36 protein-coding genes are annotated in these 54,975 nt (G+C 47.9%); 25 read left to right on the forward strand and 11 right to left on the reverse strand.

The window, feature by feature from the left end:
- Positions 1 to 187: 187 nt before the first annotated feature.
- Positions 188 to 2,095, reverse strand: a complete 1,908-nt coding sequence (locus tag SFV55_RS07490) for a metallophosphoesterase (RefSeq protein ID WP_320028862.1) — start codon at positions 2,093 to 2,095, stop codon at positions 188 to 190.
- A gap of 84 nt (positions 2,096 to 2,179) precedes the next feature.
- Entirely contained in the window at positions 2,180 to 3,223 is a 1,044-nt protein-coding gene (locus SFV55_RS07495) for a zinc-dependent alcohol dehydrogenase family protein (RefSeq protein ID WP_320028863.1), read from the reverse strand.
- A 370-nt stretch (positions 3,224 to 3,593) separates the two neighbouring features.
- Here SFV55_RS07495 and SFV55_RS07500 point away from each other — a divergent pair, with 370 nt between their 5' ends.
- On the forward strand, positions 3,594 to 8,393 hold the full coding sequence (locus SFV55_RS07500) for a translocation/assembly module TamB domain-containing protein (RefSeq protein ID WP_320028864.1): 4,800 nt from the start codon (positions 3,594 to 3,596) through the stop codon (positions 8,391 to 8,393).
- Positions 8,394 to 8,432: 39 nt separating this feature from the next.
- On the opposite strand, the gene SFV55_RS07505 is transcribed toward SFV55_RS07500, so the two are convergent.
- The 4 genes from SFV55_RS07505 to SFV55_RS07520 form a co-directional block, all read right to left on the reverse strand.
- On the reverse strand, positions 8,433 to 9,608 hold the full coding sequence (locus SFV55_RS07505) for a hypothetical protein (RefSeq protein WP_320028865.1): 1,176 nt from the start codon (positions 9,606 to 9,608) through the stop codon (positions 8,433 to 8,435).
- A gap of 70 nt (positions 9,609 to 9,678) precedes the next feature.
- Positions 9,679 to 10,764, reverse strand: coding sequence for a chorismate synthase (aroC, locus tag SFV55_RS07510; protein ID WP_320028866.1), 1,086 nt, complete (start codon positions 10,762 to 10,764; stop codon positions 9,679 to 9,681).
- Between the two features lie 88 nt (positions 10,765 to 10,852).
- The gene (locus SFV55_RS07515; RefSeq protein ID WP_320028867.1) at positions 10,853 to 11,671 is read right to left on the reverse strand and encodes a hypothetical protein; all 819 of its coding nucleotides are present in this window, start codon (positions 11,669 to 11,671) and stop codon (positions 10,853 to 10,855) included.
- A gap of 61 nt (positions 11,672 to 11,732) precedes the next feature.
- Positions 11,733 to 12,692, reverse strand: a complete 960-nt coding sequence (locus SFV55_RS07520; protein WP_320028868.1) for a VOC family protein — start codon at positions 12,690 to 12,692, stop codon at positions 11,733 to 11,735.
- 92 nt (positions 12,693 to 12,784) lie between these two features.
- On the opposite strand from SFV55_RS07520, the gene SFV55_RS07525 reads away from it, so the two are divergent.
- The 12 genes from SFV55_RS07525 (at position 12,785) to SFV55_RS07580 (ending at position 32,746) form a co-directional block, all read left to right on the forward strand.
- The gene (locus SFV55_RS07525; RefSeq protein ID WP_320028869.1) at positions 12,785 to 13,147 is read left to right on the forward strand and encodes an MmcQ/YjbR family DNA-binding protein; all 363 of its coding nucleotides are present in this window, start codon (positions 12,785 to 12,787) and stop codon (positions 13,145 to 13,147) included.
- Between the two features lie 330 nt (positions 13,148 to 13,477).
- The gene (locus SFV55_RS07530; RefSeq protein ID WP_320028870.1) at positions 13,478 to 14,527 is read left to right on the forward strand and encodes an FAD-binding oxidoreductase; all 1,050 of its coding nucleotides are present in this window, start codon (positions 13,478 to 13,480) and stop codon (positions 14,525 to 14,527) included.
- 490 nt (positions 14,528 to 15,017) lie between these two features.
- On the forward strand, positions 15,018 to 18,140 hold the full coding sequence (locus SFV55_RS07535; RefSeq protein WP_413776694.1) for a S41 family peptidase: 3,123 nt from the start codon (positions 15,018 to 15,020) through the stop codon (positions 18,138 to 18,140).
- 257 nt (positions 18,141 to 18,397) lie between these two features.
- Positions 18,398 to 21,538: a TonB-dependent receptor gene (locus SFV55_RS07540; RefSeq protein WP_320028872.1), complete on the forward strand. Its 3,141-nt coding sequence runs from the start codon at positions 18,398 to 18,400 to the stop codon at positions 21,536 to 21,538.
- 22 nt (positions 21,539 to 21,560) lie between these two features.
- Positions 21,561 to 23,402 carry a RagB/SusD family nutrient uptake outer membrane protein gene (locus SFV55_RS07545; RefSeq protein WP_320028873.1) on the forward strand — a complete coding sequence of 614 codons (1,842 nt, stop codon included), beginning with the start codon at positions 21,561 to 21,563 and terminating at the stop codon, positions 23,400 to 23,402.
- Positions 23,403 to 23,913: 511 nt separating this feature from the next.
- Positions 23,914 to 27,276: a VCBS repeat-containing protein gene (locus SFV55_RS07550; RefSeq protein WP_320028874.1), complete on the forward strand. Its 3,363-nt coding sequence runs from the start codon at positions 23,914 to 23,916 to the stop codon at positions 27,274 to 27,276.
- A 79-nt stretch (positions 27,277 to 27,355) separates the two neighbouring features.
- Positions 27,356 to 28,657: a vanadium-dependent haloperoxidase gene (locus SFV55_RS07555; RefSeq protein ID WP_320028875.1), complete on the forward strand. Its 1,302-nt coding sequence runs from the start codon at positions 27,356 to 27,358 to the stop codon at positions 28,655 to 28,657.
- Positions 28,658 to 28,925: 268 nt separating this feature from the next.
- The gene (rlmH, locus tag SFV55_RS07560) at positions 28,926 to 29,399 is read left to right on the forward strand and encodes a 23S rRNA (pseudouridine(1915)-N(3))-methyltransferase RlmH (protein ID WP_320028876.1); all 474 of its coding nucleotides are present in this window, start codon (positions 28,926 to 28,928) and stop codon (positions 29,397 to 29,399) included.
- A 5-nt stretch (positions 29,400 to 29,404) separates the two neighbouring features.
- Positions 29,405 to 30,028 carry a rhomboid family intramembrane serine protease gene (locus SFV55_RS07565; protein ID WP_320028877.1) on the forward strand — a complete coding sequence of 208 codons (624 nt, stop codon included), beginning with the start codon at positions 29,405 to 29,407 and terminating at the stop codon, positions 30,026 to 30,028.
- A gap of 47 nt (positions 30,029 to 30,075) precedes the next feature.
- Positions 30,076 to 30,831, forward strand: coding sequence for a YdcF family protein (locus SFV55_RS07570; protein WP_320028878.1), 756 nt, complete (start codon positions 30,076 to 30,078; stop codon positions 30,829 to 30,831).
- A 36-nt stretch (positions 30,832 to 30,867) separates the two neighbouring features.
- Positions 30,868 to 32,265 (forward strand): hypothetical protein, encoded by a 1,398-nt coding sequence (locus SFV55_RS07575; protein WP_320028879.1) that lies wholly within the window; start codon positions 30,868 to 30,870, stop codon positions 32,263 to 32,265.
- 1 nt (position 32,266) lies between these two features.
- Positions 32,267 to 32,746 (forward strand): DinB family protein, encoded by a 480-nt coding sequence (locus tag SFV55_RS07580; RefSeq protein ID WP_320028880.1) that lies wholly within the window; start codon positions 32,267 to 32,269, stop codon positions 32,744 to 32,746.
- 57 nt (positions 32,747 to 32,803) lie between these two features.
- On the opposite strand, the gene SFV55_RS07585 is transcribed toward SFV55_RS07580, so the two are convergent.
- Positions 32,804 to 34,444 carry a DUF6089 family protein gene (locus tag SFV55_RS07585; protein WP_320028881.1) on the reverse strand — a complete coding sequence of 547 codons (1,641 nt, stop codon included), beginning with the start codon at positions 34,442 to 34,444 and terminating at the stop codon, positions 32,804 to 32,806.
- 239 nt (positions 34,445 to 34,683) lie between these two features.
- Here SFV55_RS07585 and SFV55_RS07590 point away from each other — a divergent pair, with 239 nt between their 5' ends.
- Positions 34,684 to 35,688 carry an NADP-dependent oxidoreductase gene (locus SFV55_RS07590; protein WP_320028882.1) on the forward strand — a complete coding sequence of 335 codons (1,005 nt, stop codon included), beginning with the start codon at positions 34,684 to 34,686 and terminating at the stop codon, positions 35,686 to 35,688.
- Positions 35,689 to 35,800: 112 nt separating this feature from the next.
- On the opposite strand, the gene SFV55_RS07595 is transcribed toward SFV55_RS07590, so the two are convergent.
- The gene (locus SFV55_RS07595; RefSeq protein WP_320028883.1) at positions 35,801 to 38,554 is read right to left on the reverse strand and encodes a prolyl oligopeptidase family serine peptidase; all 2,754 of its coding nucleotides are present in this window, start codon (positions 38,552 to 38,554) and stop codon (positions 35,801 to 35,803) included.
- 513 nt (positions 38,555 to 39,067) lie between these two features.
- Here SFV55_RS07595 and SFV55_RS07600 point away from each other — a divergent pair.
- Positions 39,068 to 40,456, forward strand: coding sequence for an MATE family efflux transporter (locus tag SFV55_RS07600; protein WP_320028884.1), 1,389 nt, complete (start codon positions 39,068 to 39,070; stop codon positions 40,454 to 40,456).
- Positions 40,457 to 40,458: 2 nt separating this feature from the next.
- Here the strand turns inward: SFV55_RS07600 and SFV55_RS07605 are convergent, their stop codons facing one another.
- A complete protein-coding gene (locus SFV55_RS07605) occupies positions 40,459 to 41,730 on the reverse strand; it encodes an aminotransferase class V-fold PLP-dependent enzyme (RefSeq protein WP_320028885.1) in 1,272 nt (423 codons plus the stop codon).
- A 68-nt stretch (positions 41,731 to 41,798) separates the two neighbouring features.
- On the opposite strand from SFV55_RS07605, the gene SFV55_RS07610 reads away from it, so the two are divergent.
- The 3 genes from SFV55_RS07610 (at position 41,799) to SFV55_RS07620 (ending at position 44,433) form a co-directional block, all read left to right on the forward strand.
- Positions 41,799 to 42,710, forward strand: coding sequence for a DUF1684 domain-containing protein (locus SFV55_RS07610; RefSeq protein ID WP_320028886.1), 912 nt, complete (start codon positions 41,799 to 41,801; stop codon positions 42,708 to 42,710).
- 111 nt (positions 42,711 to 42,821) lie between these two features.
- On the forward strand, positions 42,822 to 43,412 hold the full coding sequence (locus SFV55_RS07615) for a TetR/AcrR family transcriptional regulator (RefSeq protein WP_320028887.1): 591 nt from the start codon (positions 42,822 to 42,824) through the stop codon (positions 43,410 to 43,412).
- A 124-nt stretch (positions 43,413 to 43,536) separates the two neighbouring features.
- On the forward strand, positions 43,537 to 44,433 hold the full coding sequence (locus tag SFV55_RS07620; protein ID WP_320028888.1) for an NAD(P)H-binding protein: 897 nt from the start codon (positions 43,537 to 43,539) through the stop codon (positions 44,431 to 44,433).
- Positions 44,434 to 44,539: 106 nt separating this feature from the next.
- Here SFV55_RS07620 and SFV55_RS07625 read toward each other — a convergent pair whose 3' ends face one another.
- Entirely contained in the window at positions 44,540 to 45,511 is a 972-nt protein-coding gene (locus SFV55_RS07625) for an aldo/keto reductase (protein ID WP_320028889.1), read from the reverse strand.
- 129 nt (positions 45,512 to 45,640) lie between these two features.
- Here SFV55_RS07625 and SFV55_RS07630 point away from each other — a divergent pair, with 129 nt between their 5' ends.
- The 3 genes from SFV55_RS07630 to SFV55_RS07640 are packed head-to-tail and all read left to right on the forward strand — an operon-like array spanning position 45,641 to position 48,932.
- Entirely contained in the window at positions 45,641 to 47,512 is a 1,872-nt protein-coding gene (locus tag SFV55_RS07630) for a DUF5050 domain-containing protein (protein ID WP_320028890.1), read from the forward strand.
- Positions 47,513 to 47,565: 53 nt separating this feature from the next.
- Positions 47,566 to 48,216 carry a nicotinamide mononucleotide transporter family protein gene (locus SFV55_RS07635; protein WP_320028891.1) on the forward strand — a complete coding sequence of 217 codons (651 nt, stop codon included), beginning with the start codon at positions 47,566 to 47,568 and terminating at the stop codon, positions 48,214 to 48,216.
- A 20-nt stretch (positions 48,217 to 48,236) separates the two neighbouring features.
- Positions 48,237 to 48,932, forward strand: coding sequence for a YjjG family noncanonical pyrimidine nucleotidase (locus tag SFV55_RS07640; protein WP_320028892.1), 696 nt, complete (start codon positions 48,237 to 48,239; stop codon positions 48,930 to 48,932).
- A 51-nt stretch (positions 48,933 to 48,983) separates the two neighbouring features.
- Here SFV55_RS07640 and SFV55_RS07645 read toward each other — a convergent pair whose 3' ends face one another.
- Positions 48,984 to 51,284 carry a TonB-dependent receptor gene (locus tag SFV55_RS07645; protein WP_320028893.1) on the reverse strand — a complete coding sequence of 767 codons (2,301 nt, stop codon included), beginning with the start codon at positions 51,282 to 51,284 and terminating at the stop codon, positions 48,984 to 48,986.
- A 211-nt stretch (positions 51,285 to 51,495) separates the two neighbouring features.
- Between SFV55_RS07645 and SFV55_RS07650 the strand changes: the two genes are divergently transcribed.
- The 4 genes from SFV55_RS07650 (at position 51,496) to SFV55_RS07665 (ending at position 54,903) form a co-directional block, all read left to right on the forward strand.
- Positions 51,496 to 52,311, forward strand: coding sequence for a T9SS type A sorting domain-containing protein (locus tag SFV55_RS07650; protein ID WP_320028894.1), 816 nt, complete (start codon positions 51,496 to 51,498; stop codon positions 52,309 to 52,311).
- Between the two features lie 10 nt (positions 52,312 to 52,321).
- Positions 52,322 to 53,044 carry a hypothetical protein gene (locus SFV55_RS07655; protein ID WP_320028895.1) on the forward strand — a complete coding sequence of 241 codons (723 nt, stop codon included), beginning with the start codon at positions 52,322 to 52,324 and terminating at the stop codon, positions 53,042 to 53,044.
- An 83-nt stretch (positions 53,045 to 53,127) separates the two neighbouring features.
- Entirely contained in the window at positions 53,128 to 54,099 is a 972-nt protein-coding gene (locus SFV55_RS07660) for an OmpA family protein (protein WP_320028896.1), read from the forward strand.
- 297 nt (positions 54,100 to 54,396) lie between these two features.
- The gene (locus SFV55_RS07665) at positions 54,397 to 54,903 is read left to right on the forward strand and encodes a hypothetical protein (RefSeq protein WP_320028897.1); all 507 of its coding nucleotides are present in this window, start codon (positions 54,397 to 54,399) and stop codon (positions 54,901 to 54,903) included.
- The last annotated feature ends 72 nt before the right edge of the window (positions 54,904 to 54,975 follow it).

Consider the following 54,975-nt stretch of genomic DNA (forward strand, 5'->3'; position numbering starts at 1 on the left):
GTTTTTTCAAGTGCGCACCCGCCGCTCCTAACACACTGCCCTTGCCCACCCGGCGGGGGCCCCCCACTTCAAAACTCATAAGTCATGTATTCTTAACTCGGAACTCGAAAAAGCCTTATGCCAAAATTATTAAATTTTTCATCAATTACCTGATATTCAATTTACCTCAAGTCCATTAAATTTGGACTCATTCATGCCCCAACTGAAACGGCGTAAACGGTACTGCCCCCATTTTTTCATCCATCAATCCTGCCTGCAAAAATTGACCTCCACTGCGCTCAAAGTATTCGATACGAATTTTGTGTTTGCCCGCAGCAAGAATGGTTTGACCCGTTTTTTTGATGGCGCTGTGGTCGCCATCGTGGTCGATGATCAATTCATCGTTGATGTACAATTTGGAACCATCGTCGGAATTAAGGAAGAAGGTTTGGAGTCCGCTTTGCGAAATGTCAATATAGCCTTCCATTACTACGGCAAATTGATTGTCGCGGTGTCCAATTTCCGCCAGACCAACCTGTGTGCTTAGTCCGGTCTTCAGCGGCGTCAAAGTTTTAAAATCGGGTAAAGTTGTCCAAGTTCCTTCGTAGTAGCTGAACTTGAGCCCCTTTTCCACTTTTTTCAGCTTTTGTGCTGTTTGTGGGGCCATTTTTCGCAGATTCAAAGTTACCACCCGACTGGCGCGGCCATCCTGCGTATAAGCGCGGGCTTTGAGTGAAGTACTTTGTTTGATGGTCAATGCCTGGGTATACACTGGACTATTGCGGTTAGGTTCGGAACCATCCAGGGTGTAACGAATTTGCAGGCCCTCAAAAGCAGCAGACACATTCACCGTAGTTTGATCCTGAAACAAGGTAGCCGCGGTATTGAACTGCGGCGCTGGTGGTTGGAGCACACTTGCGGTTTTGCCTTTGGCTTCGTCTTTTTGCATTTGAAAAGTATCAAACAAACGCCCTTCGTGGTCTATCGCTTTGAACACCAGGTTGTTTTCAAAAACTGAAAAAGTGCAGTAGTGGTGCACAATTTGTAAGTCCATCGTAAACCAGCTACGGGTTGGCGCAAATTCTTCCAGGCCGCCCCCTGCTCCACCGGAATTGATGTACACAACCCCATTTTTCATGTTGATCCGGTCCTCTTTGATCGGCCAACTGCGCTCGTACAAATGGGTATGGCCAAAGAGGCAAAAATCCAGGCCATAGCGTTCGTACAGTGGCACCAGGTTGCGAGCATTACTTACCCCCAATGTAGATAACTCCCTGGCGGTATTGCCATGATCGTCCGAATCGGAGGAATAGGGAGGATGGTGGTGAACGGCAATCTTCCAGGTGGCCGTCGATTTGGCCAATTCCCATTCCAACCAGTTGTATTGCTCGGAGCCCTCCTTGAGGTCGCGGTTGGAGTCGATCATAAAAAATTGCGCGTTGCCGTATTTGAAGGTGTAGTAGTATTCAGGGGCGGGGGCAACCATATACTGATAGTAATAGGGCGCATCTTGTTCGTGATTGCCCAAAACGGTGTATACGGGCACCCGGCTCATCAAAATTTGGCCATTGGGGAAAAAATTATCCACCCAGTCGTTTTTGTCCAAGCCCTGATCTACCACGTCACCGGCATGAACCACAAAATTGGGCCGGTCTTGCCACAGTTTTTCGGCAATTTTGCCCCAGGCCCAGGGCGTGCGGTTGTTGCGTTGAGTATCTCCAACCAGACCAAACAGGTATGCACTGCTGTCCTTTACCGCCGTTTTGAAGGTGTAAACGGGAGTCTGAATGCGTTCACCAGACTGGGTGATGGTAGTAACTTGCCAGAAATAATTGGTTTCGGGTTTCAGGTTGTCGAGCAAAACTTCGTGCATCAAGCGGGTGCCTTCCAGGCGGGCCTCGCGGTCAAGTACAAGCTGTTCAACATTGGCGCGGGCTTCGCCAAACTGCACCAGGGTGGTAGCGGGCTCTTTGGTTTCCCACAACACATACATGCCATTTTGGGTGGAAAATTGCAGGTAGGGTTGTACCAGGAACTTGGTTTCAGGTGCGTTGTTTTGCGCTGAAATAAAACCCGTTTTCAGCAGGAATAGGAGTACAAGAAGACACATTCTCATGAGCAAATCATTTAAGCCCCCAAAATACTTTACTCATGTTAAATTAAAGTTGAGTGGAGGTTAATTGTATCCCATATGGAAAAATCACCCCGGAAACCCAATCACCGTCACCCCATTCCCCCGAAACGAATTCAAATCCATCAATTCCTGAATCCCCTGTTCCAAAGGAACGACCTTGCCCAGCATCCGCTGGGGTTCGATTTTTCCACTTACAATCATGTCCAGCATGCCAGGAAATTGATGCGCCTGCATCCCGTGGCTGCCCAAAATCTCCAATTCGTTGGCAATCACTGTGCCCATCGGTAGTGGTGGATTGGCCTGGTCACCAGCCAGTAGGCCCATTTGTACATGCCGCCCCCGTTTGCGCAAACTGAGGATGGAGTTTTTACAAGTTTCGTGGCTTCCCAGCGCATCCACCGAAAGTTGGGTGCCGCCCTTGCTGATCTCGCGTACCGCTGCAACTACATCAGGCGTTTTGCGCACATTGACCGCAGCCACCGCTCCCAGCGAAAGAGCCAGAGCCAGTTTTTCTTCATCAATGTCAATCGCAATGGGCTGAGCACCAAAGGCTGCTGCAATCATGATCGCGGACAGACCCACCCCGCCACAACCGTACACTGCTACCCATTCACCGCCCCGAACCCGCCCTTGAGCAGTAACTCCACGCCAGGCCGTGATGAAGCGACAACCTAAAACTGCGGCCGTGCTAAAGTCCATTTCATCCGGCAAGCGCACCAGATTGTGGTCGGCATGGTCGATGGCCACGTATTCAGCAAAAGATCCCCATGCAGTAAAACCTGGTTGGAAATAATGGTCGCAAATCTGTTGCTGCCCCTGGTGGCATTGAGGGCAATCGCCACAGCCCACACAAAATGGAACGGTTACCCGATCTCCGACTTTCCATTTTTTTACCCCGGCACCCAGTGCTTCTACCGTTCCCGCCAGTTCATGGCCGGGTACATGCGGCAAGTGAACATCTGAATCATGCCCTTGCCAACCATGCCAGTCGCTTCGGCAGATACCAGTGGCGCGTACACGAATGATCACAGCACCAGCTCGAGGTGTAGGATCAGGTAAGGTGGCCAGCTGGATAGGGCCACGGAATTGTTCATAATATGCAGCTTTCATGTGAAATACGATATAGGTTCGATCATGTAACCAAAAGTTTTTGCCTATTGGAGGCAGAGAACATGAATTGCCACGTGCTTTAGCGCGTGGATTGGGATTGCCCTCTTGATCGGGCTTTAGCCCAAGCCTTAATTTTTGAGCCAGGGCTAAAGCCCAATTCAGAGGGTGTCCCAATACCCCAGGCTAAAGCCAGGGGCAATTCATCTCCTCCGAGCAAAATGTCCAATTGTATGAAGTGCGGTACAAAACCGTACTAAATTTTTGTTAATGTAAGGCACAAACCTGTCATTTTGCTGTAGTTTTGGGTTTTTATTGTAGAATGGAGAATCAGGAACCAAAAACGAAGCAAAATTGGCGCGAAATACGTTGGGTGCTTTGGCAAATATACCGTCGGGTTGCTGCCATCCTCAGGGTCACGCTTACGGTTACGGCAGTAAGCGTGACTGTTTTATTCCTGCTTTTCCAGATTCCCATCATCCAGGAATGGGCCATCGATGAGACCACCAAAGCCATTTCCAAAACGACCCATACCCGCACCGAAGTAGGGCATTTTCGCCTGAGTTTTTTCAATCAAGTGGTACTAAAGGACGTATACTTTGAAGATGACCAAGGCGATACCTTATTGTTTTGCAAAAGCCTGAACGCTCAAATCAAACTCAGTCCCATCACTTTAATCCGCGAAGGTTTGGTTTTTGACGAATTGAGCATCAGAGAAGGGCGCTTCAACATTCAAAAAGCTCCCGCTTCCGAACTGAACAACCTGGAGATTTTATTACAAAGGTTGTTTCCTCCCCAGCCAGAAGGCCCCAAAAAAGAAAAAAAGCCATTTGGATTGGCCATCAAAAAGCTCAACCTCGACAAGGTGGTCTTTTTAAAAAATGACCTCCATCGGGGGCAACGGATGGAAATCAACATTTACCGGGGCCGGATTGCCATCGATAAAATGAACCTCCCCCAAAAAATACTTAAAGCAAAGTACATTCGGCTCAAAGGAGCTAAGGTATTCATTGATGAACTGAACTACGGTCCTGGTTATGAAGAATCTTTGACTGAAATTGAAGAACAGGTACCATTGGACAGTAGCGCACTGGATACCAGCCGCTGGAAAGTTGATGTAGCCGAAATTGATTTTTCTGAGTCCGTTTTTAAGGTCCACAATTACCGCAAGGCCCCTAAAATCAAGGTTGCTCGCGACACCATCGACTTTGCCCACATGGAAGTGCAGGACATTGACATCAAAATCCAGGACTTCAAAATTCACAACGACGTTTTTTCGGGCAAACTGGGGAATATCTCTCTGCGGGAAAAAAGTGGTTTTGAGTTGTCCCGTCTGGCGGCCAAAGAAGCCATTGTCAGCTCTCAGGAAATCACCCTCAACGGGGCCGCCCTTGTCACCCCCCATTCCAACATTGGTGACACCATTCAACTAAAGTTCGACTCTTTCGACGATTTTGGCGATTTCCCCAATCTCGTACGCATGGACAACCGATTCAACGGTGCCCAAATTGCCATGCGCGACATCATGGCCTTCGCCTCGGATTTGACCACAAATCCCTTTTTCCGCAAAAACAAAGAAACGACCCTTTCCCTGGACGGCAGAATATATGGTTTGGTCAACAACTTGAATGGTCGCAATTTCAGGCTATTGCTGCCCGATGGCACCTTTTTGCAAGGCAAGTTTGATGCCCGTAACCTGGCGGTAAAAGACAATGAATCCATCGACTTGCGCATGGATCAGCTCAGCACCAGCATGCGCACGCTGCGGGACTTATTGCCCAATTTTAGTTTGCCCCGCAATTTTGACAAACTGGGCAAACTGGAATACCGGGGTGAATTCATTGGTTTTTTCAACAGCTTCACCACCATCGGGCAATTGTCCACCAGCATTGGAAGCGCTAACCTGAACGTTTCGCTCAAAAATACCGAAAGCCCTGAACGGGCCTCTTATTCCGGAACCGTAGTGCTCAACAATTTTGACCTGGGCAAATGGACCGATAACAAAAACTTTGGAAAAATAAGCCTGCTAGCTAAGGTAGGTGAAGGGGACGGATATGGGCTGGCTGGAAAAAATGCCCGGGCCAAACTTAGTGCAGACATCAAAAGTTTTGAATTCAAGGGCTATAAGTACACCAACGCCCAAATGCAGGGTGAACTTAAAGCCCGTAAATTTGACGGTAACCTGGTCATCGCCGACAACAACATCGACCTGAATTTTACAGGTAAGGTAGACCTCTCCAAAGATGTACCAGAATACAACTTTTACTCCTCCATCAATAAACTGAACCTGCAAAAGCTCAATTTTAGCAAGGAAGAAATTGTATTGACGGGGAATGTGGATGTGAATTTTCAGGCCAAAAACCTGGTAGATCTGGTGGGCCGAGCCGAATTTAAAGACTTTGACCTCAATAAAGGAGACCAAACTTACCATTTCAAAATGGTTGACATCTCATCCACCTTGGATAGCACGGGTAACCGTAAGTTGGATATTGCCTCCGATGCAATGGATGCACATCTGAATGGTCGCTTTGATATTGAAAAAATCCCGGCAGCTTTTCAATTGTTTATTTACGACAATTTCCCGGGTTTTGCCCAACGCTTCAAGATGAACAAAGTGGATTCCTTGCTGCGGCCACAACAATTCAAGTACGACATCAAAATAAAAAACAGCGGAGGCCTGCACGAATTGCTCAATGCCCAGTTGGGTCCCTTAAAAAACTTCACCTTGAGTGGAGAATTTGACAACCTTACCGCAAAATTGATTACCAAGCTGGATGCCCCCGAATTCCGTTTCGGGTCTTTGGCCGCCACCGATTTGGGCCTCCGGGTTGATCTGAATGATGGTCAGGGTTTCATCACACTCAACACCGCCTCCTTGAGCATCAACGACAAACAAAAACTACCCAATATTACCCTACAAACCTCGGTTGATCGCGATACCATTGATTTTGGATTGACATATGCCGACAAATCCTCCCGGGTTTTGTCCAAAGTCAACCTGGACGGGCGTTTTTTCATTCGCGATAGCAACACCATGTTGATGCGCCTGAGCAATTCCGATTTGCATTTGCTCAATACCAATTGGTCCATCAATCCACTCAATACCATTATATTTGGCAAGGACTATATTGATGTTCAAGACTTTGCACTACAAAATGGTGCAAAATCCATCCGCCTCGATCGCCTGGGCCGCAAGGGGATCAAACTGGGAATGAACAACATGGATCTGGGTTTACTCAATGGGTACCTCAATTTTGAACCCATGGAATTTGGTGGCCGCTGTAACCTCGAAGCACGGGTTGAAGATTTGCTCGGGTTGAAAAATATTGGTTTGTCGCTAATCAGCGACACCCTGTTCATCAACAAGGACGACTGGGGGCTGATGCGTTTGGATGTCAAAATGCGAGACCGCCAGCACCCTCTTGAGGCCTACTTTTCCCTTACCAAGGATACGGCCCAATTGCTGATGGAAGGCTATTACAACCTTAGCACTTTTGGAGAAAGTACGGAACAGCAGGCCAGGTATTTCGATGCCAACCTCAATATCCACTCCTATCCCCTCAATATTGCCGACTATTTTGTAGGCGATGTGTTCAAGAATCTTTATGGTTATTTTGATACGGATATCCATTTGAATGGCGATTTCAGCAACCCCAATATCGTTGGAAAAATGTACCTGATGAAGGGGGGCTTTACGGTAGACTACCTCAAAACGAACTATACTTTTGAACGGGGAAATGTGGATGTGGACAATTTTCTCTTTGACTTGTCGGGTATGGTTCTTTACGATAAACGCAAAAACCGTGCTCGCCTGGATGGGGGTATTCGCCATGACCACCTCAAGCGGTTTGGCTTCAACGCCAGTTTAAACACCCTCGAACCTTTCTTTGCGCTGGACACCAAAAAAGGCGACAATGAACAGTTTTATGGGCAAGCCATTGGGATGGGGAAAATCAATTTTTCGGGTTCCTTCCAAAGGCCCGACATCTCGGTGATCGCCTCCGTTGGAGAAGGTTCTCGCCTGATCATTCCGGTGAGCAACGAACGTAAAGTGGGACAATTGGACTTCGTCCGTTTTGTTGAAAAAACCCCGAAGGCAGAAAAGGCCAAAGACGAGCGGGAACTTACAGGGGTTGGCATCAACCTTGACATCACGGTGCAACGGGGGGCCGAAATGCAAATCATTTTTAATGAGCAATCGGGTGACGTCATCAAAGGTGCTGGGCGAGGTGCAGTGCAAATTTCCGTGCCTCGAGGCGGCGATTTTAAGATGTTCGGCGAAATAGTGATTGATGAAGGAGAGTACCTTTTTACCCTCTACAATTTGTTCAACAAAGGATTTAGGGTTAAAGAAGGAGGTACACTTACCTGGAATGGCGACCCCTTTGGGGCCATCATCAATCTGGAAGCGGAATACCGAGACCTGAGCGCATCCGTTTACAGCTTTATTCAGGAGTACCTGGTGGCTGCTTCGGATGAATTAAAAGCAGCCGCCAATACCAATACCAACATCGATCTGCGCATGAAATTGCGGGGCGATCTGCTCAAGCCAACCATCGATTTTGATTTGGCTTTCCCCAACCTGCGGGGCGAATTGCAAAGTTTTGCTGAAAGCAAAATCCGCATCCTCAAACAGGATCAAAACGAATTGAACAAACAGGTATCGGGTTTGATCCTCTTTGGACAATTCTTGCCAGCCGATTTTGCCCTGGGTACCCAGGCACGCGCTTTCGCCCTCAACTCGGTGAGTGAGCTGGTTTCCAATCAGGTATCTTTAATGGTTACCGAATTGTTGAAGGACCTGGTGGGCGAAGGGGTGCTCTCCGATATCAATTTTAATGTACGGCAAGCCCTCACCAGCAGCGGCAACAACGAATTTCAATTTAGTCTCAAGCCCTATTTCCTGAAAGACCGCCTTTCGGTACAGGTAGGAGGCAACATCCAAAACAATGTACCTGGCCTGGAGGTCAATACCTTTGTTGGGACCGACGTGGTCATCGAATACGCCATCACCCCGGATCGCAACCTCAAGCTCCGAATTTTTCAAAAACTACAACCAGACGTGGGTGGCCGAAGATTTCAACTGGGCACAGGCCTGAGTTTCAGAAAGGAATACGACTCTTTTGCGGATTTTATCCGGAGTTTTAAACGGAAAGTGAAAGGTGAAAAATGATGTTTTTGTTTTTCACTTTCCATCATAAAAGTACATGTATCAATCCTCTTGAAGTGCATTTAATCCCAATGCTTCGAATACATATTTTTTCTTAAAAACGTGTAAACAAGCATCAAGCGCCGTTTCAATGGCTAGTGCTTGTTTTTCTTTTTTGCCACTTCCCTTATTACCATCGGCAAAATCACAAATGGATTTAATCAGTATCCACTCAACTCCTTTGTCTTGACAAGCTGCATAGAGCCCGGCTCCTTCCATTTCTCCTCCTTTTGCAGTTGGAAACTGTTGTACCAATTGGTTCCTTAAATTCAGGTTATCAATTAACTTTTCACCTGATAAAATATCACAAAGTTCCAGGGTAGCTTCCTCCCCATTTGGTAGTGTATATTCCCAACCACGAAGGTTTTTGAAATTATTACGCAAGGTATTGCTGGCTTCTGGTTTACTACCTCGCCAAATTATTTGATCACTACCCGCTCTTTGGATTTCATAAGGTAAAATATGCTCAGAGACCAAAACGTCACCAATGTTTTGTTTGGCCCCATCAATGCCAAAAGCTATACCAACCATCAATACAAATTTAGGTTGAAGGGCACTAATGGCGTTTGAAACCGTTAGAATGGAACCCATTGAGGCTGAAGAGCCCATACTTCCGCATTCAACATTCGCAATGGCAAAATTCCCTAGCTTGCCCAAAAAATAAGTAGCGTTATCTTTTTTCACCTCCAGCAAACCTTCTTCACCAGGCAGCGGGGCCATTTTTTGATGCAAGGCTGAGGTCTCAGTATCCGTAGCGGTTACAATCAACGCAAGGCCTTGAGTGGAGTAAGACTCAATTTCTCGGAAAGCCTTTTCACCGTATTTTATTTTTTTAGGTTTTCCGGCAGGAAGAGCCATAAATCTATCTGGAGCGGGATCCGTTACGGATGTTGCTGTAGCCGTAGCCGTGCTGGTTTCCTCTTCTTCTTTTATCTCCAATTGGTCAACGTATTCATTCAAGGTGTTGGCAATACGATTGATTGCTAAATCATAATCCCTGGTATCGATAACACCCCTATTGAGTTGAGCTTCATTCCGATTGTAGCGGGAAGACAGCAGTAGTAAATCATTGGACAAATCATCCTGGCCAGTCTCCTCAGCAGTCTTCATCATTTCAGCTAATGCTTCTCCAATTTTTCCTCTTACAATAAGATTCTTGAAATATTTTTTAGACGGCATGCACTGTTTTTTTATCAAAAATAAAATATTCCCTGGAAAATAAAGCCTCTCCGCTATATTCAATTATTTTTTACTCTCCACTTTTTGTCATTCTCTGCCGCAACAAGTGATCTGCCAACACCAACGCTGCCATCGACTCTACAATCGGCACTGCTCGCGGCAATACACAAGGATCATGCCGACCACGACCGGTTACCTCTACAGTTTCACCTTGGGTATTGACCGATTCCTGAGCGGGAATAATGGTTGCAACGGGTTTGAAGGCCACGCGGAAAGTGATGTCCATGCCATTGGAAATGCCGCCTTGGATGCCGCCGGAATGATTGGTCCGGGTTTTGATGATGCCGTCTTCTTGGTAAAAAACGTCGTTGTGCTCCGAGCCGCGCATGCTCACTCCGGCGAAACCAGAGCCATATTCAAAGCCCTTGCAGGCATTGATGCTGAGCATGGCTTTGCCCAGGTCGGCATGGAGTTTATCAAAGGCAGGTTCACCCAGACCAACCGGACAACCAGTAATGACCGCACTCACCACCCCGCCGATGGTGTCCCCATCCTTGCGCACCGCTTTGATCAGGTCAATCATTTGAACGGCCATTTCGGGGTCGGGGCAACGTACGTCGTTGGATTCCGTCAGTGAGAGGTCTAGTTCATCAGCGCCTTTTTGCAAAATGAGCGGACCCACCTGGCTGACATATGCCTGAATATTGACTCCATTTTGGGTCAAAAACAATTTGGCAATGGCGCCTGCTGCTACCCGGGCGGCCGTTTCCCTTGCGGAGGAGCGACCACCACCCCGGTAGTCGCGAACGCCATATTTTTCCTGATAAGTGAAATCTGCATGAGAAGGCCGGTATTTGTCGGCGATGTGGCCGTAATCGTGGGAGCGTTGGTCATCGTTCGGAATGAGCATACCAATGGGTGTGCCAGTGCTTTTGCCTTCGAAAATACCGGAAAGGATTTGAACGGTGTCACTTTCTTTGCGTTGGGTGACGATGGCCGACTGACCGGGTTTGCGCCGATCCAGTTCAGCCTGGATGAAAGCTTCATCGATGTCCAGTCCGGCTGGGCAACCATCAATAATTACTCCAATGGCTTTGCCATGTGATTCTCCAAAGGTACTGATGCGAAAGGCACTGCCAAAAATACTTCCTGCCACGGTTGTTTTTATTTTTTTTGTTTGGATGTTGAGAGACAAAGATAAGTTGAGAAGTTGAGAAAGTTGAGGAGTTGAGATGTTGAGCTACTTAGGGTTTGGTTTTATAACTGATCTTCCGCTCCCATTTTTCCTGCAAAACCTTTTTTTTCTTGCCTTTTTCCATTTCCAGCAGGAAGCCTTTTTTTTCTATCCAATTGCCCTGTTCATCGTAGCGGTATTCGTAAATGGTGGTGGCTTTGGGCGTAATGGATTTGATCAGGTCCCCTTTTTCATTGTAGGTTTCACCTTTGGCGGGAAATGCGGCACCCTGTTGTGGATCCAGCACCAGGGTATCGCGGGAAGATTCTTTGCCCAAAGGATTTATTTTTTTGACGATGTAACGATTCTGATCCGGCAAATACTCGGCTTCTTCTGTAGTGCCTGCCATGTTGTCTTCGTCGTCAAACTTGTCAATGACGGAAGGTTGGCCCCGACCCACGTTTTTGATGCGGGTTTCAAAACGCAGGTAACCATCCTTGCTGAACTCTCTGATACGCACCAAAAAGCCCCGGGTATCGTAAATGTAGTTCTCAGTCCGGCGCTCATAAGTACCATCAGCTACCCAGGTTTCGAAAATGGTGGCTTTCTTTACCCCTGGCTCAGCTTGATAGGTGGTGCTGTCCTTGCTGCGGAGTTGATCTTTTTCATACACTGCTTTCAGGATGATTTTTTGTTCCGCGTTGTACAATGAACGGGTAAGGGTTTGCTTTTTGCTTGGCAGCTCGTGGTAGGTCTCCTGAATTTCCGTTACGGGCAAAGCACCTCGGAAATGTTCTTGCTGGTTGAGGTGCAAGGCTTTGCTCAGGTTTTGCGCTTTCACAGAAAATACACTGAACAGTAAAAGCAGAAAAGTCAATCTTGTTTTCATGGTCTTCTGTAAACACTGGTTTAGGCACAATTCTTTCTAAGATGCTCTACATTATTAGCTCTCAACTCAACTTCGGCAACACCGCCTCAATCTCCGCCCGCTTGGGCTCCTCCCACTCCGGCAAATGCAAATGAGTACCCAGCTCTTCCCGCGCTTCATCCACCATAAAGCCCGGTTGCATGGTCGCCATTTCGAACCACATGCCCGCCGAAGGTTTGAAATACACCGAATGGAAATACTTGCGGTCTCGGAACTCGGTGGGGTTCAGGCCCAATTCGGCGATGCGCGCCTGCATGGCCAGCAGTGCTTCATCATCGGCCACCTTCCAGGCCACGTGGTGTACGGTGCCAATGCCGTTGCGGCCCTTGTGGCTATAGGCATCGCGGCGCATTTCCAGGTAATGACCGGCCCCGCCGCCGTTGACATTGAGGCGGATGCGGTTGTTTTCTTCTGCTGCCACCGCCATATTCATCTCAGTAGTCAAAAACTCAATCATGGACTGCCAATGCTCCGGTGCCACCGACAACATCACATGGTGAATGCCCCGGAAGGCATAGTCCGCAGTGATTTCCGGTTCGGAGGGATTCAGCCAGGGTGCCCGGGCATCACTATCGTCTCCCATCAATTCAATTTGCAAACCGGATGGGTCACGAAACCACAGGAAAGGCTGCCCGAAGCGCTCGCCATGGGTCAACAAAACACCGTGGGCATGCAGGCGTTGTTCCCAAAAAGGCAAGGCTGCGGTTGGAACCGACAATGCCGTACTCAGGATCATGCCCGAACCTTCCGTTCCCCGCTTTACATTGGGCTGGTCTTTGTAGGGAAAAGTTGTAAATACGGTACCTGGTGTTCCGATCTCATCAGCATAATAAAAATGGTACACGTGGACATTGTCAAAGTTTACGGTTTTTTTCACCAGACGCATGCCCAGCACGCGGGTATAAAAATCGTAATCTTCCTGCGCGTCGTTGACGGTAGCAGTAACGTGGTGAATCCCCTGAATGAGTTTTTGGGTCTGCATGTTTGTCCCGGTTTGGTGTGCAAAGTAGGCTGAATTTTTCATAAATTTAGCCGCTCCAGAGCTTGTTTATGCCTTAATAAGAAACTAATATTATGAACGTCGAAGAAGTTTGCGCCTATTGTCTGGCCAAAAAAGGGGTGGAAGAAAGTTTTCCTTTTGGTGAAACCACCATGGTACTTAAGGTGATGGGCAAAATATTTGCGCTAGTCCCCTTGGATGTAGATGTACAAACCATCAACCTCAAATGTGACCCCGAACGCGCCATCGAATTGCGGGAAGAACACCCCGACGACGTGCTTCCCGGCTACCACATGAACAAAAAGCATTGGAATACGGTGTATTGTGAAGCTGGATTGAGCAATAAACTGCTGCAGGAATTGATCGATCATTCGTATGATTTGGTGGTGGCGAGTTTGCCAAAGAAGTTGAAGGTGGAATTGGAGGGGTTGGAGTAAAATGGAGGGATATGGATTTTTGTAAAATAAAGATCGCAGACTATACCAATTTGTTCAATACGACGAATGGTTTGATTTGGCTTCGCCAAATGTTTTTCACCACGACGACACGACGACACGACGACACGACGATAGCTACCGCTACAATACGACGCTTCGCGTCGTTTTATAAAAGCGCGAAGCGCGTAAAACGTCGTATCGTCGTGTCGTCGTGTCGTCGTGGTGAAAAAATTGCAGCGAAGCTGCGCAATAGCCATATAGGCACTAGGAAAGAATCTAATTCCTTCTTCGTGTTGTATTTTCATTCCCTTTTCGCCCCAACCCACGCCCATGAAAATTGACTACCTCATCGTTGGCCAGGGACTCGCTGGCTCCCTCCTCGCCTATTTTTTAGAAAAAGCTGGTGCATCCATTTACGTCATCGATCCCGATGGTGCAGGTTCCGCTTCGCGGCGTGCTGCTGGTTTGATCAATCCGGTCACCGGGCGTTACTTCGTCAAATCCTGGCGGGTGGATGAACTCATTCCTTTTGCCCGGCAAACTTACCGGGACTTGGAACAAGCACTCGACGGTTCTTTTTTCCACGAACGAACCATCCTCCGGGCCCTTACTTCGGCCAAAGAAGAAAACGACTGGCTCGCCCGCGCAGGTGACCCTGGCTATCAGGCCTACATGGGCGATCACGCCGACAAGGCACCACTTGAACCACTCCTCTACCCTACCCTCGCCTACGGCCAAACCTTACAAAGTGCGCAATTGAACGTCAGCGTTTTTTTGGATTTTCTTCAAAAACAGTTGATGGGAAAAAATCGACTGAGTAAAAATTATTTTCATTACAATGATCTTGTCATCAACCCAGACGGGGTCAGCTATGGCGAGATAGAGGCTTCCCGGGTGGTTTTTTGTGAAGGCTACGGCGGGGTCAATAACCCTTTTTTCAACTACCTCCCCTTTCGGGGCGACAAGGGCGAGGTGCTGATCGTGGAAATTCCCGGCGCAGGTTTTGAGCGCATCGTCAAACAAAACAATACCTTTCTCGCCCCCTTGGGCAATGACCTGTACTGGGTGGGGGCCACCTACGCCTGGCAGTTTGACGACGATCAGCCAACGGAACAGGCGAGAGTAGAACTGCTGGAACGTTTAAAAACGGTGGTCAAATTGCCGTTTAAAGTAGTCGATCATTGGGCAGCCATTCGGCCTACGGTGAAGGATCGGCGGCCTTTTTTGGGGCAACATCCTGAGTTTTCAAACTTGTGGATTTTTAATGGCTTGGGAACGAAAGGGGCTTCGCTGGCACCGTTTTGGGCAAAGCATTTGTGTGAGGTGATGTTGGAGGGGAAGGCGATGGATAGGGAGGTGGATATTCGGCGGTTTGGGTGATGCACATTATCTGAGTTGTTAAGCCCTGAAGGGGCGACATCCCTTCAAGAATGGGTGAAGCCCGTTCGACCCAACAGCCCAGCTCTATTCATACTCACCAGCCCTGAAGGGGCGGCATCATCCGCGGTGATGATGTCGCCCCTTCAGGGCTTCTTAACTTGAGACATTACTCGGCTCGCTAAGAATGGGCCCAGCCCATTCTTGGAAGAATGTCGCCCCTTCAGGGCTAGTCCATCTTCTGGCAGATGGTGTAGAGCATCTTGGAATAGAATGGGCTGTGCCCATTCTTGAGCAGATGTCGCCCCTTCAGGGCTAGTCCACCTTGTGGTAGATGACCTAGCCGAATGGGATAAATTCAAAATTTCTACTAATTTAGTCCTCGTTTAATCACCCAAACCTTTCACTAACCATGCTTCGGCATAGCTCAGCAACCATGCAAAAATCTACCTGGCTGTTTATTGTCAGGGCAACCGCGAGGGTTGCCCCTACGATGTTGTTCCTATTAATGATGGCATTGGGCAGTTTTGCCCAAAACCAACCCGGGGCCTACTTCAGCGACCATCCCAGCCTTTCGCCGGATGGCAACACCCTGTATTTCACCTACGCTGGTGACGTCTGGAAAGTGCCCAGCGCTGGAGGCCTCGCTACGCGCCTCACCGCCATGGAAGGCGACGAACGTTTCCCCCGCCCCTCGCCCGACGGCAAATGGCTGGCTTTTAGCGCCCAGCAATACGGCAATACCGACGTTTACCTCATGCCACTCGATGGTGGTGAAATCCGCCAATTGACCTACCACGACGCCAATGATTTGGTCAGTTCCTGGTCTTGGGACAGCGGTTTTATTTACTTTACCTCTTCGCGTTACAATCGTTTCAGTGGGTACAAGGTTTCGATTGAAGGCGGCACGCCGATGCGTTTGTTTCCCCATTATCACCACACCGTCAACGACATAGCCGAGCATCCGCGCGGTGGGGAGATTTTTTTCAATGAGTCCTGGGAAAGTTTCAACGCGATGACCCGCAAAGGGTATAAAGGCGACCACAATCCCGATGTACAATCCTACAATCCCCGCTCGGGCGAGTTCAAGCAATACACCAATTGGGCAGGTAAGGATTTTGGCGTGACCTTTGATCGCCAGGGCAATTTTTACTTCATTTCTGACGAAGCCAATGGGGAGTACAACCTGTACACCTTCGAAAAAGAACGCAAAGTCAAGTTGACCGACTTCACTACTTCGATCTGGTACCCGCAGGTGAGTGCCAATGGCGAAAAAGTGGCTTTCCGTCGCGATTACCAAATCCAGGTGTACGATGTCAAGAAAAAACGGGCCGAAACCCTGGCCATTCGTATTCCTCAAAACGTCACCCTGGATCAATTGCAGGATTTTAACGTCAAAGGCAACATTACCGCCTTTAACGTATCGGATGATGGCAAAAAGTTGGCCTTTATCGCCCGTGGGCAGGTCTTTGTGTCGGATATCAAGGGCAAATTCATTCAGCACTTGCCCACCCGGGCCGAGGGGCGGGCGCTGGAAATCCATTGGTTGAAAGACAACAAAACGCTGCTTTTTACCCAAACCGTGGGAGGGTATCAAAACTGGTTTACCCTGCCAGCTGACGGCAGCGGAGCCGAAAAACAAATCACCCAGGATCAGCACAACAACCGCAACCTGGCTTTCAACAGCGACAAAACCAAAGCGGTGTACATAGCAGGGCGCCAGGAAATGCGCCTGCTGGACTTGGGCACCCTGACCAGCAGCAGCTTGCTCAAAGACGAATTTTGGGACATAGGCAGCGATGAGCCCCAGTTTGGGCCCGATGACAAACACATCCTTTACACCGCCTACCGCAATTTTGAACGCGACATATTTGTGTACAACCTCGATACCAAAAAAATCCAAAACCTGACCAACACTGGGGTAACCGAGGCTGCCCCACGCTGGTCTCCGGATGGTAAACACATTTATTTCAACGGCAATCTGACTCAGCCCTCCTACCCTTTTGGTTTGGGGGATGCTGATTTATACAGCATGTCGCTGCGGGCTTACGATCCGCCTTATCGTTCGGACAAGGTGAAGGAATTGTTTAAGGAGGAGGAGAAAAAAACGGATAAACCCGCCGCCAAAGATTCCACTGCCAAAAAGACTCCCATCCAGATCGATGAGGCCTACCTGAACGAACGCATCCAACAACACGGGCCAACATTGGGCAACCAGTCAGCGCCTTATGTGATCCAGGTTGGTGAAAAAACCACCCTGCTTTTTGCCTCTAACCACGACGAAGGCAAAGCCAATTTGTGGAAACTGGTGCTCGAACCCTTCGAACGGCCCAAAACCGAGATGATTCAAGGCGCCACCGGGTTTGGTTTTGACATCAGCGCAGCCAAAAACCAGTATTACATCTTAATAGGTGGCAACATTGCTACGCTCAACGTTGATGGCAACAAAACCGAAACCATCGCCATGGACTACACCTTCCGCAAAAAACTCTCCGCCGAGTTTGAGCAGATGTTTTATGAAGCCTGGGCCAACATTGAGCAGAACTTCTACGACGAAACTTTCCATGGCAAAAACTGGAAGGCCATCCGGGATCGTTACGCCGCTTTTTTGCCCCACCTCAACACCCGTAGTGACTTGCGGCTCTTGTTGGCCGAAATGTTGGGCGAGTTGAATGCCTCACACCTGGGTTTCAACTCCAGCGGCAGTGAGGAAGAGATTTTTTACAAAGGGCGCAGCGCCGGAACGGGAATCCTGTTTTCCAATGATGATCCTTATAAGGTAGAGCACATCGTGGCACGCAGCCCAGCCGACCGGATTGACAAGGACATTCGCCCCGGCGATCGGTTGATCAAAGTAAATGGTAGTGCGGTAGTGCCCCGCAACAACCGGGAACAATACCTCATTCGACCTTCCTTGGATGAAGAAATCAGCCTGACCTTTATGCGCGGGCAGGAGGAACGGACCGTCAAAATCCATCCGGTCAGCACTTTTGTCATCAACGATTTGTTGTACGACGAATGGGAAGCGGCTTGCCAGAAACGGGTGGATGAGCGCAGCAACAAAAAAATTGCTTACGTACACATGAAGGACATGGGCGGCGGTGCCCTCGATCACTTCCTCAAACAGATGGTGAGTGAAGGCTGGCAACGTGATGCCTTGATTCTGGATTTGCGCTACAACACTGGGGGCAACGTGCATGATAAGGTTTTGCAGTTCCTCTCCCAAAAGCCCTACCTCCAATGGAAATACCGCGAGGGACAATTATCTCCTCAACCCAATTTCACCCCAGGTGCCAAACCCATTGTATTGCTGGTAAACGAGCCCAGCCTCAGCGATGCCGAAATGACCACCGAAGGGTTCAAACGCCTTAAATTGGGTACGGTAGTGGGTACTGAAACCTACCGCTGGATCATTTTCACCAGTGGCAAGGGACTCGTTGATGGGTCTTTTTACCGCCTGCCTTCCTGGGGTTGTTATTCCATGGATGGGAAAGACCTCGAAATCACGGGGGTCAAACCAGATGTGTATGTGAAAAACACTTTTAAAGATCGCCTCGAAGGAAAAGATCCTCAATTGGATAAGGCCATTGATCTGATTTTGGAGAAAATGAAATAGGGCGGGCAACGCACCGTAGAGACGCACGGCCGAGCGTCTCTGCATAAGCCGTGAATGACAGGAAGTATGTCATTTACGGCTTTTTTTTGTCTCTACTGATTTTCCTTATCCCAAATTCTCTATTTTATTCCTAGATTTACTAAATTCACGAAATTTTCTTTTTTTATTAAAAAATTTTCAAAATCTATAAAAGTATTCTTTACATTTATCGCGTATTTACCTGATTCTTTAACAACCTATCAAACACGGCAGAACACATGAAAAAAACCAATCTACGCAGTCTGTTAGTTCTCTTGCTATGTATAGCAGGCGCGTGTCTCCCTCCAGGTGCTTTTGCACAAACCAAAATCACGGGTAAGGTGATTGACAAGGATAGTGGGCCGCTTGTCGGCGTAAGTATCCTGGTTAAAAACACGACCACGGGTACAGTTTCGGAGCTTGACGGCAGTTTTAGTTTAAATGCACCAGATGCAAACGCTACACTAGTTTTTTCCTACACCGGCTACACCACGCAAGAAATAGCCCTTGCTGGTCGCACAAATCTTGACATCACCATGGCTACTGACAACTTGCTGCTCGACGAAGTAGTAGTGGTAGGTTATGGTGTACAAAAAAAGGAAACCGTTACTGGGGCAGTCTCCAGTGTAAAGGGTTCCGACTTGGTTAAATCTCCTGCTGTCAACGTTTCCAACTCTATTGCAGGCCGTATGGCCGGGGTAGTTGCGGTAAACCGCAGTGGTGAGCCTGGTTACGATGGTTCCGGTATCCGGATTAGGGGCTCCAACACCCTGAACAACAACGACGCCTTGATCGTAATCGATGGTATTCCTGCCCGTGCAGGGGGCTTGGATCGTTTGAACCCCAACGATATCGAAAAAATTTCGGTATTGAAGGATGCATCCGCAGCCATTTATGGTGCACGTGCTGCCAACGGGGTTATCCTGATCACCACCAAAAGAGGTAAAATCAGCAAGCCCGAATTGTCCTACTCTTTCAACCAGGGTTACACTCAACCCACTCAACTGCCTAAGGTAGCTGATGCGGCTCAGTACACCGAAATGTTGAACGATTTGGACATTTATGGTTTGCCGGCCAGCGAATGGGCTGCGGCAACCCAGGCTTACAAAACCACTGGCACTTACACGCGTCCGAATGGTCAGGTACGTAAGGCACCATTCCAGCCTGAGGATTTCCAGAAGTACCGCGATGGTTCTGACCCTTGGGGGCACCCCAATACCGATTGGTATGCAGCCACCATCAAGGATTGGTCGGCACAACAACGCCACAACCTGCAAATGACAGGTGGCACCGAAAACCTCAAATACCTCGCTTCTTTGGGTTACCAAAATCAGGATGGGGTGTACATCAACTCCGCTACGGGCTACAAGCAGTACGATCTGCGCATCAACCTGGACGCCAAAATCAATGAATACATCAGTGTAAACATGGGTATGTTGGGCCGTCAGGAATACCGCTTCTTCCCTACTCAATCTGCAGGTGCCATCTTCCGGATGTTGATCCGGGGCAAACCACAGCAGCCAGCATACTGGCCTGACGGACGCCCTGGACCTGACATTGAAAACGGCCAAAACCCGGTAGTCATCACGACCAACCAAACGGGTTATGACCAAGACAAGCGCGATTATTTCCAAACCAATGGCCAGATTGACATTAAAATCCCGGGTATCAAAGGTTTGAAATTTTCAGGAACTGCTGCCATCGACAAGTTGAATCAAAACACCAAGCGCTGGACCACTCCGTGGACTCTGTATGAGCGTGGAACTGGTTTTGAAGCAGATGGCGTTACGCCAAAACTGGTTGCCGCCAAACGTGGACCTGCCGAGCCAAACCTGAGCCTGGGCAACAGCACCCAATTGAACGTGTTGTTGGGAGGAGTTTTGACCTACGAAAAAACCTTCGGTGCGCATAACCTGACTGTTTTGGCGGGTTCCAACCGCGAAACCATCGAAGGAACCAACTTCAACGCTTTCCGTCGTTTCTTCATCTCACCAGCACTTGATCAATTGTTTGCAGGTGGCGACCTTGAAAAAAACAACGGCGGCGGTGCGTTTGAACGTGCTCGTTTGAACTACTTTGGCCGGGTTGCTTACAACTTCCAGGAAAAATACCTTTTGGAATTCCTCTGGCGTTATGATGGTTCGGATATCTTCCCCGAAGAAACCCGTTATGGCTTCTTCCCTGGCGTAATGGCTGGTTGGGTACTTTCCGAGGAAAAATTCATGGATGCAGTTCCTGCCATCAACTACCTAAAACTGAGAGGCTCCTGGGGCCAAATGGGTAACGACCAAATCGCGACTTACCAGTACCTGTCTACTTATGGCTTCAGAAGTTACATCTTGGGCAACGTTGAAACCAAAACCTTGTTTGAGGCACGTATCCCCAATGAGCTAATCACCTGGGAGGTTGCAACCAACGCGAACATCGGTTTGGAGGGATCGATTTTAAATGACAAAGTGACCTTCGAATTCGACTACTTCAACAACAAGCGGACCAACATCTTGTGGACCAAAAACGCATCCGTGCCTCAGTCCACTGGTTTGACTTTGCCAGCTCAGAACATCGGCGAAGTAGAGAACAAAGGTTTCGACGCCTTGATTGGCTACCGTACCAACATCGGCAAATTGAAGTTGAATGTGAGTGTAAACGGGGGCTACGCCAAAAACAAAATCCTGTTCTGGGATGAAGCTCCTGGTGCTCCAGAATGGCAGCGCACCACTGGTCGCCCAATGTTTACCGAGCAAGTTTACCAGTATGACGGTGTATTCGCAACTCAGGCAGAAATCGATGCTGAAACCATCAACTACAAAGCCATCGTCAACACGCTGCGTCCTGGTGACATGAAGTACAAAGATTTCAACGGCGACGGAAAAATTACTCCTGACGACCGTGTACGTACCGACTTCAACAACATCCCTACTTTCCAGGGTGGTTTGAATGTAATTGCCAGCTATCAAGGCTTTGACCTGAATATCCTCTTCCAGGGTTCAGCGGGTGCCAAGCAATACGTTAGCCCAGGTGAAATGGGTAACATCGGTAACTACCTGCTGAGCATGTATACTGATCGTTGGACGGTTGAAAACCCCAGCAGTGTACACCCGCGGATTGCCAACCGTAGTGACCAGTACTTCTCTGGTGGTAACGATTATTGGTTCAGAAGTACCGATTACATCCGTTTGAAAAACGTAGAAATTGGTTACACTCTGCCTGAAAACATCATCAAAAAAGCAGGCATGACCAGTTTCCGGGTTTACCTCAATGGTTTGAACCTCTTTACCATTTCCGATTTCGATTCGTTTGACCCAGAATCTAGCAGTGCTACTGGCCAGTTCTACCCACAACAGCGGGTAATCAACGGTGGTTTAACTGTTACTTTCTAAAACCTCTAAAATCAATAAAGCGATGAGAAACATCATCATAGGATTAATTGCCCTTTTGTTCATCAACAGTTGTAATGACGACTTCGTCAATACACAACCATTGGACCAACTTTCCCAATCGGCGGTTTGGACGGATGGTTCGCTGGCAGAAGCTTTTGTTTCTGAAATTTACGCTGGATTTGGCAACGGTGGTTTCGACGAGCAAATGAACGCTTCGTTGACCGACGAGACAATCTTCACCCACCCAGGGCGGGGCATTACGACCATCACGGAAGGCCGCTCCAATCCAGCCGATCCAGGATGGATCAATGGCACCTTGAGCTGGGGCAACATGTACCTGCGCATCCGCGCTGCCAACCTGGCGTTGAAAAACCTCGAAGCGCCACAATTCAACAACCCTACTCTGGTAGATCGTTTGAAGGGCGAAGCTAAGTTTATGCGTGCTTATTACTACCAGCAATTACTGCGTTATTTCGGAGGCGTTCCAATCGTGGATAAGCCTTATGAATTAAGCGATACCGACTTTTTGTCTGAAAGAAGCTCATATGAAGCTTGTGTGAATTTCATCGTCAAAGATTGTGATGAAGCCGCGGCATTGTTAGACGGTAAGACACTGGTAGCTGGCCGGGCAACCAAGGCTGCTGCATTGGCCCTTAAAGCTCGGGTGTTGATCTACGCAGCTAGCGACCTACACGACATTCCAACGGCCAAAGCGAAGTCAACTGTAATTTCCGGTTATGCCAAGCCTGAATTGATTGGCTATGTAAGCGGTGACCGCAAGGCCCGTTGGGAAAAAGCCCGCGATGCAGCCAAAGCGGTACTGGATTTGCCAGGCTTTGGCCATCAGTTGGGTTTGAATGCTCCTGCTTCTGCCAGTGATGGTACAACCAATTACATGAACATCGCTCTTTCTCGCAATGGAGGTGAAAAGGAGTTGATCATGGCCCGTTATTTCATCAATGCCAAGCAGGAAAACGGCGGCCGCCAGGGTCTGTTCAACGGCCCTAATGGCTACCACAACTGGGCGGGCAACACGCCGATCCAGTTGATGGTCGACGATTATGAAATGATGGATGGCAGCAAGTTTGATTGGAACAATCCAGCCCATGCCGCTGCACCTTACACCAATCGTGACCCACGTTTTTATGCTTCAATCCTGCACGATGGTTCAAACTGGAAACCACGTACTTCTGACGTAGCAGCCAAAGATCCTGCCAACCAGATTCAAACGGGTACTTACGAAGTGATGAATGGTTCCAACAAAGTGCCACACTTCGGCTTGGATACACGCAAGAGTAGTGTAGAAGACTGGAACGGTAGCTACACAGGGTATTATGCACGTAAGTTCATCGATCCAAACCCATCCATTGTTGACCAAAACACCTGGCAACAAGTTCCATGGCCAGTTTTGCGTTACACCGAAATGGTTTTCAACTATGCTGAGGCTTTGATCGAACTGGGTGATGATGCTACTGCCCGCACCTGGCTCAACAAAATTCGTTTCCGTGCGGGTATGCCTGCCCTGACCGAATCTGGTGATGCACTCAAACAACGCATGCGGAATGAAAAACGTGTCGAAATGTACCTGGAAGAGCAACGTTACCACGATACGCGCCGCTGGATGATTGCCCCCACCACCCTGGGCCGCAAAGCCAATGGTATCAACATCAATGGTACCCTGAAAGCGGGTAAAAACGTGACCTTGTACAAGTATGACCCAAGCAATTACGATTATACTTACAAGGTCTTTGAAATTGACCCGGGTAAGGAAAACCGTGCCTGGTTGGATAAACAATACTATCTGCCGATCCATCGCGATGAAATGAACCGGAACAATAAACTGGTACAAAACCCAGGGTATTAATCCTGAGGTTTTAGATTAGAATAATGCAGGGGGCGCAAGAGAACAAATGGTCTTTTGTGCCCCTTTGCTTTGCTTTTGTATCCTTTGTGCTACATTTGTGCAAGAACATTAATCATCTTACGTGAGATCTGAATTGATTTTTTTACCACAGAGTTTCGCGGAGTAAACACAGAGTTTCGCAGAGTTCTATTAGTTTTCAAGAGTATTGCCACCTTTGGTGGCTAGAAGTCAAATACAATTAAAATTTGATTGTTTGTCATTAGTGTTCGTTCAATGCGCCTCTGAGTAATCCTAGCCGCCGAAGGTGGCCTAAACTCAGCGAAACTCTGTGTTTACTCCGCGAAACTCTGCGGTAAAAAATGTGGTGAGTGAGTGGCTTTTTTTACTCAAAAAACAAGTCATTTTTTTGCTATTTAAGTAAAACAAGTCAAAACTCACGTTCATCTTGTAATTATTGTTCTACTTGAAAACACTTCAAATTGGAGCCGTATCCATTGAAACAATGCCAATAATGAGAGCCATCTACACCATTCTTAAAGCAACTCCTGCGCTAATTCTTCTTCTTTTTTTAAGCCAGTGCAAGAGTGATCCATCCAAAAGTACCACTCCCGCTGACGCCCTTTTCACCCTGCTCGACCCAGCAAAAACGGGCGTGGATTTCCAAAATGCCATCACCGAAGGCCTCAATACCAACGTCCTGATGTACGAATACTTCTACAACGGTGGTGGTGTAGCAGTAGGAGACGTTAACAACGATGGCCTCGACGACTTGTATTTCACCAGCAACATGCAATCCAACCGCCTTTATTTGAACAAGGGCAATATGGTTTTTGAAGACATCACCATTGGTTCTGGCGTAACCGGCCGGGAGGGCCCCTGGAAAACGGGCACCACTATGGCCGATGTCAATGGCGATGGGTTCTTGGACATTTATGTTTGTTATTCGGGCAGTGTAAGCCCCGAAGCTCGTGCAAATCAATTGTTCATTAATCAAGGAGTAGACCCCAATGGCAAGCCCGTTTTCACCGAAAAAGCTGCCGAATACGGCCTCAACAGCCCCGCCACCAGTACTCAGGGCAGTTTTTTTGACTATGACAAGGATGGGGACCTGGACCTATTTTTGCTGAACCACAACCCTCGCTCACTCCCGGTTTTGGATGAGGCCACCACTGCCGAAATCCTCAAAGTAGACGACCCCGAAAATGGCATGCGCCTGTTTCGCCAGGATAAAGGCCCTGATGGACAACCCTTGTTTAAAGACATTACCCAACAAGCTGGACTGCTCAGTTCCGCGCTCTCCTATGGCCTCGGTGCCGCTATGGCCGACTACAACGGCGACGGTTGGATCGACCTGTACATCTCCAACGATTACACCATCCCCGACTTTTTGTACATCAACAATCAGCGGGGCGGCTTTGTCAATCAAATCAACAACAGCATCGGGCATTTTTCCCATTTTTCGATGGGCAGCGACGCAGCCGATGTCAACAACGATGGCCTGGTAGACATTTTCACCCTCGACATGTTGCCAGAAGACAATCGCCGCCAGAAACTCCTGATGGCGCCCGACAACTACGAAAAATTTGACTTCAACCTCCGCGTAGGTTTTGGTCACCAGTACATGCGCAATATGCTCCAGATCAACCAGGGGCTAGTAAATGGAACTTTGACTTTTACCGAAATGGGTCAATTGGCGGGTATTTCCAGTACCGACTGGAGCTGGGCTGCCCTTTTTGCCGACTACGACAACGATGGTTGGAAAGACCTTTACATCACCAATGGATACCTGCGCGACTATACCAACCTCGACTTCCTGAAATACATGGGCGACTACGTCCAAAACAACCAGGGCAATATCCAGCGCCAAAACGTGTTGGAACTGGTGCAACAAATCCCGGCTTCCAACCTCAGCAACTATGTTTTCAAAAACGTGGATGGCCTGAGTTTTGAAAACTTGAGTCAGGCCTGGGGCATTGCTCAGCCTTCTAATAGCAATGGTGCCGCCTACTCCGATTTGGACAATGATGGCGACCTGGATCTGGTGGTGAACAACATCAATCTGGCCGCGGCCATCTATCAAAACGAAGCGGATAAACGATTTAAACACCATTACCTCAAGGTCAAACTGGAAGGTGATGGGCAAAATAAACTAGGCCTGGGTGCCAAAGTGACGATTTACCAAGGTAATAAAATGCAGTACCTGGAACAAATGCCAACCCGTGGGTATCAATCCAGCGTTAGCCCGGTTTTGCATTTTGGATTGGGCGAAAGCAGTTCCATTGATAGCCTCAAAATAACCTGGTTGAGTGGTAAAACTGAAGTATTGCGCCAGTTGAAAGCTGACCAGCAATTGACTTTGAGTGAAAAAAATGCAGGGGCTCAAACTTCAAAACCAGCCGCCGCCGCTCCAACCATTTTTAAAGAAGTGACCAGCCCAATTGCCTATACCGCAGCCAGTAACAGCCTCAATGATTTTAAACGCCAACCCTTGCTTAGCAACCCGCTTTCGCAAGTTGGGCCATGTATGACCAAGGGCGATGCAAACGGGGATGGCCTGGAAGATGTCTATGTTGGAGGTGGCAGTGGCCAGGCCGGGGCTTTGTTTTTGCAAAATAAAAATGGCTCGTTCACGCGTAACAATCAGGCCGCTTTTGATGCCGACAAAGCCAGTGATGACGCCGATGCGCTGTTCTTCGATGCCAATGGCGATGGGTCAGCAGACTTGTACGTGTGCAGCGGAGGTTATGCCAATTTCCTACCCGACGATGCCGCCCTGCAGGACCGCCTGTACCTGAACGATGGCAAAGGCAATTTCAGTAAAAAGGCCAAGGCCCTGCCGAAGATGTTGGTCAGTAAAAGTTGTGTTCGAGCTGCCGATTTGAACGGGGATGGGAATATGGATTTGTTTGTTGGAGGTAGGGTCCTTCCGGGCCGTTACCCTGAAATTCCGCGCAGCTACCTCCTGGTCAACGACGGCAAGGGGCAGTTTAAAGACCAAACCAGCAGCCTCGCCCCTGCCCTGGCAAATATTGGCCTGGTTAGTGATGCAGTCTGGCACGATTTGAACGGGGATAAAAAGCCGGAATTGATCATTGTTGGTGAATTTATGCCGATCACCGTTTGGGGTCAAAAAGGGGGCAAATGGACCGACGTGAGTGGTGATTATTTTGACAAAAAATACGCGGGCTGTTGGAATAAATTGCTGCTCGAAGACCTGACTGGCGATGGAAAAATGGATCTGCTGGTCGGAAACCTGGGCCAAAACTCCCAACTCAAAGCCAGCGAAAAAGAACCCGCAGAATTGTACTTCAAAGATTTTGACGACAACGGTGCGGTGGATCCGATCCTTTGTTTTTTCAAACAGGGCACCAGTTATCCATACGTCACCCGAGATGAATTGTTGGATCAAATGAGCATCATGCGGGGTCGTTTCCCGGATTACAAGAGTTATGCCGATGCGACGCTGAAGGAAGTGTTTACAGCTGATGAGCTGAAGGGCGCTACCCGCCTGGAAGCCAATTACCTCAAAACGGCCTTGTTTGTGGCGGATGCCAAAGGTAAATTTCAAGAAAAACCGCTGCCCCTGGAAGTGCAGGCTTCGCCCATTTTTGCCATTAGCAGTTTGGATTTTGACCAGGATGGGAAAAAGGATTTGTTCCTGGGTGGAAACATCAGCAAGGCGCGTTTGAAATTTGGCAAATACGATGCGAATTATGGCTTGATCTTGCGGGGCGATGGAAAAGGGACATTCAGCAAAGTTCCACAAAAACAGGCAGGTTTGCGGTTAGTCGGGGATGTGCGGAGTGTGTTGGTGGTACAGAACAAGTTGATTGTTGGGGTAAACCAGCAAGGAGTTAAGGCGTATCAATTTTGATGATGAGTAAGCTTTTTTAGTCGTTGAATGTGCAATTGTGCATTCAACGCATGAAATTTCCATAAACAATTCACCACTCATGCGGAAGTACATTTACAGTTGCCTATTGCTTTTCACCTTTTTTGCCTGTACAAAAAAGGCAGCAGTCAGCCCCGAAATCGACTCCCGTGACATCTCCAAAGTCATCACCCAAATGACTGACGTGATGATCCACGACGTGAGCAATCCGCCCCTCGCTGCCCGGTTCTTTTCGTACACCTGTCTGGCCGCTTACGAGGTCATCGCCCTACACGATTCGGAATTCCCTTCCATGCACGGCAAGTTGAACGATTTCCCAAAAATTGAAAAGCCCAACATCACTGGCGAATACGACCACCAACTGGCCGCCGCCCTGGCCATGTACGAAACCGCGAAAAAACTCCAACCTTCCGGCCCAAGACTGGATACCTTAGAGAAAAAATGGCTGGATTCCTTAAAAATAGCTGGCGTTGACCCTATTCAACTGGATAATGCCCTGGCTTTTGCCCAGGCCATCAGCGCCCAAATCCTGGCCTACGCCAAGGCTGACCGCTACAACCGGATCAGCAATTATCCACGCTATACACCACTGGGGACTGAAGGCTCCTGGTATCCCACACCACCAGGATATTTTGCACCAGTGGAGCCTTATTTCAATACCATTCGGCCCTTCACCCTGGATTCGGCCGCGCAGTTCAAACCAGCACCGCCCGAGCCTTTTTCGGCAGATAAAAAATCCGGCTTTTATGCCCAAATGCAAGAGGTGTATGCCCAGGATTTGACTGAAGAAAAACGGGCCATCGCCGCCTTTTGGGATTGTAACCCCTTCGCCCTCCAAGACAATGGGCACTTGATGGTGGGTATGAAAAAAATCTCCCCGGGCGCGCATTGGATGGGCATTGCGGGTATTGCCTGCCACCAAAGCAAAGCAAGTGTAGCCAAAACGATACAGGTGTACACTACGGTGGCCATTGGCCTGATGGACGGCTTTTACTGCTGCTGGGATGAAAAATACCGCAGCAACCGCGTCCGCCCGGAAACGGCCATCCGCAAATACATCGATCCAAAGTGGAAGCCCTTCCTGCAAACTCCACCATTCCCGGAATACCTCAGTGGGCACTCTACCATTTCTTCGGCAGCTGCGACTATTTTGACCCATTTTTTTGGGGATAATTTTGCGTATACGGATACGGTGGAGGAACGCTTTGGATTAAAAAAACGCTCTTTTACTTCCTTTAAACAGGCGGCGGCTGAGGCGGGGATTTCGAGGTTATACGGGGGGATTCACTTTATCGATGCCATTACAAATGGGCAGAAGCAAGGCGAGAAAGTGGGGGAATTGGTGATTGGAAAGGTGTTGTAGGTTCTTGAAAAGGGCCTCTTTTACAAAAATCGCTTAGCTTCGCTGCACAGCTTTACCTTCCAGATGCCGTTAGTGTTCAACACCTAAACGTCTTAGGTGCCGCCTTAGGTGAACTTAGGTGTCTTAGTTGGTGAACAAGGGCCCTGCTCCGCAGGGCATTTTTTCTTTTCACCACCTAAGACACCTAAGGGCATCTAAGGGATTCACCTAAGAAATGATGCGCCTGCGGCGCAAGCAGAATAAAGAATTTATGTTTTAACAAGACTTAATGAAAACCACCTTCTCCTACATCGGCAAAACCGCCGACAAATACCTCGAAGAGGGCTGCAGCATTTACGAACGCCGCCTGAAACACTATTTGTCCTATGAAACCGTGTTGATTCCTGACATCAAAAACGGCGGCAAACTCGACGCTGAACAACTCAAAATCAAGGAAGGAGAACAAATCCTCCAGCGCCTCAAAAATGACGACTGCCTGATTTTGCTGGATGAGCGGGGCAAAGTCTATACCTCCGAGCAATTTGCGGCCAACATGGATCAGTGGTTTCAAGCCCCTTACAAACGCCTCGTTTTCCAGGTCGGTGGTGCTTTTGGGTTTTCCGAAGCAGTGTATCAACGTGCGAATTATAAACTTTCTCTGTCGGCCATGACATTTTCCCACCAGATGATTCGTTTGTTTTTTTTAGAGCAACTGTACCGTGCGATGACTATCTTGCGCAATGAACCATATCACAACAGTTAACTGCAATGGAGCAATTGAACTTTACCTTGGCATTGTTGGTGCTAACCGGCCTGATTTCCTGGCAAGCCTTTAGTCGGCCCGACATGTACCAAAAGCTCATGTTTATTCCCTACGAGATGAAGCGGCAAAACGATTATTTCCGTTTCCTGACCCATGGAATGGTGCATGCGGATGGCAATCACTTGTTGTTCAACCTGATCACGCTGTGGATGTTTGGAGTGGGCATTGAGTATTACTTCAAAGCTTATTTTGGGCCACAAGTTGGCATCACACTATACATCTTGTTCTATTTCAGCGGGATCGTTTTGTCGGCCTTGCCAGACTATTTCCGGCATCGGGACAATCCGAGTTACCGGGCTGTCGGAGCATCAGGAGGCGTATCCGCAGTCGTTTTTGGCTACATCTTTATGAATCCCTGGGATCGGGTATTTTGGATCATTCCAGCTGGCATTTACGGCATCCTTTACCTGGCCTATTCCGCTTACATGGACCGTTACGGCAATGACAACATAGGCCACAATGCGCACTTTTGGGGCGGTTTATACGGAATTATATTTGTGTACAGCTTACTGAAGTTGACGCGGCCAGAGGTTTTGAGCATTATTTTTCAGAGCTATTTTACATTTTGATCTTAGGGCCAATCACATTGGGTTGCACCTACGAATAAACCTTAAATATGTTCTTTTTCCTATCCAAAGCCCTGTTGTTTTTGATTCGCCCAATATTTTGGGTGATGATCCTGGCCTTTCTGGCCTTTATCAGCAAACGAGCGGCCCGGCGCCGTCGTTATGCGTTGATCTTGCTGGTCGTTTTGGTCCTATTCAGCAATAGGGGTTTGTATGAAGCAGTCTGTGGCATGTGGGAATTGCCACCACAAAAATTGACCCAATCTTACGACATTGGAATTTTGTTGGGTGGGTACAGCAATTCCAATGGGTATCCTCAGGATGGGCGACATCATTTCAACCCCAGTGTCAATCGCCTGACCCAAACTTTGGAGTTGTACCAGCAGGGCAAAATCAGGAATATTTTGCTCACTGGAGGGTCGGCAAACATCATTACCAAAGGTAAACTGGAATCACAGGAAGTAGTAGATTTTGTGGAAGACATGGGCATTGATCGCAAGGTGGTGATTGTAGAACCCCAAGCCCGCAATACCTGGGAAAATGCCCAATTTTCCGCAAAAATCATCAAAGCCAAATACCCCCAGGCCAGCTGTATACTGATCACTTCCGCCTGGCACATGCGGCGAGCCCGCGCTTGTTTTCGCAAGACTGGGCTGGAGTTTGATTTTTATTGCACCGACTACAAAAGGTCTAATCTGGGCGGCTGGGCTTGGGTTCAGTTTGATCCCGGCGTATTGGGTGATTGGGAGGCTTTGTTTAAGGAATGGGTGGGGATGTTGGTATACGCGATGCGGGGCTACGTTTAAAGCGAATAGCGAATAGCGAAAAGTGAAAAGCAGCAGATGAATCAGGTAACTGAAGATGAAATTAAAAAGGAGGTACTGAAGTTTTTGCGGGGGTATTACAAGGGTCGCCCGCGGGCCAGTGATATTGAAGTCAGTTCGGATTTACGCGGCGTTGGGGGGATTGTGGCCGATGGCTTTTTGGCCTTCAAGGAAGAAGATGGCCGCAATTTTATCATCACTTTTGAAGCTACAGATTATCATCGGCGCGATGAATTGCGTTTCACCATTCTTAAACAATTGATTTATTGGGATGCTGCGGCCATGGCTTATTTGACGGTAGCCTTGTTGTTTATTTTGGCTCATGTTCAAAAATGGTTGGCCTTGTTGCCGCATTACTTTTTGTGGGGTGTAATTCTACTACAGGTCATCATCTTTTTATTTGGACTCATTTGGTATTATTTGTTGCGCCCCTTGCCTCGTTACCGCTACATTTACGCCATTGCCCAATTCAACCAATATTTTGCCGATGATCAGTGGGTCGCCTATGCCCACGATGTGTTTTCCGGGTATGAAGATCCTTATTTCAAAGAATTGCGCCGACAGTGTATCCACAATGGGTTTGGAATGGTCGAAGTAGGGGAAGACCTCAAGGTAAAACTCCACATGGCGCCATCAATTGATGACCCCGATTTTCAACTCAAGCGCCGGGTGGTGCAGTTTTTCACCAAAAATGATTTCACCCAATTTGTAGAAAAAACCATCAGTACCCGCGATTGGTGGACCCAATTTGTCGACTGGCTCAACAACTTGCCGCTGCGCCAGAACCTCAACAATCTGCTGCGCTTTGAACGGCCAGTTTACAAACAAATGGGGGTTATTCTGGCTTGTATTGGAGCCATGACCCTGGTTTTGGCGCGAGAATTCAAAAAGAAACCCATCCGTTATGTTGATGAAGCGACTTACGAACAACAAATGACGGCTTACATGCAGCGCTTGTATGGCAATGAAAATTTGATCCAGGACATTATACTCGACTCTACTGATATTAAACCCTTTGTGAAAAATAGCCTTCCTTACATTTATCGCCCTGAATCGAGTTTGACGCCCGAAGAAGCTAGAAATCTACGCGAAAAGATTGTAGTGTATACAACTAAGGGTTTCATTCACTATCCATGCAGTCGTTTGCGCAGTGTTGGAGATCAACGCTTCATGGTGCGTATGGGGGTGTTTTATGACAGCGATTTACTCAAACGGGCGATTGGGCGTTTTCGCAAATTGGGTGTGCCCGTCAATGGCATCTGGGGGCCCTGCTTTTTTCCAGAAGGCAAGTACTACATCCTATTTTTAGAGGATTTGTACCCCAGCCGCAAGGACGCACTGGAAGCCATCACTGAAGTCAAAGCCAAGCTCAATCCCGCAGGCATTAAGTTGGATATTTTGATTGAAAAAATATGATTTGATCACCATTGCAGCATTCATTATGCATCTACTCACCGAAACCTGGCACATCAACAACCGCATCAACTTGTATTTGCTCGACGCCATTGCAGAGACCTCCCTAAGCGATGTTTCTGCATCCAAAGGCCGCAATGTGGGCGAGCAGTTTGCACACCTGCACAATGTGCGCCTGATGTGGCTCAAATCTGCTCAACCCGATTTATTGGCACTGGCTGATAAAATTGAAAAGGAAAACATCAATAAATCGCTCCTGATCGAACAACTGCAAAAAAGTGGGGAAGCGATCGCCCAGTTGTTTGAAATCGGGGTAGTTGAAGGTCGGATCAAGGGTTTTAAGCCCCATCCAACGGGTTTTCTGGGATATTTAATCGCTCATGAAGCCCACCACCGTGGGCAAATCGCGTTAACGCTGAAACAATCTGGGCATCCCCTGGATAAGAAGATTTCCTTTGGCTTGTGGGAATGGGGTAGCCGTTGAGAACGCCTACCTCTCTAAGGTGATTCCTTAGAGAGGTAGGCATTTATTTTTTTTCGTTTACTGTTGCTCCACCCGAAACTCAACCCTCCGGTTTTGTTTCCGTCCTGCAGGCGTACGGTTATCTGCAATGGGTTTGCTTTCTCCAAATCCTTGAGTACGCAAATTCGCAGCGTTAATGCCTTTACTTTGCAGATATAATGCACAAGTTTGTACTCGGTTTTCAGACAAACGCTGATTGGCAGCCGCATCGCCCACATCATCTGTATGGCCTTCGATCATCAATTTGAATTCCGGATACCCCCGCATTACTTCCGCCACTTTGTCCAAAACCTCCAATGAAGAAGTCAATAGCTTGGCACTATTGGTTTCGAAATTAACGTTGCTCATCGCAAAAGCCAATACTGCTTTATCTTCTGCCTTAATCTCTGGGCAACCATTGTTTGACTGCAACCCAAAGGTGTTTGGGCATTTGTCTTTGCGGTCTTCAACCCCATCGCTATCGGAATCTGGACAACCATTGAATTGTTTCCAACCAGCAATAGTCGGACATTCATCGTCTTTGTCTGCAATACCGTCTTTATCCTGATCGGGGCAGCCATTCATGCTCGCAGGGCCAGCCTGATCAGGGCACTGGTCCTGATCGTTGGTTACACCATCACCGTCATTGTCTGGGCAGCCCTGTTGGGCACTTACCCCTGCCACAGTTGGGCATTTGTCCTCTTTGTCTGGAATCCCATCACCGTCGGTATCGGGGCAGCCGGAAAAACGTACTGACCCTGCCACATCTGGACAGGTATCTTCCCCATCGGCAATGCCATCCCCGTCTTGGTCAGGGCAGCCTCCCAGGTGTTTCAATCCAGCTACATCTGGGCACTTATCGGCTTTATCCGCTACTCCATCGTCATCCCCATCGGGGCACCCCTGCAAAGCAGCCTTTCCCGCAATGGTAGGGCATTTGTCTTCCGTATCCACTACCCCATCCCGGTCAGTATCTTTTTCACTCAAATGGAAACCCAGGGAAAAGCCACCAATATTGTATGCATCTTTATTTTTCGGATCGCCGGACACCTTTACCCCATCAATGTAATCCGTAAAAGTAAGGCGATAGCCAAATTCAAGTCCCAGGTAAATATTCCTGCTCAAATCAGCTTTCACTCCAATCCCAATGGGGATCACCAGGTTTGTTTTTGGTTTTTTCGCAGCCTTGTCCTGTGCTTCTTCAGTTTTCAGTACTCCTCCATAAGAAACCGAAGGGTTGATGAACCCAAGCCCCAAACCACTCGTCAGATAAGGAACCAATCGAAGTTTAAAGGGTGCACCATAAGCAGGTGCAGGTGTTTTTTTAATCAGGCTATATTCTCCATTAAATCCCAGCTCAATCAGGGCTGTTGAGAAATCGGTATTCCGCCCTCTATGTTCATCGTAATCTGAATCAGATGCATTCAAACGCCCTGAATAAAAATTGGCTCTCCAGGCAAGTCGATTGGTAATGTCTTGACTCACAAAAAAGCCGTAAGCAAAATTGGGATTGTTGAATGTGAAATTAGGCACAACCAAATCGCCCAAAACATTGGAATACCCTAAAAACAAACCAGCGTTCCAGGTTTCTTTAGCCAAGGAGGGCACATCCTTAGTTTGTTGGGCCATCACCATAAACGGTAGTGCCCATAAAAGCCCTACAAGTGTAGTTTTTCTCATGGATTGAAAGATTAAATGGTACTAGAAATAGCTAAGGGGAATAAGTATATTGACTATAAAGCTCTTTTGGAAAAAATATACTCTAGAGACGTACTGGTCAGACCCTGGTCACTATTTTGTAATTTGCATTTCGGCAAAATAAGCAGGTCAATCTTTACATTCATTGAAATTTATCTAACTTTCGAAGTGGAAAACTCTTTTTCCGCCTGGCAGCCAGATGCTGCAAAACCTAAGGTACGATGACAAATAAACAACTCATCCTGGTGAAGAGACCAGTGGGACTGCCAACTGCTGATACCTGGAAATTGGAAGAGCACCCCATACCCGAATTGGCCGAAGGCCAAGCCCTGATCCAACAGCACTACATCTCACTCGATCCCGCCATGCGGGGTTGGCTCAATGAGAGCAAGTCTTATATTCCACCTGTAGAAATCGGAGCGGTGATGCGTGCCGGTTCGGTAGGGCAAGTGATCGCCGTCAATCAACACCCCAATCTGGCCGTAGGTGATTACGTATCAGGGAATGGCGGGGTACAGCAATACGTGATAACAGAAGGAAAAGGCTGGTTCAAAGTAGACCCCAATCTGGCTTCTTTACCTACCTACATCGGCACGCTGGGTATGCCCGGCCAAACGGCTTATCATGGTTTGCTGGACGTGGGCCAGGCCAAAGCAGGTGACGTTGTGCTCGTTTCCGGAGCTGCGGGTGCAGTAGGCAGCGTGGTGGGACAAATTGCCAAAATCAAAGGTTGTAAAGTGGTCGGTATTGCTGGTGGCCCGCAAAACATCCGCTACATTCTGGACGAATTGGGCTTCGACGGGGCCATCGACTACAAAAACGAAGATGTAAAGGCTGGTTTAAAACGGGAATGCCCGGAAGGTGTCGACGTTTATTTTGACAATGTCGGCGGCGAAATCCTCAACATCGCCCTAACTCGCTTGCGCTTCAAAGCCCGGGTGGTGATTTGTGGTGCCATTTCTCAATACAACAATACCACGCCTGTGGCGGGGCCCAGCAATTACCTATCCCTGCTCGTCAATCGGGCGCGAATGGAAGGTATGGTCGTTTTTGATTACGCCAAAAACTACGGAACCGCTGCCCGCGAAATGGCTCAATGGATCCAGGAAGGCAAGCTCAAAACCCGTGAGGACATTTATGAGGGAATCGAGAACTTTTACGAGACCTTTTTGAGGTTGTTTACGGGGGAGAAAAATGGGAAGTTGGTGTTGAAAGTGATTGAATAAAGATGAGAGATGAAAGATGCTACCGCAGCGTTTTTGACAAGACCTTTTCAATGTCCCTGCGGTAGCATCTTTCATCTTTCATCTTTCATCTTTCATCTTTCATCTCTCATCTTTATTTTACTCCTCTCTCAATCGCCGCAACCCCCTTCTCCATCCACGCAGGTTTTGGCGCGCCTTTCAAATAGTGCTCAAAAAACTGCAACATCCGCAACTGGAAGTCCTTGCGGTTTTGCAGTTTGACCAGGCCGTGGCCTTCTTCGTTGTAGTTCAGCAACCATGCGGGTTTACCCAGACGGCGCAGGCCCATGTAAAATTCGATACCCTGATACCAGGGAACCGCTCCGTCCTTATCATTGGCCATGATCAGCAGTGGAGTGCTCACCTTATCGATGAAAAAGATGGGGGAATTTTCCAGGTAACGCAATGGTTTTTCCCAAAGGGTCCCACCAATCCGGCTTTGGGTATGTTCGTACTGGAACATGCGGCTCATGCCACTTTCCCAACGAATCCCGCCGTAGGCCGACACCATGTTTACCACAGGCGCACCCGATTCGGCACACTTGAAGATATTGGTTTTGGTGACCAGGTAAGCGATTTGGTAGCCACCCCAACTGTGGCCCTGTACCCCCAGGTTGTCTTTGTCCACAAAACCCTTGTCCAGTAGGGCAGTCACTCCGGAAATGATCGCATTTTGGGCGCTTTCACCTGGGTAACCGATGCGGTAAGGAATATCTGGGATAAAGACCAAAAAGCCACGACTGGCCAACTGTGAAAAGTTGAGCATGCTGCGGTTGTAGCCTGGGGTCCAGTGGTGGTGAAGCTGATCGGTCATCCGCTCGTAGAAGTAGGTAATCATAGGGTATTTTTTCTTGGAATCAAAACCAGCGGGTTTGATCAGAATACCCTGTAGTTTTTGACCGTCCAGCGCAGTCCATTCCGTTAGCTCGGAGGTACCCCAGAAGAATTCAGCTTGTTGGGGATTCGCCTGACTGATGGTCTTGATGTTTTGCAGATCAGCGGAATAAACGATGTCCGGGAAGGTTTGGAAATTTTCCCGGGTAAAGATCCAACGATCAGCGTTTTTGGCCTTTTGTACCTGCATGGAGAAATTATAGGCCCCTTTTTGTAAGGGCCGTTTTTTGCCGCTATGGATGTCGTACCACATGTAGCCTTCCTCTTTGCTAAGTTCGTTGGTATGGTGCAAAAGCAGAGGTTTTACCTCTTCAATCGAACGCTCTTCGGGATCAGTGCGGATGTAGCGCATTCGCGTTTTTTCGGCCCGCATGTTGGTTAGATTGGTAGGCTTGAGCTGGCCAGTGGGGTCGAGCATCCAGATGTCGTAACGATCGTAGGCCATAAAATAATCATCCTCACTGGTCCAGCCTGCAAAACCGTAGGAGCTAGGGTTCTCGGGGCTGTCGGCCAGCTCGTCGTAAAATTTCACCTTCTCGTTGTTGCTCAATTTGACCAGGCTTTTTTTGGCAATGTTCCAGGCTATCCAGGCGCTATCGGTAAAACTGTACCAATAAGCATATTTGCCCATCGGAGAGAGGTTGGGGCTGCCGTGTGCAGCGGTGGCGATTTTTTCTTTTTTGCCACTTTGTACATCAATCAGGTATACGTCGTTGACGGGTTCAGTGTCCCAGGTCATTTGTACCCGGTAAGGTTTGTTCGAGATGCCAAGTACCTGAGTGCCATTGCCCTCGTTGCTCAGGCGAACTTCCGGAATATCCAGGCTCCCCAATTGTACCAGTTTACCATCTGCTACATGCAGCACGCAGGTATAGGAGCGGCGACGGTCCTGCTCTAACTGTACTTTTTGCATGGGGTAAATCCGCTCATCGGTAGTGGACCATACTTCTACGTTGACAATTTCTTCTTCTAGTAAGGTCGTGTCAATCAAGATGGGAGGCGGGGCAATGCCAAAATAGAGCTTAGAGCCATCCTTGGCAAAAGAGAGGTTTCCATTTTCACTGGGCAACCAGTCTTTGGGTAAAAAACTAGCGCCTTTTCCAAGTACCAAACGAGCTTTATCCGCCGTACTTTGCCAATGGTACAAACCAAAAGGCCGAACCCGAGCCTTGGTAGTATCCAAATCTGCCACGAAGGCCAATTGGTTGCCCGGGCGGTCAAATGTGAGTTGTTTGACATTGCCTTTCTGGGCTAAAACGTGTTTGGTTTGGCGGGTTTCACCATCGAATACGTATACGCCGGGCTTTTGCTCAGGATCGCCACCAGTGGTGTACCAGGCAATCCGCGCTTTGTCGCGTGCCAGCTGGTACGACTTGACATAGCCGATCAGCCTTTCCTGGTTGGCGCCCAACTCGAGTAAAACCAGGCGGCTGCCATTTTCTTCATTTTCTTTTTTCCAGACAAATTTGGAAGTGTCTTTCGGTAGGGCTTTCGCGGGTTCGCGCAAATAAGCCAGCCAACCCGACCATTTTTCGGGCATCTGATAGGATTTTACCCCGGCGTATTTGCTCAATTTCATGGTACGCAAATCGTAAACCCCCAAGGTATCTTTGGGCAGATCATCCCTTTTGACTTTGCGCCGCCGCATGTTCATGGTACTATCGCGAAAAGGTTTGATGATGAAGGCGAGAAAGCGGCTGTCCTGGCTAAAGTTGAGGTTTTCGGCCCGGGGCACACTCATCGTTTTATCACTTTGGCCATCGTAGAGGCGCAATTCACCATCTCCTTCCAGTGGTTTAACGACGTAGCCGACCCAACGGCCATCTCCCGATATTTTGGAGGATTCAATGCTTTTCCATTTGGCGATGTCGGCATGTTCCAACATTCTTTTGGCGGGTGTTTGGGAAAAAACAACCAGCGGTAAAAAGCACAACAACAGTAAAAGTCTGGACATATTTGGCTTCATTGTATGACGCAAAAACATGAGTCGTCGCGAATTTTTGAAAAGTCAAAATCGAGCATAAACCTAATCGCGGAGCGATTGAATTTTGAATAGCCCCGGTCGTCCGGGGTAAATAGTTGGGTCAAAATTGGCAGCAACCACGGCAGTGGTTGAACTCAATTGAGCAGAAAGTTCAACCGCATCCGCGGTTGCGAAACCTTTTGCTACCAAAATGACCCCGGACGACCGGGGCTATTATAAATTCAACCGCATTCGCGGTTTGTTATCCTAAAAATTCGGGATGACTAATTTTTCTGCGTTATTTGTGAATCGGAAAAATAAAAAATTCTGTCTAAACTAAATTTTTTAGGCGACGAATGGAACGGAAACGGAGGGTAAAGGGTTCGAAGTTGGATCATTCAATCTCAACGGCACTTCGACTTCACTTCGACTTCGCTCAGTGACCAGCTCAGTGACCGTTGAGATTGAATGACCCAACCCCACCGACCCTAACCTAATTCAACTATGCAAGATTCAACGCTGACTGTTATCATTGACGCGATCAAAGGCAAAGAGCGCGATTACACAACCGGCAATTTAAACCAGGCCCTCTTCATTCTGGCTATTCCCATGGTCATTGAGATGTTTATGGAGTCCCTGTTCGCGCTGGTCGACATCTTCTTTGTTTCACAAGTGAGTGTGGAAGCAGTCACTACCATTGGGCTTACTGAAGCCATTCTTACCCTGATTTATTCTGTAGCCATTGGTTGTAGTTCCGGAGCTACAGCTTTGGTAGCACGGCGAATTGGGGAAAAAAATCCCGAAGCGGCTTCCTTTACCGCTTTCCAAGCTTTGGTAGTTGGAGTAGCTTTTGGTGTGACAACCGGGATTCTTGGCTTCATTTTCGCCGAAGATATCCTGCGCTTTATGGGGGCCAGCCCTGAAGTAATCAAGACGGGTCTCAACTTTGTACGCATCATGTTTGGCTCCAACGTAGTCATCCTGCTGCTGTTTTTGCTCAACGGGGTGTTTCGGGGCGCGGGTGATCCGGCAATTGCCATGCGGACGCTCCTGCTTGCCAACGGATTGAACATCATTTTGGACCCCATTTTTATCTTTGGTCTGGGCCCGATTCCGGCAATGGGCTTAACAGGTGCAGCGATTGCAACGACCACTGGGCGCAGCATTGGGGTGCTTTATCAATTGTACAACCTGTTTTGGGGTAAGGGTGCCATTCAGATCAAGCGCAAGATGATGAAAATTGACCTGGGCATCATCAAACGTTTGTTGGAGGTATCGGTTTCCGGTGCCATTCAGTTCATCATTGCTTCGGCGAGTTGGATTTTTTTGATGCGCATCATCTCACGGTTTGGCAGCGAGTCGGTGGCGGGTTATACCATTGCCATTCGGGTGATCATTTTTGCGCTGTTGCCTTCATGGGGCCTAGCCAACGCGGCAGCAACACTGGTAGGGCAAAACCTGGGGGCCAAACAACCCGATCGGGCAGAAACATCGGCCTGGCGTGCTGGGTATTTCAATACGCTATTTTTGCTGGGCGTTTCGGTGATATGTATTGTTTTTGCACCCTTTTTTATGACCTTTTTCACCGATCTGCCCCAGGTTACCAAGATTGGGGTGATGACCCTGCGCATCCTAAGCATTGGCAACGTAATGTACTCTTTCGGGATGGTGATCAGTCAGGCCTTTAATGGTGCTGGCGATACCCGTACCCCAATGATTGCAAATTTCATCTGCTTTTGGTTGATTGAAATTCCGCTGGCCTATTTTCTGGCAATAACTATGGATTTGGAGGTGATGGGCATTTGTATTGCCGTGCCTGCCAGTGAAAGTTTGTTGGCGGTGGTTTTGATTCTGATTTTCAGGAAGGGGAGGTGGAAGGAGATTGCGGTGTAGCCTCACCCCGCCAACTCCTTCAACGCCCCCACAAATACATCCAACTCCTTCGTACTCACATACAAATGCGGCGTCACCCGCACGCCATGCACATTCGCATAATCGATCGCTACGGTGAAAATCTTGTATTTTTCCATCAAGGTTTTCGCCAGGTCAGCCGGTTTGATGCTCTGGATGCCCACGTTGGCAATGCCACAGGAACGTTGGGGATCGGCCGGGGTGTTGAGCAGAATTTTGGGATGATTGCGCACCTGATCCGTCCAGTAGTGTTGCAGGTAGCGCAAGCGGGCTTCCTTGCGCTGGATGCCGATCATTTCGTGGAAGCGGATGGCATCCAGAATGGCCAGGTCCGTGGCTACTGGGTGGGTGCCGGTGTGGTTGAGTTTACGGATGTCGTCGTCGGCATAACCCATGTCGCCGAAGAGTTGCCAGATTTTGGCAATTTTCTCCTTGCGCACGTACAGGATGCCTGCTCCAAGCGGGTTGCCCAGCCACTTGTGCAAACTACTGCCGTAATAATCGCAGCCTAGATCGCTGATTTTAAAGTCCAGGTGAGCAAAGGCGTGTGCGCCATCCACCATCACCTCCACCCCATGGCGGTGAGCCATGTCTGTGATTTTTCTCACGGGTAAAATATGGCCAGTGATGTTGATCATGTGGCAGATCATCAAGAGGCGGGTCTTTGGAGTGATGGCCTTTTCGTAAAGGTTTACAATTTCCTCGTCTGAAGCCGGATGCAGGGGCACCGACACCATTTTGTTGACAATGCCATAGCGCCGCGCCTGGAGTTTGAACATGTCTAGCATGGCCCCATAGTCCTGTTCCGCCATCAGGGCTTCATCGCCGGGGTTCCAGTCGATGCCTGCAATGATGGTATCCAGCGACTCGGTGGTATTGCGGGTGATGATGAGTTCTTCGGTAGAACAGCCCAATAAACGCGCCAGGGCTTGGCGGGAAGCCAGTTTATCTTCCCCTTGCCGGGTGCGCATGTAGTAGGACGAAACGGTGTTTACCCGTTGAATGTGCCCGATGTAGTTCTCCAACACCTCCTTGGCGGCCAGGGAGTAATAGCCATTTTCAAGGTGGATAAAGTCCTTGGTCACCCCATAAGCGCCACGGATTTTTTGCCAAAAAGCATCATCATTTGCCAATTCCAGTGGCTGGAGGTGTTCGATTTCCTGAAAAAATGATTCCATAGATTTGGTCGGAAGTATGGCCCCCCCGCTTAGCGTGGCGATGGTTTGTAAAAATTGGCGTTTGTTGAACAACTTCATGAGCAGGTGTTTTGTTGAAACACTACTTAATCGATGGGTTTATTATCTTTAGCCCAAAGAACAAAGGTATGTTTCAATCCAGGATATACATTACAGGGCTTTGGGCCCTGGGCCTAACCTTGCTGGGCTTCAGCTATGGTAGCGACCCAAAATATATAGAAGAAATCAAAAACTGGCAAAAAGAACGCATCGAATCTTTGAAAAAAGAGGATGGTTGGTTGAATTTGGCAGGTTTATTCTGGTTAAGGCCAGGTGGCAATACCTTCGGCGCCGATGCCAGCAACCAACTCGTTTTTCCCAAAGGCAAAAGTGCAGGCAATCTGGGGCGATTGATTTTGGAAAATGGCGAAGTTTGGGTAGAAAGCAACCCCACAGCCGAAGTATGGCAGGGAGAAAACCGGGTGGAAAAGTTAAAAATCTACAGTCCAGGCAATGCCCCCTTGGTATTGCGCCACGGCTCGCTGCGTTGGTTTGTGATCAAGCGAGGCGAAAAATACGGCATCCGCCTGCGCGACCTGGAGCATCCCAACCTGAGTCATTTTTCGGGCATCGACTCTTACTCCATTGACTCCAAATGGCGGGTCAAAGCCAAATTGGAAAAATTCCACGAAGAAAAAAAAATTGCCATCACCGATGTATTGGGACAAACCAGTATGCAGCCCTCCTCCGGTGCCCTGGTTTTTACACTCAAAGGGAAAACCTATCGTTTGGATCCCATTGACGAGGGCGATCAGTTTTTCATCCTGTTTGGCGACAAAACCAATGCAAAACATACCTACCAATCCGGCCGCTTCTTATACGCCCAAAAACCAGGTCCGGGTAGCAATACCGTCATTCTGGACTTTAATAAGGCTTACAACCCACCTTGTGCTTTTACGGAATTTGCCACCTGCCCGCTGCCTCCTGAGCAGAATGTGTTGAAAATAGCCATTTTAGCTGGTGAAAAGAGGGTGAAAAATGGCGTGAATCATGGAGAATAAATGGGTGACGGTTCTATTTTCCCTGCACCTAAATGAAGTTTTTTTTGCATTTTTGAAAAAAAATTGAGCACCTCTATTGCACATACCAACTAGTATGTATACATTTGCAGTATGAATGCAACGGATACTCGCGAACGGATTTTGGGACGTATGTTTCAGGACATCCACAAAAATGGATTCCAGGGCTTGCGCGCCGATCGGGTGATCGCCGACTTGGGGATTACCAAAGGGGCGTTGTACCACTATTTTCCGAGTAAAGATGCCATTGGTTTGGCGGTGATTGCAGAAATCATCGAACCTTCTTATTTGGCCTTCTTCCGCAGTTTGGAACAAGCCAAGGGGCACCCGATTGATCTGCTTAAGGCGCATTTGCAAGAACTGGCAGACAAAGCCAGTCCTGACGACATTTACCTCGGCTGCCCGCTGAACAACCTCGTACAGGAAATGTCGCCGCTAAACGAAGACTTCCGCCAACGGCTGAAAGTAGTGATGGATGGCATGATCCATTATTCGACACGCGCCTTGGAAAGGGGCGTCGCTCAGGGTCAAGTCAAAGCGGGTACCGATTGTGCAGCAGTAGCTTCATTTATGGTGGCGGGAATGGAAGGGGCCTATGGCGTTGCAAAAGTGCAAAAGAGCCTGAGTAGTTTTCATCGAAACATCCAGCAATTGCTGAATTATCTGGAAATGTTTCGCGCGTAGAGACCCGAGATTTTCCGTCTCTATGGTAGAAATACGGCAACAAAAGTTGCCTTTTTTTAGGTCAAAATACATACCAACCAGTATGTATGAATAAATAACTTTCTCAACACAAAACCATTCAAACATGTACGTTATTCTTGGAGGAACCGGAAACACGGGCAAACAAATTGCCGAAACCCTATTGGCTGCGGGTAAAGCTGTGACGATTGTGAGTCGCGATGCTGCTAAAGCGCAAGACCTGGCAGCCAAAGGTGCCAAAGTAGCCGTAGGCGATTTGCACGATACTGATTTTTTAACCCAAACCTTCCGTGGCGCAACAGCAGTGTATAGTCTGGTGCCACCGAAATGGGATGTGCAGGACTGGCGCGCTTTCCAAACCCAGATTGCCACTTCCATTACCTTGGCGCTGCACAACGCCAAAGTACCTTATGTAGTCAATTTGAGCTCCATGGGTGCACACCTACCCGAAGGAGCTGGCCCAGTGAGTGGTTTGTATTACCTGGAGCACATGCTCAACAATGTACCCGGATTGAACGTCCTGCACTTGCGCCCTGGGTATTTTTACCAGAACTTTTACGGTTTTTTGGACATGATCAAACACATGGGTGTACTGGCGCAACCACTGGCTGCTGATTTTGCTTTCACGATGGTACACACCAGTGACATCGCAACTGTGGCTGCCCAAAGGCTCCTCGCCCTCGATTTTAAAGGGAACTCCGTTCAATTCATCAGTGGACCTCGCAATTATTCCTTTGCTGAAGCAGCGGCTTTGATTGGAAAGGCTACCGGTACTGAGGTTCCTTTTGTGAGCACTACTCCAGAGCAGTCGGTGGAAGGGATTATTGGAGCGGGGTTGCCTGCTACGATTGCGGAAGGTTACGGGGACCTGTACAAGGCCATTAATCAGCGCAGTTACACTGCTGGATTTGATCCCCAAACCAATGTGTCCTTTGGAAAAATCGCTTTGGAGCAATTCATTGAAAATGAGTTGAAGTATGCTTTGGAGGCTGAGGCGGTTTAAATTTCCTTAGGTGTGCCTGAGGTGCCTGTGGTTTCTAAGGTGGTTCAAATTGAATATGTTTTGAACCACCTTAGAAACCAAAGGCACCTTAGAGTAACCTCAGCCTTTATTGCGACCAAGCCGTTGGCACCCGATCCCAACGATGCTCCTTGAGCGCATTCAACAAGTCCAAACTCAAGCCCTTGCCGTCACTCGTCGCCATGTTCATACGGACATTCCGCTCGCGGCGCATGCCTGGAATGGTGGTTTGAACGTCCGGGTTGCTGAGGATAAAACGCAGGGCCATTTCGGCCATGGTCATTCCGGCTGGAACCAGCGGTTTGAGGGCGTCGGCATGTTCGACTGATGGAATCAGGTTTTCGGGGACAAAGTAGGTGCCCCGCCAGTCGCCGGGAGGGAAAACAGTATCCTTGGTCAAAGTCCCAGTCAGGGTGCCCTCATCAAAAGGAACCCGGGCGATGACTCCAATGTCGAGTTTGCGGCAAAGCGGGAAAAGTTGATCTTCGGGGTTTTGGTCAAAAATATTGTAAATGACCTGAACTGCACTGATTTGGCCCGTTTCCAGGGTGCGCAGGCTATTGTTGGGTTCCCAGCGGTTGATGCTGATGCCCCAGTGTTGTACTTTGCCTTCCCGGGTGAGGCGGGCGCAAGTTTCTTTCCAGTCATCGCGATCGGCCCAGGCGTCTTCCCATACGTGGAATTGCATCAGGTCGATGCTTTCTGTGCCCAGGTTTTTGAGGCTGTAGTTGACGTATTCTTCAATGTAATCGGAGGGAAAAACCTCGTCGAGGGTAAAATGGGGTTTGGAAGGCCACTTGCGGTTTTTGGGTGGGATTTTGGAGGCCACATAAAGTTTCTTGTCGGGAAATTGCCGCAGCAATTTGCCCAAAATTTCTTCACTCAGTCCATCGCCATAAGCCCAGGCGGTGTCGAAAAAGTTGCAGCCCAATTCTACGGATAGCAGCAAGGATTTCCAGGTTTCGTCATCATCAGAGTCTTTCCATCCGGCCAGGCCCCACATGCCGTAACCCATTTCGCTGACTTGCATTTCAGTGCGTCCAAAACGGCGGTATTGCATCGTTGATTGTTTTTTGTTTGAGGAGGTGAATTTAATGGATTTAGGTCAGATAGTTAACAGTTCCTTGCTTTACTATTTTGTACATAAAGGGTAAATTGCAAGGTATAGCATAGTCAAACCAACAATCCCATGCAATTGAAAACTTACCTTGTTCCCTCTACCTTCTTATTGCTTCTTGCCCATACCTGCCTGTTCGGGCAAAACAAAATCATTTGGGGTGAATCCCCAGGAAAAATTTTTATGGCTAATCTGGATGGTTCTGAGGTCAAAAACATTTTACAAAAGAATTCTCCATCCGATTTAGTGGCAGATAGTATTGGAAAAAGGGTTTATTGGACGGATGATGCAAACAATGCTATTTTCAGTACAGGCTTGGACGATAAAGAAGTGGTAAAAGTTTACCAAGCGTCGGCTTATTTGCAAGGACTTACGATAGACAAAAATCAACTCTATTTTGTAATGGGGAATACCATTACAAAATTCGACTTAGCCACTAAAAAGGTAGAAACGGTGGTTTCATCACTAGCTAATGCCCTCGATGTGGCACTTGTTGAGGGACAGGTTTATTGGATCGAGCCTAATAAAATTAAACGCCTAAGTCTGGATGGAAAAAACGTTGAAATTATAGTAGACAACCTCAGACTAACAGGCCACCTCGTTTTCAATGCCGTAGATCAAAAACTGTACTTTTATGACTATGGAAAAATTTACAAAGTTAATCCTGACGGCAGTCAATTGGAATTTGTGGTAGAGGGTGGTTATTTTTCCTTAGACAAAACGGGTCGAAAACTCTTGTTGACCAATACCAATCTAACGCATAGCGCTTGGGGCGGGATCAGTTCCGTCAACACCGATGGAAGCAATCGGCAAGGTGTCTCACCCACCACCACCAACCCCGCAAATGTAGTTAGTCTGGGGGATAAAATATTTTGGTTGGACAAAATCAGTGCGTATAATTTCCAGGATTATTTGTTTAGTATTAGTACCAAGCCTGCTGGCTATGAAGTAAGGGCAAGTTCTGCGCTTAACAACCCTACTCATCTGGCTATTGATCCTGTGGCCAAACACATTTATTGGGTGGAAGGCGGGACCATGATCAAAAGAACTAACTTTGCCGGAGAGGATATACAAATTATTTATACTATTCCTGCTACCCAAAGATTGTCCAGCATTGTGCTGGATTATAAAAACAAAAAATTCTACTGGACTGACAACAACTCGAATAAGCCTGAAATCTATCGCATGAACATTGACGGTAGCAGATTGGAAACCATCAGCAACGGCATTTTTTACCCCAACCCAAGTGGTTTGGTTCTACAAGTAGATCAAAACCGGGTATACTGGTCTGATCCGACTATCCGCAGGATCATGTATGCGGAGTTAAATGGAAAAAATCCAGGTTTTATTGAATTGACCTCATTTGTTCCAGGTGGCCTGCTTTTGGATAAAAAAGGAGAATTTTTGTATTTCGCAGGAAGGGAGATTACCCAAACCACTACGGATCAACTCTTCAAAATACCTGCTCAAGGTGGAACGGTAGAAACCATTTACCAGAACGACTTCGCCCCCACTGCCTTTGCGATCGACCTTGAAGACGAGTATTTGTATTGGATGGATTATTCTCAAAGCATCAAACGATCTGACCTTAAAAGTAAGCAAATAGAGACAATTTTGGATATCTCCAAGATCCGTCCAGCAAGATACCTAGGTCCTATCCAAATCTATCGCCCTGAAGACGGCGTTGTTCCCGTGGATTCAGCCAACGCTGAAACCTACAAACTTTCGCCTAACCCTTTTCATAAAGATTTGCGCGTGGAAGGACTTGAAGCAGGTGATCAGATAGCGGTGTATAGCTTATGGGGGCAAAAATATGAGATGCAAAAGGTGGATCAAGCGGGAACGGTAACCATCCTTGGGCAAAATCTTCCACCAGGTATGGGGTTTCTCTATATTCGCAATAAAAATGGGAAAATAGTGGCGATGAAAATTTATAAGTATTGACCTATAATATAATGGGGTAATGCTAACTTGCTGGCACTTATCTTTTGCACAGCATGGAAACCGTACCCGCATTTTGGCAACTTGATTACTCTTTACTGACGCTTGGCAACTACAGACTGAGTTTGATTGAGGTTTTGGTGGTCTTATTCAGTCTTTCTGGCACCTATTTTAGCCGCCTAGGCTGGCTGCTGATGCTTTTTGCCAATGTTTGTTTTTTCCTTTTTTTTCATCAAATCCAATTGTATGGCCTGATGGCTACACAAGTTATACTGTTCATTTTTAATCTGGCATGGGGCATTCGTTCGGGTGCTGTGAGCGGGCAGCCCATTAAAAAACTGGACAGTATGGGGCTGGTCATCAGCTTCATCGCCATTTTTATGCCGAGTATTTCTTTAGTCCTTGCATTAATTGAAGTGCCCGATTATTTTCCCGAATATTTCCCGCTACCTGCTACGTTTGCCATGCTGGATGCCTTGTTGGCGCTGGGAAGTATCGTGGCTACGGTACTCCTGGCGCGTCGTTTTATCGAAGCCTGGGTCTATTGGATGATCATCCACAGTTTGCTGATCGTAGTGCTGGCCTGGAAGGGGTATTATGTGGCAACAGCGGGACAGATGGTGTTGTTGGCGTATGCAGCAAATGAGTATTTGCTGTGGCAGAGTTTAGCAAAATCAAGCTTTCAAAAAAATAAAACCAAAAAATAAAACCCCGCATCTTTCCAACTATGAAATACCGCCATTTATTTTTTGATCTGGACCACACCCTTTGGGATTTTGAAGCCAATGCCAAGGAATGTTTTCAGGAATTGTACATCGACAAGCAGCTACAAAGCCGTGGAATCGATGATTTCGATGCTTTTTTCAGCGCGTATTCGATTCACAACGAACGACTTTGGGGCGAATACACCAAGGGTTTGATCCTTCAGGCTGAACTGCGCTGGCGCCGGATGTGGCTGGCACTCATGGATTTTGGAGTGGAAGACGAGCCGCTTTCCAAAATAATGTCGGTGGAGTTTCTGGAGCGATTACCTTACAAAAAGAACCTGTTTCCCCATACCATCGAAATACTGGAATACCTCAAAAACAAAGACTATGTCTTGCACTTGATCACCAATGGTTTTCAGGAAATTCAGGATCAAAAATTACAAAGTGCGGCGCTGCAAGGCTATTTCCAGGAAGTGGTTACTTCCGAAGCGGCTCAAAGCCTAAAGCCGAATCGGGCGATTTTTGACTACGCCCTCCAGCAAAGCAAGGCTCACCCGGACGAAAGCATCATGATCGGAGACAATCAGGAAGCAGACATTCAAGGGGCTACTAATGCAGGGTTGGATACGGTTTTTGTCAACCATTTGCAGGTAGTGCCACAGGTGCAGTCGACCTTCGTGGTGCATCATTTGCAAGAGTTGGAGGGGATTTTTTGAGCGGGTTGTACCTAAGTGAGTATTCATTTGGGAAAAAAAGCCAAGTACTTACTACCAATTCCAATCCAACCTCAAGGCAAAATTCCGCGGCGCCTCCATCAATCCCGGCCTCGACACATACTCCGCATTCCCCACATTGTTTACCAAAAAACTCAACTTCAAATTGTCAATTGGCCGATAGGCTACCCGTACATCCAGCAGCGTCACCCCATGGTTGTTCATCTCCCGGTAGCTTTTGATGCCCGGTACAAAGAACTCAAAAGTCCGGTCGATGGCTTCCTGGAAGCTGTAATAGGTTCCGGCAAAACCAATCGAAAAACGTTTGATCTGGCTTTCGATGTCGAATTTGTAGTTGTTGCGCGAGCGGTACTTCAGCACATTTTCGGTGGAAGAACTGCCAATCGCGTTGCGTTGTCCCTGCGAAGGTGTTACTCCCGGCTCCTGAGGCCTGAGGTCAAATTCCAAAAATTTGGGGTCAATCCACAAATAACCCGCCATGAAGGTAGTCGGGCAATTGAACAATTGCATTTCGCCCACCAGGCTCGCGTCCAATCCCGAAATGCGTACACCGCCCGTATTGAGCGAGCTAAAGCCGCGTTGAAAATCAAGGAAGTTGAACTCCATCATGTCCTGATATTGGGTGCGGAAGAGGGCCAGGTCCAAAAAGCCTTTTAAACTCCCCAATTTCAAACCTTGCTTGAGGCCCAGTTCCGCCGACCAGCCCGTTTCTGACTGCAAATCGGGGTTGGGCGTAATGTTAAAGCCCCCTAAATTGGTGTAAATGAACTTTTCAGCAATGGTCGGAAAGCGGTAACCCTGCCCCCAGGAAGCCCGCAGGAAGGAGTATTCCGCTATCTGATAATTGGCGCCGATACGCAACACGGGTTTGGCTTCCTTTTCCTCTGAGGGAGCAACCACCCCAACCGGGTAAGTAAATCCCGGATTGTTGATCCGGTTGGATTCATAGCGGAACCCGGCACTGATGGTCAGTTTGGGACCAAATCTTTTTTCAAAATCGGCATAAGTCGCCAGGTTGCGCGATTGGAAGGTAGTGTCGCCATACAACTCAGCGTCCACATTGGTGCCAATGTAAACTGCCCCGGCAGTGAAGTTCAAATCCAGGGCTTTAAACTTGCGCTGGAATTGGTACTCGGCATAGTACTGCGAGGAAAAATTGGAGCGCCCATTGCTTACCCGGTTTTCGACCCGGAAGTAACGGCTAAGGAGTTTGTGGCGGTTCCCGGCCCCATCGTAATAAGTCAGGTGCGGATCGATGTTGAAACGCAGGGGTTGGTTTTTAGAAACGGTGCCCCGGAATGGGCTGTATTTTAGTGAATCGGCCCGCCAGAAGAAAAAACTGCTGTTGTTGCCACCATTGAGGTTGAGGTTGGCCCCTAGGGTGAGGCGTTTGCTGGCGCGGAAGCGGGTATTCAAGTTGATCCGGCCGTATTTCGTGAAGGTACTGTCGTTGTGGCTTTGTTCGTTGAGGTAAAACACGCTGCTGACCAGATCGAGTTTGCCTATTTTCTGTTTGTGGGAAAGGCTGGTACCAAAAGTAATTGGCGCTTTGTCCCACCATTTGAAACGGGCATCGGCCGGGGCATCAACGGTGGAGGTGAACAGACTGAGTTTGGTTTCGGGTTCGTTGTGCGCGTAGGCGGTGCGGAAGTTGATCACCCCATTCAGGGCCGAAGAGCCGTACAGGGAAGAAGCGGCTCCCTTGACCACCTCAATTTGGCCTACATTTTCGACGGGGATATCGTTCCAGTTGGGAAAACCTGCGTCGAGTTGCAAGATTGGAATATCGTCCATCAACAGGAGCACGCGGCTACCGGCACCATAGGAAAAACCCGAGCCGCCGCGAATATTGGCTTGCCCATCGATGACACTCAAGCCAGGTACCTTTTGCAGGGCTTCGTCCAGTTGAAATTTGTTACTGTTGTTGATCAGACTGGGTTTGAGTACTTCGATGGACACCGTTTCGGAGCCCAGGCGTTTTTCAAAACGACCAGTGGTGAAGGTGAGTGTGCTCAGGATGGTGGCTTCGGTTTGCAGGATGATATCCAAATCTACGGTTTGCCCCGCCACAATGCCCAGGGTTTGGGTGTAGGTTTTGTAGCCCAGGTACGACACCGTTAGTGTAAGGTTACCTGGAGTAGGCCTGAGTTCAAAACGCCCTGCAGTATCTGTTGCTGTGCCAACATCGGCACTCAAATAAACGGAAGCGCCGACCAGGGGCTCGTGATCGATGGTGGTTACCTGGCCACGCAAAATGGCGTTTTGAGCATCAATCGGATTAAAAGCAAAGCTGATCAGTGCAATAAAGCCGATATAACGAAAGAAGTCCTGCATTTTTTTATTTTTCAATTCAGTGAAAAGATAATCAAGACGTTGATGAGTTGTAGTAAAGTGAGTCGAAAATCTTGATTTTTTTGTAAAATCTACTGCTTGGTCGTTCCTTTGCTTTCTTGCAGAAAAAATTGCCGAATCTGCCCGAAATGCTTATTTTGCATGCGGTCATTTCAGCTCAAGTGCAATTGCACATGGAGCATAAACTGGTGTTATGAAAAATTTTATACTTTCTATCCTGACGCTGTGCTGCTTGGGCAATACGCTCATGGCCCAACAAACTGTAACCTGCAAACCCGATGCCTCTTTGCCGGATACCGCAGTTGGCGTCATACCCCTACCCTACTCCGCAACCAATCCCAAGGGTGGAATTGCTGATACTGCCTGTTTGAATACTTATTACGATTTTATATTTACGCTGGCCATTCCCAAATCAATTACGCTGAGTGGAATAACCCTCGCCATAAATAGTGTATCGATTGCTACAACTGGAGCCGTGAAAAATCTGCCCAGTGGCTTATCTTACACTTGCAATCCACCCAATTGTGTATTCAAGTCGGGAGAAAAAGGTTGTATCCTCATTGCAGGCACACCCAATAACCCTATCAACCTGGGTCAAAATGACCTAAAAATCGACGGGTTGGTCAACTCTTTTTTACCCGTTCCTGTTACCTTTCCCAGTGATCAATTCGCTGCCGGCAACTACTACTTGTATGTGCGGCCACAAGGTTCCAAGGCTTGTTTGACCTCATCTACTAAAGAACTTTCCGCCACCAAGCTGCGCATGGGCAATGTACCCAATCCATTTACGGGTTCAACCCAAATTGAAGTGGAAGCCGAAATCCGGGGGCAATTCGATTTTCGGGTTTACGACCTAACGGGCAGAATGATCTCCCGTCGCCCTGTACAGATTACTCAAGGCATCAACCGCATTCCTTTCGAAGCCAATAACCTGGCTCCGGGCCTGTATGTGTTTACCTTGACCGATGGCTTGAACACCATTTCACGAAAAATGGTCGTTGGCCGTTAAACCATCTGGCATGAAACTGGAAGCCGCCCTCTGGCAAAGGAGTTACCTCTATTTTGCCCTGTTTTTTCTATTGGCCATTTTTGGCTTTTGGTTGACCTATTTTACCCGGATTTTTGAGCAGGAAAGTTACCGCATGCACCTGCATGGGCTGGCCTTGATCCTGTGGTGCCTGATGCTGATTGTTCAACCTTATTTGATCCGCAGCAAAAAGAATCGCCTGCACAAAAGTATTGGCAAATTTTCCTACCTGCTGGTACCCTTGATGCTCTTCAGTACGGTGGATTTGCTGAAGTTCAAAATTGATAAAAACTCGGCATTGGACAGCATGGACTACCACTTTATCGCTCTGGTGATCAATGCCTTGATTGCTTTTGTACTTTTTTATGGGCTGGCCATTTATTACCGCAAACAAACCACGGTACACGCTCGCTTCATGGTGTGTACGGCCTTCCCAATGGTTACCCCGATAACGGATCGGATCATCCACATTCATTTTCCCAGTCTACTGGCCTATCTTCCCCAAATTGAAGGAAACCCGATTGCGCCCGTTTTTGGTTTTGCACTAGCGAATCTGATTTTGCTGGGTTTGAGCATATGGGATTGGCGCTCGCATCGGCGGTGGAATGTTTTTCCCCTGGTGTTATTGGTTTTACTGGCTTACCATTACTCGGTGCTGAATTTTCATAGCTTTACTTTTTGGCAATCCTTTTGCAATTGGTTTTTTAATTGGTAAAAGGCAGGTTTGATCTGTAACTTTTCGGGTAAATCTGGTTATACTGGTGATACAACAACCTGATCACCAAGTAATTTCCAGCCATGACCCACAAGTTAATCCTGTCCTGTTTGTTCATTTTTACAAGTTTGTTCAATCTCTCGGCCCAAAATTCGGAGGACCTTGGCCGTACCACACCCTTTTTGGTTGGATTTAAAGGTGCCATTTATGATTTCCGGGTTGCTACCGATGCCCAAGGTTTTATCCAAGCGCAAAAAATGCGCTACACCCCAGAAATTGAAAAGACAAAACCCATTGGTCACGTTTATGCCCAAAAATTATTCATTACTGAGCGCGAATTGAGTACGCCTTTTCCAGGTGTTCCAAAAGGGAAAGAAGTGTTTGCCATCATTTATACTGGCCGTTTTGAGGTCAAATCCAGTGGCCTTTACGAGTTTTTGCTACAGAGTGACGATGGTTCACGCCTCTGGATCGACTCCACAGAGGTCATTGAACGAGACGGACTAAGGCAGTTCAGGGAAATCAAACAAGGAAAAATTCAACTAAGCGCTGGTTTCCATGGAATCAAGGTCTGGTATTTCCAGGGCTTCCCCAACCGCATGGGTTTGATTTTGATGTACAAAAAAGCCGAAGAAAAAGCATTCCAACCCTTTGATTTTAAACCCATGGAAGACGAGGCCAAACAATACATACAAATGGAGGGTGAAACGATGAAAATTCGGTTTGCGGAAAAATTTTCCTTCGAAACGGGTGAATTCACCCTCAAACCTGAAGCCGACTCCATCCTGGCCAATGTCATTCGCATCCTTAACTACAATCCTGGTCTTAAATGCCGAGTTGAGGGGCATACAGACAATGTGGGAAGTGCCAAAGACAATCAAGTGCTGGCCCAAAATCGGGCGCATGCCGTGGCGAATGCACTTAAAGCACGAGGTTTACCAGAATCAGTAAAGATTTCAGTGCAGAGTTTTGGGTTGAGTAAGCCAATTGCGCCGAATACAAACGAAGCGGGTCGGGCGCAAAATAGGCGGGTGGATGTGGTGATGGAATGGTGAGGGGAACCACTATTTATTCCATTTAAAAATTCAGCAACCCCATCTTCGGTGGAGTGGTTTTAAATTCAGCCACAAATGACACAAATTTTCACAAATTGAGGCACAAACTTGCGTTTGTGCTCGGGTCACGAACGAAGTTCGTGTTCTAATTTGTGAAAATTTGTGTCATTTGTGGCTGAATAATTTTATTGCCTTTATATGTTTTCATTACTTTAGGAACATAAAGCAGATCAATAAACACAAGAAGCTACTGTTAGGTAAATCTATTAAATTCTTTCATTCGCAAAAACCAGCCCAATGAAAAACACCTTTTGTACCCTATTACTCTGCACATTCGTGTTGGCCTGCCAACAAACAGCCCCAAAACTTGACTTCGAAAAAGAAAAAGCCGCCATTCAGGCCGTCATCGCCAAAGAAACCGAGTCTTATTACAAACAGGATTTTGAAGCCTGGAAAAGCACCTACCTTGAATCTCCTGCATTCCGCAAATACGGCTACTGGGAGGGTTTTCCTGAAAAAGTGACCTTCAACAATGGTTTTGAATCCTTGAAAAACGAAAAGAAAGCCCAATTCGAAGCAGATGCCACCATCTGGAAAGGCTCCACCGAAGAACGAGCCAATGAAAACTTCAGGATTTCGCCGGGGATGGCCTGGTATACTTTTGAGCAATTTTCCTATGAGAAGGGTACTCGTAAATTGTTAGGCAAATCACTGGAGACGCGGGTATTGGAGAAAGTAGATGGGGAATGGAAAATTGCGTATTTGGGGTATCATTATTTTCCGGATACGTTATTGACAAAATGATAAGGCGTCATAATTTCTTAATCAACTAAAATTGGCCACAGCCATTTTGTGTACTTAGGATGTCCTTGAAAC

Source organism: Haliscomenobacter sp., assembly GCF_033763495.1.
In the GTDB taxonomy this organism is placed as follows: Bacteria; Bacteroidota; Bacteroidia; order Chitinophagales; family Saprospiraceae; genus Haliscomenobacter.

Coding starts and splice junctions, on each gene's coding strand:
- SFV55_RS07610 (WP_320028886.1), top strand. CDS start 41,799: ATGTTTCAATCCAGGATATACATTACAGGGCTTTGGGCCCTGGGCCTA.
- SFV55_RS07525 (WP_320028869.1), top strand. CDS start 12,785: ATGAACGTCGAAGAAGTTTGCGCCTATTGTCTGGCCAAAAAAGGGGTG.
- SFV55_RS07595 (WP_320028883.1), bottom strand. CDS start 38,554: ATGTCCAGACTTTTACTGTTGTTGTGCTTTTTACCGCTGGTTGTTTTT.
- SFV55_RS07615 (WP_320028887.1), top strand. CDS start 42,822: ATGAATGCAACGGATACTCGCGAACGGATTTTGGGACGTATGTTTCAG.
- SFV55_RS07655 (WP_320028895.1), top strand. CDS start 52,322: ATGAAACTGGAAGCCGCCCTCTGGCAAAGGAGTTACCTCTATTTTGCC.
- SFV55_RS07635 (WP_320028891.1), top strand. CDS start 47,566: ATGGAAACCGTACCCGCATTTTGGCAACTTGATTACTCTTTACTGACG.
- rlmH (WP_320028876.1), top strand. CDS start 28,926: ATGAAAACCACCTTCTCCTACATCGGCAAAACCGCCGACAAATACCTC.
- SFV55_RS07630 (WP_320028890.1), top strand. CDS start 45,641: ATGCAATTGAAAACTTACCTTGTTCCCTCTACCTTCTTATTGCTTCTT.
- SFV55_RS07590 (WP_320028882.1), top strand. CDS start 34,684: ATGACAAATAAACAACTCATCCTGGTGAAGAGACCAGTGGGACTGCCA.
- SFV55_RS07625 (WP_320028889.1), bottom strand. CDS start 45,511: ATGCAATACCGCCGTTTTGGACGCACTGAAATGCAAGTCAGCGAAATG.
- SFV55_RS07570 (WP_320028878.1), top strand. CDS start 30,076: ATGTTCTTTTTCCTATCCAAAGCCCTGTTGTTTTTGATTCGCCCAATA.
- SFV55_RS07535 (WP_413776694.1), top strand. CDS start 15,018: ATGTTGTTCCTATTAATGATGGCATTGGGCAGTTTTGCCCAAAACCAA.
- SFV55_RS07530 (WP_320028870.1), top strand. CDS start 13,478: ATGAAAATTGACTACCTCATCGTTGGCCAGGGACTCGCTGGCTCCCTC.
- SFV55_RS07600 (WP_320028884.1), top strand. CDS start 39,068: ATGCAAGATTCAACGCTGACTGTTATCATTGACGCGATCAAAGGCAAA.
- SFV55_RS07565 (WP_320028877.1), top strand. CDS start 29,405: ATGGAGCAATTGAACTTTACCTTGGCATTGTTGGTGCTAACCGGCCTG.
- SFV55_RS07665 (WP_320028897.1), top strand. CDS start 54,397: ATGAAAAACACCTTTTGTACCCTATTACTCTGCACATTCGTGTTGGCC.
- SFV55_RS07645 (WP_320028893.1), bottom strand. CDS start 51,284: ATGCAGGACTTCTTTCGTTATATCGGCTTTATTGCACTGATCAGCTTT.
- SFV55_RS07650 (WP_320028894.1), top strand. CDS start 51,496: ATGAAAAATTTTATACTTTCTATCCTGACGCTGTGCTGCTTGGGCAAT.
- SFV55_RS07550 (WP_320028874.1), top strand. CDS start 23,914: ATGAGAGCCATCTACACCATTCTTAAAGCAACTCCTGCGCTAATTCTT.
- SFV55_RS07585 (WP_320028881.1), bottom strand. CDS start 34,444: ATGAGAAAAACTACACTTGTAGGGCTTTTATGGGCACTACCGTTTATG.
- SFV55_RS07490 (WP_320028862.1), bottom strand. CDS start 2,095: ATGAGAATGTGTCTTCTTGTACTCCTATTCCTGCTGAAAACGGGTTTT.
- SFV55_RS07505 (WP_320028865.1), bottom strand. CDS start 9,608: ATGCCGTCTAAAAAATATTTCAAGAATCTTATTGTAAGAGGAAAAATT.
- SFV55_RS07575 (WP_320028879.1), top strand. CDS start 30,868: ATGAATCAGGTAACTGAAGATGAAATTAAAAAGGAGGTACTGAAGTTT.
- SFV55_RS07555 (WP_320028875.1), top strand. CDS start 27,356: ATGCGGAAGTACATTTACAGTTGCCTATTGCTTTTCACCTTTTTTGCC.
- SFV55_RS07540 (WP_320028872.1), top strand. CDS start 18,398: ATGAAAAAAACCAATCTACGCAGTCTGTTAGTTCTCTTGCTATGTATA.
- SFV55_RS07640 (WP_320028892.1), top strand. CDS start 48,237: ATGAAATACCGCCATTTATTTTTTGATCTGGACCACACCCTTTGGGAT.
- SFV55_RS07495 (WP_320028863.1), bottom strand. CDS start 3,223: ATGAAAGCTGCATATTATGAACAATTCCGTGGCCCTATCCAGCTGGCC.
- SFV55_RS07605 (WP_320028885.1), bottom strand. CDS start 41,730: ATGAAGTTGTTCAACAAACGCCAATTTTTACAAACCATCGCCACGCTA.
- SFV55_RS07515 (WP_320028867.1), bottom strand. CDS start 11,671: ATGAAAACAAGATTGACTTTTCTGCTTTTACTGTTCAGTGTATTTTCT.
- SFV55_RS07520 (WP_320028868.1), bottom strand. CDS start 12,692: ATGCAGACCCAAAAACTCATTCAGGGGATTCACCACGTTACTGCTACC.
- SFV55_RS07660 (WP_320028896.1), top strand. CDS start 53,128: ATGACCCACAAGTTAATCCTGTCCTGTTTGTTCATTTTTACAAGTTTG.
- SFV55_RS07620 (WP_320028888.1), top strand. CDS start 43,537: ATGTACGTTATTCTTGGAGGAACCGGAAACACGGGCAAACAAATTGCC.
- SFV55_RS07545 (WP_320028873.1), top strand. CDS start 21,561: ATGAGAAACATCATCATAGGATTAATTGCCCTTTTGTTCATCAACAGT.